Genomic DNA, 55,869 nt, shown 5'->3' with positions numbered 1-55,869 from the left:
GTGCGCGTGGCGCGGGCGCAAGCGGCCGGTAGACGATACCTTCCACCTGCATGCGCATGAGCGATGCAGGCACGACCGACACGCCCAATCCCGCCGCGACGAGCGAGAGCGTCGTCAGCAGACGCGGGGCTTCCTGCTCGATGTTCGGACTGAAGCCTGCGCCATGGCACGCCGCGATGATGGCGTCGTACAGCCCCTGCCCTGTGCGGCGTCGATACAAAATCAGTTTCTGCGAGGCAATGGCCGTCATCGGGACGGCCGCTTTTCCCGCCCGCCCCGTCAGGGCCAGCGGATGCGCCGACGGGACCGCGAGCACCATCGGCTCTTCGAGCACCGGTACGAAGACAATCTGCGCGGTATCCCCCTGTGGCTGGCGTACGAATGCAACGTCCAGCTGCCCGTCGCGCAGGCCGTCGAGCAGCTCGCTTGTACTGCTCTCGTCTAGCATCAGCGAGACGGCCGGCGCATCGCTTCGGAAGGTACGAATCACCGTCGGCACGAACGGGTGCAGCGCCGCTGAACTGGTCAGGCCTACCGACAGCCGTCCCTTGATGCCGGCCGCGACGCGGCGCACGTCGTCGACCGCCTGATCGAGTTTGCGCACGACCTCGTACGCGTCTCCAAGAAACGCCTGGCCGGCGTCGGTGAGCGCCATGCCGCGCGGCAGGCGTTCGAAGAGCGTCACGCGCAGCTGGCTTTCCAGCACCCGGATCTGTTGCGAGAGCGGCGGTTGTCCGATGCCCAGACGCTCAGCCGCGCGCGTCATGTGCCCCGTTTCGGCCACCGCAATAAAGTAGCGCAATAACCGCACGTCGATATTTGCCATATTGATTCGATATGATTCAAGTCACTTCCATATATTGGACAATATAGCGCAATCCGCCTACGCTCAAGGGGTTCCGCGCGGCATCGGTGCTGTCCGTCCTTCGATGGCCCTCTGTCTGGCGGCCCCCACCGCAGCCCCGTTTTCAGATCGAACCTGCCATGAGCCTTCCGGCCCCCTCCGCACCTGCCGCCTCCGGCGCGCCCGCCACAACGCCGGCACCGCCGGTTGCCGACGCCCCAAGCATTCGCGCCTTGTTCCTGGGCTTCCTCGGCCTTGGCATGACCGCGTTCGGCGGGGCGCTGCCTTTGGCGCGTCGGATGATCGTCGAGAAGCATCGATGGATCACGCCCGCCGAATTCACCGACTTGCTCGGGCTGTGCCAATTTCTGCCCGGCGGCAACATCATCAATCTGTCCGTCGCGCTCGGCATGCGTTTTCATGGTTGGCGCGGCGCGCTCGCATCGATCCTCGGCCTGATCGCCGTGCCGTCGGCGGTGGTGATCGCGCTGGGCACGATCTATCAGCATTTTCAACACGACCCGCGCGTGCGGCATCTCTTCGCCGGACTCGCCGCGGCCGCTGCCGGGCTGTTGATCCAAATCGCCTGGAAAGTCTCGTGGCCGCTGCGCAAGTCCGTGGTGCTTGCCGCGGTGGCGGCGGCGTGTTTCATCGCCATCGCGGTGCTGCGCCTGCCGCTCGTGCTCACCATGCTGGTGATGACACCGATCTCCCTTTACGCCACGTGGCGGGTGTCGCAATGACCGGCACCCTCGTCTCGCTCGCGCTCATCTTCTCGCAGCTGTCCGTGCTGGCCTTTGGTGGTGGCAACACCATCCTGCCGGAGATGGAGCGTCAGGTCGTCGATCTGCATCACTGGATGACGTCGGAACAATTCAGCGCACTGTTTGCGCTGGGGCAGGCGGCGCCCGGCCCGAACCTCATGATCGTGCCGCTCGTCGGATGGCACGTGGCCGGCTGGCAGGGCATGCTCGTGACATCGCTCGCGAAGTTCGGGCCGTCATCGCTCATCACAATCGGCGTGTTGCACCTGTGGGAGCGCTTCAAGGACCGGCCATGGCGTCGCCTTGTGCAGGCCGGTCTGGTGCCGATGACAGCGGGACTCGTTGCCGCGAGTGCGGCCTTGATCGTCGAAGCGTCGGCGACATCGTGGTGGCTCGGCGGGATCACGGCGGCCGTGGCGGTGCTCGCGATCCGCACGCGCGTGCATCCGCTGTGGTGGCTCGCTGCGGGTAGCATCGCGGGTTTGCTCGGCGGGGCGTACCTGTAGCGGCAGCGGTCGCGCCCGCCGCTTACATCACCCCTTGCCCGCCTCGCGCACGTGCGCGTACGACGCGTGCCAGTGATCACGGCCCAACGCGGCGATTCCGTCGACCAGATGCATCCAGTCGGTGGACCCGATCACCAGCGATGCGGGCGTATCGCCGCGTGCCAACGCCGCAAGACGCGGCGGACACGGCGTGCGCCGCCCGGACCTTCCAGGCCTTCCGGCCACCAGCATCACTCGGGCAATCCATGGCGCAACGTCCATCGGAATCGCCGGGCCCCGAACATCTCCCGCCTGCGGCACCGGTTCGTCGGTCCAGCGCCAAGCGAAGCGCGCGCTGATACTCGCGCGTGTCGCGACGCCGATGGCGTCGAGGACGCGCTCGCAGGTCATCCCGCGTTCGGCAGCGGTATTCAGCGCGCGGACGGCGAGATTTCGCCAGTCGCCGTCGCCGCCACAGTCATCGCGTACGCTGGCGGCGAATAGCGCGACCACGCGGGATCGAACGCGTCGCAGGGCCTCCGGATGGGTCAGCATCGCGCGGGCGTCTCGCGTGTCGTCCGAGAGGTCGTCAGTCGTCTCCAACGGATCGAAGAGTTGGACATCGACCGGATGCACGCTGAAGGTCGGCGAGCCCTCGGCATCGTGTCGCCAATCGGGTTCGAGACGTTCGCGCAGCAGCGCGAAGGCAGCATCGTCACGGATCAGCGAGGGACGGTCATCGCTCAGGTTGAGGGCGTGCCGGACAGCGCCGGACAGCCGGAAACCCAGGCCATGGGCCAGTAGCTGGCAAAGCCCGACGACGCGGTCGCTTTGCGCCAGGCTCGCTTGCGGCGTGTCGGCGAGATGCAGAATCAGCGATTCCGCGATGCGCAGTTCCGCGAACTTGCGACGCGTGGTTGTGCTGGCGCGTTGCGAAACCGCAGTGGGTGGCAGGGGATGGGTGGCGGTCTGCGTTGCGTCGAATGCCGCCAGACACTGGCGCATGGCCGTGACTTCCTCCACGGTCCGACGCCGCAGTTGCGCATCGGTGTCGAGCGCCCACTCGCGCAGCGCGCCCTCGCCCGCCGTGCAGGCACGCTCCAGCGCGCGCAGCTCGGGCCAAAGATATCGGCACGTGGCGCCCACCGTGACGGCGCTCAGCGCACAGGCGAACGTCACGTCTGCGGCCCCGGGGAGTGCTGCGCCGTGTCGCTGAAACCTCAGGCTCGCGCTTTGCCATGCGTCGTTGAGCAGGTGATGCAGTCCGCTGTCTCGCCAACACAAGGCCGCGCCTGCAAAATTGCCGCGGAACCCTTCGTGCAGGCAGTTCATCGCGTCGTTGGCCAGGCGCAGGAATGGGTTCACCGGGTGGAATGCTGCATGGGACACGAATGGCATGTCGCCGCCTCATTGATGTTGTAGAAACGAGCATCGTCCGCCGTCGCGGCGCGAGACGCTTCAGGATTCGCCCGCCCCGCTGTCGGACAGCCTCACGCCGAATCTGGGATGATGGCAGCATTGCGTCGCCACCGAATCCGTTGGAGGCTCCATGCCGATCGCCCCCGAATTGCCCGCATCCCGTTTCGCTTTGCTTGGGCCGCTTGGGCGACTCGCGCGCTCGTGGGTCCCGACGTGTCGACGTGATGGCCCTCGGCGCGCGGGGACGCGTGCGTTTGTGGGCGGGCTGACGGTCGTGGCCGTCGGCCTGAGCGCGGCGGTGGCATGGGCGGCCGGTCCTGCCCCGGAGCCCCTTCTCTTCTCAAAGGCCGCGCCGGGTGGTGCCTTGCCGTCCGGATGGCGAAACCTGCCGGTCGTGAGCGGGAAGAAACTCACGACCTACACCGTCGTCGTCGATGGCGGGCACAACGTCATCGAGGCCACTTCGGTCGACTCCGCCTCGGCCCTCATGGCACAGGGCGACGGCGTCGACCTGGGCGTGACGCCCGTCGTGTCGTGGCGCTGGAGAGTCGATCAGGCGATCCCGGGCGCCGACAATCGGGTGGGCGACAAAGAGGATTCGCCGGCGCGGCTGGTGTTCTTCTTCGACGGCAACACATCGTCGCTGCCGTTCGGCGATCGGGCGGCCATGGCGCTGGCCAAGGCGGGGGGCAAAGACCTGCCCTATGCCACGCTGATGTATATCTGGTCCAACGATGCCGCGCCGGGCGGCGTCATCCAGAACCCGCACACCGATCGGGTGCAGATGCTCGTGGTGGCGGGCGGCAATGCGTCGCTCGGCAAGTGGCAAACGTTCTCGCGCAACGTGGCGGCGGACTACGAACGCATCTACCGGGAGAAGCCAGGCAAGCTGCTCGGCTATGGCATCTTTACCGACAGCGACAACACGCACGCCAGTGCGCACGCCTGGTACGGCGACGTTCGGTTCGGCGCGGGAAAGTGACGCCACGGCGTGCGCCGCGCGCAGGGCGATGTCGAGAGACATTCCGCGTCCGGTTTTATCTGCCGACACCGATTCGAGAGGCGACGACCATGCCGTCGAAAAAATCCCGGAAAGCCCCGTCTGACGGGGCCTTTGCGCTATTACAACAGTCACTTGCGTGCTACGCTATCTCGCCTAGAATCTGAGCCAGAGTTTGTCGACGGGCTCATTGCTGTTCACGCCTCTCACCGCCCCGCGAGCGCCATGCAAAAGAATCGCCAGCCCAAGGACGTTACGTTCGCTTCCAGTCCGGTATTGCAGTCGCGCATGTCGATGTGGCGCTCCAAGTTCGTCGTCATCACGATCACCCTCGCGTTCATCGGACTGGTCGCACGGGCGTTCTGGATTGCCGGCCCGGGCAATAGTTTCTATATCGCGCAGGGCGAAAAGCGATACGAGCACACCATTGTCATGCCTGCGGTGCGCGGCAAGATCGAGGATCGCGACGGCCGCGTACTCGCGACCAGCCTGCCGATGCGCACCATCTGGGCGGTACCGGCCGAGGTGCCGGACGACTTGTCCGACAGTGCCCTGCAGAAGGCCAGCAAACTGCTCGACATTCCCACGAAGGAACTGCGCGCCAAGCTCATCGGCGAGAAGAAGTTCGTCTATGTGAAGCGTCAGGTCTCGCCGGAGATCGGCAAACAGATGGAAGTCCTGGGCATCCCCGGCGTGTACGAAAGCAGCGAATACAAGCGTTTCTACCCCGAAGGCGAAGTCGCGGCGCATGTGGTGGGCTTCACCAATGTCGAAGACAAGGGCCAGGAAGGCATGGAGCTGGGCGAGGAGCCCTTGCTCGAGGGCAAGGCGGGCGTGCGACGCGTCATCAAGGACCGCATCGGCCGGACCATTCAGGATCTCGACGATTCCAGCCCGCCGCGAGACGGCAAGGACATCCGCCTGACGCTGGATACACGTGTGCAGTACATCGCCTACGAGGCGTTGAAGAATGCACTGGAACGCACGGGGGCGAAAGCGGCGATGGCGGTCGTCATCGATGCCAAGTCCGGCCAGGTGCTGGCACTGGCCAACTTGCCGACCTACAACCCGAACGACCGAGCGCATTTGACGGGCGAGCAATTGCGCAACCGCGTGTTCACGGATGTCTTCGAACCGGGCTCGATTCTCAAGCCGTTCACCATGGCACTGGCGTTGGACCTTCATCGGCTCACGCCGACCACGCTCATCGACACGGGGCCCGGGCGATACGTCTTCGAAGGCGCGACCATCAGCGACGACAGCGCGAATGGCGTGTTGACGGCAGCGGGTGTCATTCAGAAGTCGAGCAACATCGGCATGACCAAGGTGTCGACGATGTTGCGGGCGGAGGAAATGTGGGACATGTTCACCGAGATCGGACTGGGTCAGCAGCCGAAGCTGGGGTTCCCGGGCGCGGTATCGGGGCGTTTGCGTCCGTACAAATCGTGGCGGCGGATCGAGCAGGCGACGATGGCGTACGGTTACGGGATCTCGGCGTCGCTGTTCCAGTTGGCGCGGGCGTACACGATCTTTGCCAACGATGGCGTGCTCGTGCCCATCACCATTATCAAGCCGGATACACCGGTGCAGCCTGAGGGCGTGCGGGTGATCGACGCGCACACGGCGGCCGAGATGCGTCAGATGCTGGCAGGCGTGGTCGATACGGGCGGCACGGCCACGACGGCACAGGTGGCCGGTTACAGCATCGGCGGCAAGACCGGCACGGCTTACAAGGCGGGCGCGCATGGATACGATCACTCGAAGTATCGGGCATCGTTCGTGGGGATCGCGCCGTTGTCGGCACCGCGCCTGGTGATTGCGGTATCGGTGGATGAGCCAAAAGCGTCGCAGCACTTTGGCGGTCAGGCGGCGGGACCGGCGTTTGCGGAGATTGCATCGCAGGCGTTGCCGTTGCTGGGGATTCGTCCAGATCTGCCGGTGCGGCCCGGGGTGATCCTCGCCGCGCCGACGTCGGATACGCCGCCGGATGACAAGGCGGCGTCGCACGGATAGGGCTTTTTGGGCTTGATATCGGTTCGTAGCGTCTTGTAACGTCTTGTAGCTCCTCGTAGCTCCGTGTTGCCCCCTTATGTCTTGATGCGCCCGGTCGCTTCCCACGTTAGCGGCAAATCGGGTTGGGGGCCGCCCGCGGCACTCCAATGCCTGTTAAGTCGCACCGCGGGCGGCCCCCAACCCGATACGTCAACGAAAACGATGCGACGACACCCATCGGACAACCCCGGTGGGCGTCGACAGGAGGCTTGAACGACGCTCTCCAGTGCCCCTCCCGATCCGTCAGCGCAAACGATGTGACGACGCCGATGAGGCGACGGGGCTGGAATCACAGGATGCGTGAGCGACGCTTGACGGTGCCCCTCCCCGATCCGTCAGCGCAAACGATGTGACGACGCCGATGAGGCGACGGGCTCTGGAATGACAGGATGCGTGAGCGACGCTTGCCGGCGCCCCTTCCCGATCCGTCAGCGCAAACGATATGACGACGCCGATGAGGCGACGGGCTCTGGAATGACAGGATGCGTGAGCGACGCTTGCCGGTGCCCTGACGGAGCGACTTTAAAGTGGAGCGCAGTCAGGGTACCGGCAAGCGTCGCGGGTATGGGGGATTGCGGGGGCGTTGGGGGTAAATGAGCGGGCGGTGTCGACGGATCGGGAAGGTGTGAGCAAAAAGGGCAGTTCGATGACTCGAACTGCCCTTTTTGCGCACTGAGGCGCCAAACGGCACGCACAAGCCCGTGCCCCTGGCAACGCGTCGAATCGTTCACCGAAACCGGTTAGCGAGTCGGCTCGGAAATCGGCGGGAAGGCCTCCTCTCCAAAGCGCCCCAAAAAGAAAAAGGCGGCCCGGAAACCGGCGCCGCCTTTCTCTCACTTGCCATAAGTAACGCAGACAAGTTCTGAAGAAGCCTTACATCCCCGGCATCATCAGTGTGTTGGCGTTGTGCATGATCCACAGCGAGCCGACCAGCACGATGGACACGATCAGGATCGTGAACGCGAAGGCCATCACGTTCCAGCGCTGTTCCGACGAACGGTCCATGTGCAGGAAGTAGATCAGATGGACGATGATCTGCACGAGGGCCGCGCCGAGAATCAGCGGCAGCACCGTCGACGGCGGCATCGTGCCATCCATCACCAGCTTGAACGGCACGACCGTGAGGATCACCGCGAGCACGAAGCCGATCAGGTACGACTTCACGCTGCCGTGGCTACCCCCGGCCGCATTGTGGCCAGCGTCGTGGCCGTGCGATTGCACCGATTTCGTATTGCTCATTTACATCGCTCCCATCAGGTACACGACCGTGAACACGCCAATCCACACCACGTCCAAGAAGTGCCAGAACAGCGACAGGCATTGCAGACGCGTGGTGGTGGTCGAGTTCAGACCCTTCTTGCCGATCTGGAACATCAGCACGGCCATCCACAGCAGGCCCGACGCCACGTGCAGACCGTGGGTGCCCACCAGGGCGAAGAACGACGACAGGAAACCGCTACGGTTCGGGCCCGCACCTTCCAGAATCAGATGGTGGAACTCATACAGTTCCATCGCGATAAACCCGGCACCCAGCAACCAGGTCACCGCCAGCCAGCCCAGTACCGTGCTCTTCTTGCCGTTGTGCAGCCCCACCATGGCAAAGCCATAGGTGATCGACGAGAACAACAGGATGAACGTTTCGACCAGCACGAACTTCAGGTCGAACAGTTCCTTGCCCGTCGGGCCGCCCGCAGACGAGTCACGCAACACCGCAAAGGTGGCGAACAGGCCGGCGAACAGCACCAGGTCGGTCATCAGGTACACCCAGAAACCGAAGATCGTGTTGCCACCGGTGTCGTGGTGCGCGTGGTCGTGCGCATGCGCATCGGCATGCGCGCCAGAGTGTTTGAGAACTTCGCTCGTCATGATTAAGCCTTTGCTGCTGCGGCCAGTGCCTGATGGTGAGCCGTTTCAATGGCCACCACTTCCGGCGACTGCACGTAGTAGTCGATCGAATCGTCGTTGCTGCGGCAGATGAAGGTCACGATCATGCCGACGAAGCCGACGATGGCCAGCCACCAGATGTGCCAGATGGCCGCGAAACCGAACACCAGCGAGAACGCACTGATGATGAAACCGGCGCCGGTATTCTTCGGCATGTGAATCGGTGCGTAGCTCGTCTTCAGGTCGCCCTTGATGCCATGGGCCTTGCGATAGGCCAGCTCGTCGATGTCATGCACGCGCGGCTCTTCGGCAAAGTTGTAGAACTGCGGCGGCGACGACGTCATCCACTCCAGCGTACGGCCATTCCAGGGATCGCCCGTCGTGTCGGCCAGCGCCTTGCGGTTCTTGATCGAGACGACCAGTTGCAGCACCTGGAAACCGATACCGGCGGCGATGAACAGTGCCCCCACCCACGCGGCGATCAGCCACGGCTGCCACGCAGCGTTTTCGTAGTGGTTCAGGCGACGGGTCATGCCCATCAGGCCCAGCACGTACAGCGGCATGAACGCAAGGTAGAAGCCGATCAGCCAGCACCAGAAGCTTGCCTTGCCCAGACGCTCGTCGAGCTTGAAGCCGAAGGCCTTCGGGAACCAGTAGTTCATCCCGGCGATGTAACCGAACAGCACGCCACCGATGATCACGTTGTGGAAGTGAGCAATCAGGAACAGCGAGTTGTGCAGCACGAAGTCGGCGCCCGGCACGGCCAGCAGCACGCCCGTCATGCCACCGATCACGAACGTGACGATGAAGCCCAGCGTCCACAGCACCGGCACGGTCATTTGTACGCGACCGCGGTACATCGTGAAAAGCCAGTTGAAGATCTTCACGCCGGTCGGGATCGAGATGATCATCGTCGCGATACCGAAGAACGCGTTCACGTTGGCACCCGAGCCCATCGTGAAGAAGTGGTGCGCCCACACGAGAAACGACAGCACCATGATCGCGGCCGTGGCGTACACCATCGACTTGTAGCCGAACAGCTTCTTGCCCGAAAACGTCGAGATGATCTCCGAGAACATACCGAACGCCGGCAGAATCAGGATGTACACCTCCGGGTGACCCCAGATCCAGATCAGGTTGATGTACATCATCGGATTGCCGCCCAACTCATTCGTAAAGAAATGGAAGTCGAGGTAGCGGTCGAGCGAGAGCAGCGCCAGCGTCACCGTCAGCACCGGGAACGCGGCGCACACCAGCACCATCGTGCACAGCGAGGTCCAAGTGAAGACCGGCATCTTCATCAGGTTCATGCCCGGCGCACGCATCTTCAGAATCGTGACGACGAAGTTCACACCCGTGAGCAACGTCCCCAGACCCGAGATCTGCAAGGCCCAGATGTAGTAATCCACCCCCACGCCCGGACTGTATTGAATGCCCGAGAGCGGCGGGTAAGCCAGCCAGCCCGTGCGCGCGAATTCACCCACGCCCAGCGACAGGTTCACCAGCGCTGCGCCGGCCACGAACAGCCAGAACGAGAGCGTGTTCAGGAACGGGAATGCCACGTCGCGGGCGCCGATCTGCAGCGGCACCACGAGGTTGACGAGACCCGTCATGAACGGCATCGCCACGAAGAAGATCATGATCACGCCGTGGGCGGTGAAGATCTGGTCGTAGTGCTCCGGCGGGAGAATGCCCGGCGAGTTGTGCGCGAGCATGAGCTGCGTACGCATCATCAAGGCGTCGGCAAAGCCGCGCAGCAGCATAACGAGAGCGACGAGCACGTACATGATGCCGATCTTCTTGTGATCGACCGACGTGACCCATTCGTTCCACAGGTACTTCCACTTGCCGAAGTAGGTGAGCAGCCCAATGATGCCCAGCCCCCCCAGCACCATCATGCCGACCGCGCCGACGATGATCGGCTCGTGGTACGGGATGGCTTCGAGAGTCAGTTTGCCAAACAGCGTTGACATTGTTGTTTACTCCTTATGCGCGTGCGCAGACGCACCGGCGTGCATCGCATGCGCGCCGGCATTGTCCATGGCCATGGTCATCGCGGCGGCCGGTGCCGTCGCGGTGTCGTTGGCCGCACCCTTCATGTCCATCTTCATGTCCATGCCCTTCATGTCCATGGCACCGTGGTTCTCATGGCCGTCCTGCTGCTGGGCCATGCCGGATGCCATCGGGGCGTGCACGATCGACTGGAACAGGTTCGCGTCGACCGAGCTGTAGTACGTGACCGGCGTGTTTTCGCTCATCGGCACGAGCGATGCGTAGGCGTCCTTGTCGAGCACCTTCTTCGACTCGCGCACCTTCGTCACCCATTGCTCGAAGTCGTTGTCGGTCATCGCCAACGTCTTGAAACGCATGCCCGAGAAGCCGCCGCCGCTGTAGTTCGCCGAAATGCCGTCGTACGCGCCGACGTGGTTGGCGATCAAGTGCAGCTTCGTCTGCATACCGGCCATCGAGTAGACCTGGCTACCCAATTGCGGAATGAAGAACGAGTTCATGATCGATTCCGACGTGATCTTGAAATTCACGGGGGTATCGACCGGAACGGCCAACTCGTTGATCGACGCAATCCCTTGCTCCGGGTAGATGAACAACCACTTGTAGTTCATCGACACCACTTCGACCGTGATCGGCTTCACATCGCTTTGCAGCGGCTTGTAAGGATCGAGTTCGTGGGTGGAGACCCAGGTGATGCGCGCGAGGATCGCAATGATGATGATCGGCACGAGCCAGACCACGACCTCGATGGCCGTGGAGTGCGACCAGTTCGGTTCGTAGCGGGCCGCCTTGTTGCTCGCGCGATATTTCCACGCAAACCACAGCGTCATCAAGATGACCGGAATCACGACGATCAGCATCAGCCAGGTGGCCGTGAGAATCAGGGATTTGGTCTCTTCTCCGATCTGCCCCTTGGGGTTGAGAACGGCCATGTCGCAGCCAGCCAAAAGCAGCGGCGAGCACAGGGCGAGGAGCCTTAGCAATCGCGGGTTTCTGTGTTTCTTCATGTCACACGACAGGGTTGAGTTGGCCAACGAACGGCGCAACACGGGCTTACCGGCCTGATGCAGGGTCGCAGGAGGTTGGCAAGGGTTAAGGTGAGACGGGAGCAGTCGCCGCGCCGATATTGCACCGGCCGAACTACGACGACCGTGTCATCGAAAAGACGGGAACCGGGGCGGGTTGCCGCCCCGAAGACCTCAAGTCACTGCCCGACTTCTTGTCTTTTACTTCCATCACGGTGCGGCATTATGCCGAAGTTTAATTAGGCCGGACATCGCACACACACCGGCGCGACAATGTGTCGCGCAGCCCTCACGCATACGCGCGCGACGATTTCAAAGCAGATCGGCACCTGTTTGGCGGTAAACGCTGTGCAATGCAGCAATTCGGGAAGGTTCTTAGATTTCAAGAGGTGCGACGTTGTGTCGCACCTCCATTTGCCGTGTCGCAGCGAAACGCACCGAATTGGTGCGCTGAGGAAAAGGAAGGAGAGCGGGGGATGTTGGCCCGGCGTTTCAATCCAGCGACAGGCGCACGGCGAACGCCATGAGCGCCGCGCCGAACGACCAGCGTTGGACTTTTTGTGCCAGCGGACGGGTGCGCAGCCAGCGGGCGATGCGGGCGGCACCAAAGGCGAGTGTCACGTCGAAGATCGCGCCCACGACCAGCAGCAATACGCCCAGTTCGAGCACCTGCGCCCACACCGGCCCGGCGTCAGCGCGGACAAACTGGGGCAGCAGCACCGAACAGAACAGGAGCGCCTTCGGATTGAGCACGCTGGAGAGCACGCCGCGCCGCACGGCATGTGCGAGCGGCGGTGCGGCGCCGGTCGGCGCGACAGCCGTCTGAATGCCGAACGCGGGAGAGCGCCAGATCTGGATCGCCACCCACGCCAGATAGATCGCGCCTGCGATGCGCACGGTCTCGAAGAGCCATGGCGCCGCACGCAACAGCGCCGCCACGCCACAGGCCGAGAGCGTCACGTGCCCGGCGCGCGCCAACGCCAAGCCGGCCGCCGTCGCCAATCCGTGTCGCACTCCTCGCGTCATGCTCGTCTGCATGACGAGCGCCATGTCCGGGCCCGGCAAGGCGTAGACGACGATCAGAGCGCCGACGAAGACAGTGAGCAACTGCAGCGAAACCATGACTTTCCTCTGGCGGCCGGAATGGCCAAAACGAGCATCATGATCTCGCTATTCAACGAGCGAAATTCTGCGTTTTTCACTCATATTCAGCGATATATTTAGAATATTCCACCACCCACACACACCAAACCTTGAAATCCCTCCACACCAGCGGTCACACCCGAGACAATCAACCTAATCCGGAAGGGTGAGGGCAACACTTTCCGGAAACTGCGGATCGTGGTGGAATGCCATCTTTGCAGTAGCTTTCGTAGCGGGATACTCATCATGAACGAACTCGACGCCATCGATCGGGCGATTCTCTCCATCGTCCAGCGCGATGGCCGCATTTCCAACGCCCGGCTTGCCGAACGTGTGTCGCTGTCCGAAACGCCCTGTGCGCGACGTCTGAAACGGCTCGAAGCCGAGGGCTATATCACCGGCTATCGGGCAGAACTTTCGCACCGCGCGCTGGGGCTTGGCGTGACGGCATTCGTCCATGTGCGCTTCGCCGTGCATGACCGCGCGCTGTCCGAGCAGTTCGAGCGCGAAGTTCAGGCCATCGAGCGCATCGTGTCGTGCCACAACATCTCCGGCAGCGCCGATTACCTGCTGGAGGTGGTTGCCACGGATCTCGACGATTACGGCATGTTTACGCGCGACGTGCTGCGCGCCCTGCCCGGCGTCTCGTCAATCGAATCGATGCTGTCGCTGCGAGAAGTCAAACGCGACACCGGTGCGCCGTTGCTCTAATCCGACTCTCGGTGGCATGGCGCGCATTTGCCCGTAGAATGGCGGGCTGACTCGACTTAGCAGACCCCAGGTGCCTCATGCCGGACGCCACGCCCGTCGTACCTTCCCAGCCGCCCTCCCTGCCGCGCGATGCGCTCGGGGCCAGCGCCGCCAACGATGACGCGCTGATGTTCGACCTCGCCCCCGTTTCGCTCTGGCTCGAGGACTTCAGCGGTGTGAAGCAATTGTTCGACGAATGGCGCGCGCAAGGGGTCACCGACCTGCGCGCCCACTTCAAGATCGACCCGGCGCACGTCGCCGCTTGCTCGCAACGCATTCGCGTCATCAAGGTCAATCGTCGAACGTTGTCGATGTTCAACGCCCCATCGCTCGACGCGCTCGTGGCCGGCCTGCCGCGCATCTTCCGCGACGACATGCTCAAGACCCACATCGAAGAGCTTTGCCAGTTGTGGGACGGCCGTACACACTTCACGAGCAAGACGGTCAACTACACCCTCGATGGCCGGCGTCTCGATGTGCTCCTGAACGGCTCGGTCCTGCCCGGGCACGAAGCCACGCTGGAGCGCGTGCTGATCGCGCTGGAAAACGTCACCGAACTCGAACACGCCCGTGAGCGCGTGACGATGGGCGAGCAATACGCACGCGGGCTGTTCGAATACTCGCCGGTCTCGCTTTGGGTCGAGGATTTCAGCGCCATCAAGTTGCTGCTCGACGACGCCCGCGCGCGCGGCATCACGGACTTCCGCACGTTTACCGACGTTCACCCCGAATTCGTGGAACGGTGCATGACCGAAATCCACGTGCTCGACGTGAATCGCCACACGCTCGCGATGTTCGTCGCGCCCGACAAGGCCTCGCTGCTCGCTCGCCTGCCCGAAGTGTTCCGCGACGACATGCGACACAATTTCCGCGAGCAGTTGGTCGACCTGTGGGAGAACAAGCTGTTCCAGCAGCGCGAAGTCGTCAACTACGCGCTCGATGGCAACGAGATCAACGTTCACCTGCAATTCGCGGTGCTGCCCGGTCACGAGGCGCGCTGGGACCTGGTGCTCGTGGCGCTCACCGACATCACCGCCCGCAAGAAGGCCGAGTCGTATCTCGAATTCCTCGGAAAGCACGACGTGCTGACCAAGCTGCGCAACCGCTCGTTCTATGTCGACGAACTCAACCGGCTCGAGCGCAAGGGGCCCTATCCGGTGACGGTGATCGTCGCCGACCTGAACGGCCTGAAGACCGTGAACGATCAGCTAGGGCACGCCGCAGGCGACGCGCTGCTGCGCCGTGCGGGCGAGGTGTTGAGCAAAGCGGTCACCGCCCCGCAGATCGCGGCGCGCATCGGCGGTGACGAATTCGCGTTGCTGCTGCCCTCCACCGATGCGACGAGTGGCGCGGCGCTGATCGAGAGCATTCGCCAACTCGTGGAGTTGAACAACTCGTTCTACCCTGGCACGGCGCTCTCGTTCTCGATGGGGATGGCGACGTGCGAGGCTGGAGAGCGGCTCGAAGCCACGACACAACGAGCCGATTTGCTGATGTATGAAGAGAAGCGCAATCACTACGCCGGCACCATGAACGAACGGCGTGTGCTCGATGGACTGCCGTCCGGCACCGGCGAGATGAGCGGTGGCGGCAGTCGCGACTCAAGCGACTGAGGCGACTGAGGCGACTAGCGCGGCTGGAACGCGATCAGGCTCATGCCCGCTAACGCAATGGCCACACCGGCCATGTCCCACGGCGTTGGGCGCACCCCGTCCACGAGCCATAGCCACACGATCGCCACGCTGATATAAACGCCGCCGTACGCCGCATAAACACGACCGGCCGCCGACGGATGCAGCGTCAGCAGCCACGCGAAAAGCGCGAGCGACATCGCCCCCGGCACAAGCAACCATGCGCTGCGATCGTGCTTGAGCCACAGCCAGGGCAAATAGCAGCCGACGATCTCCGCCACCGCCGTGACGACATAAAGCAGGAAGGTTTTCATCGTGCGATTATGCCCGGCGCGAATCGAATGCGTCATATCGCAGGCAGCCTCGACTGGCGAAGCGCCGGGTGGCCTACAATGCCGCGTCTACCGGAGAAGCTCATGGAATCGTTGGAAGCACGCGTCGTCGAACTCGAAGTCAAGGCGGCGTTTCAGGAGGATTTGCTCGAAACCCTCAACGACATCGTCACGCGTCAGGAGCAGCAGCTCGATTTGCTGCAAAAGCAGATCAAGGCGCTGTACCAGCAGATGCAGTCGCAGGGACAAGGGGGGAACGATGGGAATCCACGTCACGAAGTCCCGCCGCATTATTGAACCGGATCGAAGCGGCGAGCCGATACCGCTGTTGCACGAAGACGAACGAGTGTGGGCACGGATTGACACGGTTCGCACGAGCAATTGCCTCACGTAGAACGATTCTGCATCGTCCGGGTCACATCATCATCGACGATTCAGGCACGGCCGCGCCGTGCCCGTCCCTCGGACCTTCGTAACATGACCGCTTACCACCCGCCTCGTCGCCTCCTCCCCACCGACACCTCGGACAGGGGCGTGACCTCGCGCCGCGACGCACTGCGCCTGACGGCGGCGGGGCTCCTCGGCCTTGCGCTCGCCCCGCTCATGCGCCCGGCCAATGCCGCTTACAACATCTGGACCGGCGAGTACACGATGACACGTCAGGACATCGAGGCTGCCGTCGGCAAGCGCTTCCCGACCACGCTCAACTACGGCCAACTGCTGTCCGTCGAACTGACGCATCCGAAAATCGGCTTCAACCCGCAGGCCAATCGCGTCATCACGCAGATCGACGCGCAATTGCAGAACGTCTTGCTGCAAGGCCAGCCGCTCGCTGGCGTGCTGAGCCTGTCGAGCGCGCTGAAATACGACCCGGTCAAACGCGCCGTGTTGCTCGACAACCCGAACGTCGAGCGTGTGAATGTGAACGGCATGCCCCCGGCATACGACCAACAATTGACGGCCATCGGCGGCTCGCTCGCCCAGCAAGTGCTCAATCAGTATCCGATCTATACATTCAAACCCGAGCAATTGCGTTATGGCGGACGCGATGTCGAGCCCGGCGCCATCACCGTGCTGTCCGACGGCATCAAGGTCGAAGTCAAGACGAAGTGACGGGATCGCGCGCCGTGAAGCAAAAGAACAAGGGCAGCCCGCGGGCTGCCCTTGCCTTATCCCGCAGCGTTCTCCGGCGGCGCGCTTGCGCGTGAGACCGGGAACGCCACGAACTCAGACCACCGTCAGCGTCACGTCGATGTTGCCACGCGTGGCGTTCGAGTAGGGGCACACGATGTGTGCCTTCTGTACCAGCGCTTCGACCGTCGCGCGATCCACGCCCGGCACGCTGATCTTCAGTTCCGCCTGAATGCCGAAGCCCGTCGGGATCTGGCCGATTCCGACGCTTCCGTCGATCTTCGTGTCGGCGGGCAGCGCAATCTTTTCCTTGCCCGCCACGAACTTCAGCGCGCCCAGGAAGCAGGCCGAGTAACCGGCGGCAAACAGTTGTTCCGGATTCGTGCCGCCAACGCCCGCGCCGCCCATTTCCTTGGGGACAACCAACTTGACGTCAAGCACGCCATCGGACGACACGGCACGGCCATCACGGCCTCCGGTAGCGGTGGCATGGGCGGTGTACAGCACTTTTTCGATCGACATAACGAACTCCTGGTGAATAGAGAATTTCACTTCCAAACTTCGATCGCCCCAGCCCGGCACACCTTCACGGCGTTGCCTCCCGGCCCGACGACCCCTCTGACATCCGCTGGCCGGCTCGTGCGAGCCGGCGTCAACTCAAGCGACGCCGCACACCGACGCCACCACATCCTCCAGGCGCGACGGCGCCCGGAACAAACGGGAAGCCATCACGCTCCCCTGAAACCCGGCAAACAGCGCACGCGCAGTGCCATCGGGCGACGACGTCAGCGTGAGCGAACCGTCTGCCACGCCCTGGGCCAGCACACGTGCCAACCACGCTTCGTGATACGCGAAGAATCGCTGCACCGCTTCGCGAACCGTCTCCGGCAGCGTTTCGATGTCGGCCGCCAACATGCCGCACAGACAGATACGATGCCCGTCGGCCGCGATGCGCCCGAATCCTTGCGCATACATCGCCAGCTTCTGCCCAGGCGGCAGCGCCTCGTCGATGCCCGCCAGCCCTTCGTTGATCAACGCGTCGTAAGCCTTGATGGCTTCGAGTACGAGATCTTCCTTGGCCGGGAAGTAATAGTGGATGCTCGACGTCTTGACCCCGACTTGCTCAGCGAGATCCCGATAGCTGAAGCCGTTGTAGCCCCGCGTCATCAGGAACCGCTGCGCATGCTCGAGCAGTTGTTCCTTGACGGTCGGTGTCGTTGGCGATGTGTTTGTGCGATTCATGGAACGAACTTTATCTACCAGTAGATAGATAGTCAAGCCGTTTTATCGGATCGATCGATGGATTATTTCAATGAAGGCCATAGCCGGGACGCCACTCCGCCCCCTGCCATGTACGGCGTCCAAGAAGACAAACAGCGAATCTTGCGAGCCGCTGTTCCATCAATGGCCAAATTTCGCCAGGTGTCCGACGTCGCTCAGAAGTCGATCTTCGCGTTCAGGCTGACCATGCGCGGGTCGGCCGGCTTGATGTAGTTGTCGTACTGATATTCCCAATACTTACGGTTGGTCAGGTTGCTCACCGCCGCGCGCAGCGTCACGTCCTTGCCTGCGACGCGCGTGCGGTAGGTTGCGCCGAGGTTGATCAACGTATAGCCCGAGACGGTCAGCGAGTTCTGCGGATTGAGCGCCGTGCGGCCGTTGTAGCGAATATCGCCCCCGACCGACAGACCCGGCACGTAAGGCACCTTGTACTCGACGTTGCCCGAGAGCACGAAGCGCGGCGCGCCGCCCACCCGGTTGCCGTCGAAACCGTTCGTACGGGCGTACCAGCTATCGAGCGCCATGGCGCTGGCGCCGAGCGTCCACCGTGGCCCCAGCTTCACCGCCCCCGCCAACTCGATCCCCTGGTAGATCGACTGGCCGTCCGAGACGCGCGCGTTGGCGCTGTTCGTGTACACCGCACCCCGCTCAATGCGGAAGAGCGCCGCCGTCGTGCTCCACGTGGCCTGCTCCGTCTTCACGCCAACCTCGTACTGACGGCTCTTGAACGGGTTGAGCACCGCGCCGGCGTTGGCGTAGGTCGACCCCACCACTTCGCCAGCCTCCAGTGCTTCCACGTAGCTGGCGTACGCCGTCGTGTTCGGCGCGAGCTTGTACATGACGGCGAGCGTCGGCGTGAACACACCGTTCGTCGAGTACGTCGAGATCCCTTGCGCGTTCGTCTGATTGTAGTTCGTGAAGCGCGCACCACCGAGGACCGACAGTCGATCCGTGATCTGGACCGTGTCGGAGGCGAAGACCGAGCGCTGTTCAATGGCGCTGGCGCGTTGCGCCTGGAGCGTCGAGCCGTCGCCAAAGAACTGATACGACGCCCCCTGGTACAGATTGCCCGAGTAAGTCGAGAAGGGAACATACGCGTTCGCGGTGACCGGGCTGTACAGATACGCGTAGTCGTTCGTCTGATATTGCGATGCGTAGCCGAACGTGAGCTGGTGCGCGAGCGGCCCCGTACGAACCCTGCCCTCGGCCGCCACCTGCCACGCGTGGAACGTATTGATTTCGTCGCCCAGATCGTTCAGGCCACGGAAGTCGCCTGCGCCGTTGAGCAAATAGAGCGTGGCTTCGTTGCGGTCGCGCGTCGACTTGTTGTAGGCGAAGTTGGCCGACACCTTCCAGTCCGGATCCAACTGATATTGCAGGCCGGTCGTGTAGAACTGCGTGATGGTGTTCAGGTGCGTGGCCTGCGTCTGAAGATTCGCGTTCGACACATTGATCGGCCCCGGCAACTGATTCCCCTGAAAGGACGCCGTCGAGAGCGAGGGCGTGGTGCCCGTGGCCCGGCGATCCTGGTACATCGCGCCGAAGTTCCACGTCAGGTCGGGCGTCAAACGTGCGTCGAGCGCGAGCGACACCGTGTCGCGGTTCAGATTGCCGTCCGAATAGGTGCGGCCTTCCTCGTGCGTGTAATTCAGCCGGGCGCCGAACATGTCGTTCGGCCCGGCACCCCCCCCGAGATCGACATGCTCGCGCCAGATGCCGTTCGAATGGAAACCGACATCGACGCTGGCGATGCGCTCGTCCGTCGGCTTTTTCGTCACATAGTTGACGACACCGCCCGGGGCAACGAAACCGTACATGAAACCGGATAACCCCTTGAGCAGTTCCACGCGGTCGAACTGCTCGTACGGCATCGTCACGCCGTAGGTCATCACGGGCATCCCGTCGAGCTTGAAGCCGGCTTGCCAGTCGATCGGCATGCCGCGCACGTAGATGTAACCGGCCCAGGCGTCGAAGGCGTTGCTGCCGTCGGTCACCGAGGCGTCGGTCGAGAACACGTCGCCAAGCTTCGCGGGCTGGCGTTGTTCGAGCTGCTCCTGGCTGACCACCGTTGTGGAGAACGGCGTATCGAGCTGGCTGCGCGAGCCAAGCGCGCCGGATTGCACCGGCTGCTTGAGGTTCTGCGGCGTTTCACGCAGGGCCGAGCCGGTCACCGTTGTGGCCTGGAGCGTGGCTTGGGCGTCGGCGTCGGTTGTCGCTCCATCCGTGGACGTGGCCGCCGTCGACTGGGCGATGGCCGGTGCGGCGGCAAAGGCCAGAAGTGCGCCCAGCGCGAGCGGCGCCAGACGGCTACGAGGAACGACGACGTTGCCCGTAGCGGTGCGGCCTGCCTCCCCCGAGGCGCAGTGGTGGTAAGCGAAGGTCATGCTGAAAATCCCGAGTGACGGTTTGAAATGTTTATTATTAATGAGAATCGTTAACATTCTCATTCAAAGATCGGAATATTAACAAACGTTCACGTATCGTCAACACGTGTTGAAGATTGGCGTCGCGGGACAACACGGAAATACAACATTTCCATCCCTTACATGAAGGGAATGTTGGCGAACGACGCCGCCGGACAGTTGCCGCGGCGGTGATCTCGGGGCGGTGGTCTGACCGGCACATCGGAAACCGTGTCAAATAGGCTAGTATTGCGGCACTGTCGCCGACCGAGCGGCTAATCGACTGGACCGCCGACCCTCATCCGGGGCGCGCGTGCAATGTGGTATGGACCTCGACGCCATTGATCTGAAGATTTTGCGGGAGCTGCAAGCCGACGCCCGCCTCACCAACGTAGAACTCGCCTCGCGCGTGAACCTCTCGCCGTCGCCTTGCCTGGCGCGCGTGAAAGCGCTCGAAGCGGCGGGCTACATTCGCCAGCGCGTGACGCTGCTCGATCCGTCCCGGCTCGGGTTGCACATCAACGTTTTCATCCACGTCACGCTCGAAAACCAGAATCGCGACGGTCTGGATGCCTTCGAGGCGGCCGTCACCGCCTTGCCCAACGTCATGGAGTGCTACCTGATGTCGGGCGACGCCGATTACCTGCTGCGCGTCATGGTCAGCGACATGAGTGCCTACGAGACGCTCATCACCGATCGGCTCTCCCGCATCCCGGGCATCCGCAACATCCGTTCGAGCTTCGCGCTCAAGCAGGTCTTGTACACCACGGCCGTCCCGGTGCCCGAGCGCTCCGGCGATGCCTGAGGCCGTCACGCCCGACGCGCTCGCGACGTCCGACGCCGGCCAGCCCCCGCACGGCGGGGCCGGCCAGCAGATCGCCTTGCATGTCGCGGCCATGTTGTTCGGCGCTTCGGCGCTGTTCGGCGAGCACATCGCCGCGAGCAGCGCGATGATCGTCTTCGGTCGCGGCCTCTTTTCGTGGCTTGCGCTGAGCGTCATCGCCCTCGCAGGTCTGGCGGGCATGCGCAGTGCCGCGCGGGTCGCGGGCGGCGCGCCGTGGCGCGGGCTTTCGCCCGCCTCTGCGTTGCGACTCATCCTCGCCGGCGGGCTTCTCGGCGCGCATTGGCTCGCGTTCTTCCTCGCGATCAAAGCGGGCGGCGTTGCCGTCGGCACGCTCGGCTTCGCCTGCTTCCCGGCGTTCGTGATCCTGCTCGAATGGCCATTGCGCCGCGAACGCCCCGCCTTGGGCGACGCGGGCGTCATCGCGCTCGTGTGCGTCGGACTGGCGCTCGTCACCCCAGCGTTCGACTGGCGCGCCGGGGCGACCATCGGCCTAGCGTGGGGCGTGCTCTCCGGCGCCATCTACGCCGTCATCGCCCTGTCCAATCGCGTGCTGGGCGCGCAGGCATCGCCGCTGCAGGCCAGTTGGTGGCAATGCTTCGGCATCCTGCTCGTGCTCGGCCCGTTCGCCTGGCGCGAGGCCCTGTCGCTCCCCGCGGCGCAATGGGGATGGCTGGCGTGCCTCGGCGTCGTATGCACCGCCCTCGCCTACACGCTGTTCATCCATGCGCTGCGCACCGTCAAAGCCAGCCAGGCCGCGGTCGTCATCGCCCTCGAACCGGTCTACGCCATCGCCTTCGCATGGGTGCTGTTCGGCACCTCGCCCACGCTCAAGATGGCCGCGGGCGGCGTGTGCATCGTCGGTGCCGTAGCGTGGTCCGGTGCGATGCGCTCACGCCGCCCCGCTCATTGATGTCTCACCGATGTCTCACCGATGTCTCACCGATGTCTCACCGATGTCTCACCGATGGCTCACTGATGGCTCACTGACGCCTCACTGCGGCCGTCAGACGAACATCCCGCCCGACGCCTCGATGCGCTGCGCATTGATCCAGCCGGTCTCCTCGGCCAGCAGCGCCGCCACCATGCCGCCGATGTCATCGGCCTCGCCTACGCGGCCCAGCGCCGTGTTCGCCGCAATCATCTGATTGACGCCCTGGTTGTCGCGCACCGTGCCGCCGTTGAAGTCCGTCGCGATGGCGCCCGGCGCGACCGTATTGGCACGGATACCACGCGCGCCCAACTCCTTCGCCAGGTAGCGCGAAAACACTTCGATACCGCCCTTCATCATCGCGTAGGCCGACGCGCCCGGCAGCGAGAATCGCGCCAGACCGCTCGAGACGTTCAGGATGCGTCCGCCATCCGCGATCAGCGGCAGCAAGGTCTGCGTCAGGAAATACGGCCCCTTCAGATGCAGGCGCACGAGTTCGTCGAACTGCGCTTCGGTCGTCTCGGCGAATGGCGCGTGCAAGCCCGTTCCGGCGTTGTTGACGAGGAAATCGAACGTGTCGCGCTGCCAGACGTCGCCCAGCACACGCGTGATCTGCGCGGCGAACGGGCCGAACTGCGAGGCATCCGACACGTCGAGCGGCAACGCCACGGCGTTCGCGCCCAGCTTGGCGATCTCGGCCACGACCGCGTCGGCTTCCGTGCGCTGACTGCGATAGGTGAGGATGACGTCGATACCGCGACGTGCGGCGCCGAGCGCCGAAGCCCGGCCCAGGCCGCGGCTACCACCGGTGATGAGAACGATCTTGCGTGTCATGGTGTTGCTCCAGAAGGCATTGGGCATTGGGCATTGGGCCGTGCCCGTTGGCGATGGCCCCGTTGAACCCGATCGACGACCGTGCCGGTCGCGTTGGCCCACAGCGGCCTGCGCTGGCTTGTGCTCGTCGGTGTCGTGACCGACTGAACTGGACAGAGCGCGTCAGGTGCCGCGGTATGTTCAACAGGTTATTGCAACGAATTTCACCAATAAACCCCACGAACCTGATTACACTGATCAAATTCCCATAACAATCGACGGTTGGATCGACCGTCTCCCGCCATGCATCAGCTCGACGCCATGCGCATCTTCGTGCGTGTTACGCAGACCGGCAGTTTCACGCAGGCCGCCGACAGTCTCGGCCTGCCTCGCGCCAGTGTGTCCAACGCCATCAAACAACTGGAGGCCAAGCTGGGCACGCGCCTGCTGCATCGGACCACGCGCCGCGTGCAGCTCACGCAGGACGGGCAGGCGTGCCTTGAGCGATGCCAGGATTTGCTTGCCGACATGGAAGAGTGGGAGACGATGTTCGTCGCGCGCGGCGAAGCGTTGACGGGCCGCCTGCGCGTCGACTTACCCGCCACGCTCGCGCGTACGACCGTCATTCCGCAACTGCCCGCGTTTCTGGCGCAACACCCGGCCTTGCGTGTGGAACTCTCGAGCACCGACCGGCGTGTCGATCTCGTGCGCGAAGGGTTCGACTGTGTGCTGCGCGTGGGCGCCGTCGCGGATTCGACGCTGATCGCGCGCCCGCTTGGCCACATGCGACAGATCAACGTCGCGAGCCCGGCGTACCTCGCACGCTACGGCATGCCGCGCTCGCTTGACGATCTGCGCTCGCATCGAATGATCCATTACACGACGACGCTGGGCTCTCGCCCCGTGGGCTGGGAATACTACGACGGCGAACGCTACACGCAGTGGCCGATGGAGGGTGTGCTGACCGTGAACAACGCCGACGCCTATCAAGCGGCATGCCTCGCCGGACTCGGGCTGATTCAAGCGCCCGAGAGCGGCGTGCGCGGGCTGTTGGCCGACGGCACACTGCAAGCCGTATTGCCGGAGTATCAAGCAGAGCCGCTGGCCGTCACGTTGCTGTACGCGAACCGCCGTCACCTGCCCCGGCGCGCACAAGCGTTCATGAACTGGCTCGCCGATTTGCTGACGCCGCGTCTGACGGCGATTTGAATATGCGCTGTCATCGGCTGACGACGGTCGGCCAACGCCCCACGCCACAACTATCGCAGCCGCCTGTGCCTCACCGGTATCAGCCCGCTTGCGATAGACCTCGCTCGACCATCACCACGAGGCGCTGCCCCAACCCGTCGACCTGATCGTCGGGCAGATTGCGCAGCGGGCCGTCGATGACCAGCACGGACAATCCATGCACGGCCGCCCAAGCCAGATACTCCGCGCCGGGCCGCTGTGCCGCGTCGATGAGCTTGGCCGCGACCATACCGTCGAGCGCCGCCCCCAGCAGTTCGAACGGGTTGAGACCGCTCGCCCCAGCCTTGGCCGGATCGGCCGCCGAACGCACATTCTCCGACGGAGAAAAGGCCGTTCGAAACAGCCCCGGATGCGCGCGAGCGAAGTGCAGATAACCGATGCCGACAGCGCGCAGCCCGGCGCGGGCGCGTGCAACCATGTCGAGCCCCGACGTCTCGCGCGCCGCCAACTCATGTTCGATGGCCACCGCCAACTCGGCCAGAGCCGCCGAGCGCACGGCGTCGAGCAAATCCTGACGATTCGCGAAGTGCCGGTACGCCGCATTCGGCACGACCCCGACGCGGCGCGTCGCCTCGCGCAAGACGACCGCATCCGGCCCGCCCTCGCGTGCCAGCGCAATCCCGGCCTCGAGCAACGCCCGGCGCAGGTCGCCATGTCGATATGTCGTGCGCGCCGGGCCGGCCGTTGTTACGTGTTCAGTCATTACAACCCCTTGTGGACAGTGTCCATTATGTCTGCTATTGTTTGTGTACACTGTCCACAAAGACAAGTTGCGGTGCATCATGTCTCGATGTACCGGGCGGCAGGGGAGTATCGTCGCCGTTGCCGTTCCCCACCAGAAGTCACTCGCTTTACATCAGGAGGCACTATGGTTGAGACGTATCCCGCACACGGTGACGAAGCCGCCATTCGGGCGATCCATTCGGCATGGCTCGACGCCGTGCGCAGCAAGTCGGTCGGCACGCTGCTCGATCATTACGACCCTGACGTCGTCGTGTTCGACGTGATGCCGCCCATCGAGCATCGCGGCACCGAGGCGTATCGCCGTCTGCTCGAGGGTTGGTTCGGCCATACGGTCGGGCCAATCCATTTCGAAGTCACACAGTGGCATCTCGTGCACGCCGGCGATCTGGCGTTCAGCCACAGTGTGAATGTGGTCCGCAACACCGGCCCCGACGGACACACGCACGGCGCCACCGTGCGCGCGACCGTGGGCTATCGCAAGACGCAAGGCCGCTGGCGCGTGGTGCACGAGCACGCGTCGGTACCCATGACGTTCGCACCGTAATCCTTGACTGCCGGGGCGTCGCCACGCCCCCCCTTTTTCCGAATCGAGAGGAGCGTTCCATGCAAGTCCATTCCTATTTGTTTTTCGAAGGTCGTTGCGAAGAAGCCATTGCGTTCTACGAGAAAGTGCTGGGCGCGAAGCGCGGCATGCTCATGCGCTACAGCGAGAGCCCCGAGCCGTGTCCGTCGGGGATGCTGCCGCCCGGGAGCGAGAACAAGATCATGCATGGCGAATTCACCATCGGCGATTCGATGGTGATGGCCTCGGACGGCATGGTGAGCGGCAAGCCCAAGTTCGACGGCTTCTCGCTGTCGGTCGACTTCGCCGAAGTGGCCGCGGCCGAGAAGGCTTTCCACGCGCTCGCCGACGGCGGCGAGGTCAACATGCCGCTCGGCGAGACCTTCTTCGCGAAGACGTTCGGCATGGTCAAGGATCGCTTCGGCATGAACTGGATGGTAATCGTGCCGAAGGAAATGCCGAAGGGCTGAGGTATCGGCGCGCGCCGGGCGCTTGTCCGGCCGCTCGCTTCGATGCTGTGGGCGGGTATCGGCGCCGACGACGGCCCCGCTGCCCGCTTTTTTGCGCCCCGCGCGGCGTGCCCAACAAGTTCTTCACGCCTGTGCTATCGTCGCCGCCATGCCATCCGTGATCTCAATCCAGAATCTGTCGAAGACGTACGCGACGGGTTTCCAGGCGCTCAAGAACATCAATCTGGAAATCCAGCGCGGCGAGATCTTCGCCCTGCTCGGCCCGAACGGCGCCGGCAAAACGACCCTCATCAGCACCATTTGCGGCATTGTGCGCCCGACCTCGGGCACGGTCACCGTCGACGGTCACGATATCGTCACGGACTACCGTGCCGCGCGTGAGGCCATCGGGCTGGTTCCGCAGGAGCTGACCACGGACTCGTTCGAGTCGGTGTGGGCCACCGTCTCGTTCTCGCGCGGCCTGTTCGGCAAGCCCGCGAATCCGGCGCACATCGAAAAGGTGTTGCGCTCGCTCTCGCTGTGGGAGAAGAAGGACAGCCGCATCATGCAGCTCTCGGGCGGCATGAAGCGGCGCGTGCTGATCGCCAAGGCGCTCTCGCACGAGCCGCGCGTGCTGTTCCTCGACGAGCCCACCGCTGGGGTCGACGTGGAGTTGCGTCGCGACATGTGGCGTCTCGTGAACTCGTTGCGCGAGACCGGCGTGACCGTGATCCTCACCACGCACTACATCGAAGAAGCCGAGGAGATGGCCGATCGCGTGGGCATCATCACCGGCGGACAGATCACGCTCGTGCAGGAGAAGACCGAGCTGATGCGGCACATGGGCAGCAAGCAACTCACGTTGCAACTGACCGAGCCGCTCAGCGCCGTGCCCGAGGCGCTGGCGGCCTACGGCCTCACGCTCGACGCCAACGGCACCGAACTCGTCTTCGCCTACGACGCCAACATCGAGCAGACGTCCATCGCCACCCTGCTGCGCGACATGGAACGCGCCGGTATCTCGGTGAAGGATCTGCATACGACGCAAAGCTCGCTCGAAGATATCTTCGTCTCGCTCGTGCACAGGAAAGAAGGATGAGCCGCGCCATGAATTTCTACGCCGTCAGGGCGATCTACAACTTCGAGATGGCGCGCACGCGTCGCACGCTGATGCAGAGCATCATCTCGCCGGTCATCTCGACCTCGCTGTACTTCGTGGTGTTCGGTGCGGCCATCGGCTCGCGCATTCCCGAAATCGAGGGCGTGCCTTACGGCGCGTTCATCGTGCCGGGCCTCATCATGCTCTCGCTGCTCACGCAGAGCGTAACGAACGCGTCGTTCGGCATCTATTTCCCTCGCTTCACCGGCACGATCTACGAACTCCTTTCCGCGCCGGTGTCGTATATGGAGATCGTGATTGCCTACGTGGGCGCGGCAGCCACCAAGTCGATCGTGCTCGGGGTGATCATGCTCGGCACGGCCGCGCTGTTCGTGCCGCTGCGCATCGAACATCCGATATGGATGGTGTTGTTCCTGGTGCTCACGGCCGTGACGTTCAGCCTGCTCGGTTTCATCATCGGCATCTGGGCCGACGGCTTCGAGAAACTGCAACTCGTGCCGCTGCTCATCATCACGCCGCTCACCTTTCTCGGCGGTAGCTTCTACTCGACGCACATCCTGCCGCCGTTCTGGCGTACCGTCACGCTGTTCAACCCGGTTGTGTATCTCATCAGCGGTTTTCGCTGGAGCTTCTACGGGCTGGCGGACGTGAGCGTCGGGGTGAGTCTGGGCATGACGCTCGTTTTCCTCGCCGTCTTCCTGAGCATCGTCGCCTGGATGTTCAAGACCGGTTACCGGCTCAAGAGCTGACCCCGCCTGCCGGACGGCAAGCCGTCCGGCGCCGGGCGTGTGCCGCCCCCGTGTCGGTCAGGTCGGCGGTGTTTCGAGAAACGCCGGGAGCGCTTCCGTCTGCGAGGAAAAGCTGGCGACTTCCGGAAACTCGGCGGTAAAGTCGAGTTCCGGCACCATCAGGTGATGGAACCGCCATGCCACGGCAATCGTCACGCCGTGCTCGCCGATCCGGTCCGGCGTCGCCATGATCGGCACTTGCGCCAGTTCGACCTCCAGCGCGTGAAAGGCCGCATGCACCTGTTTGCGCACGCGATCGGTCCACGGAGCGTGCCGCTTCTCGCTCGGACGCAGTTCGCGCTCATACACCAGTTGCACCGACTTTTCACACGCCGCCAAGGCCAGGCCCGTCAGGCGCAATGCGCGCAAACGCTCGGCCGGATCGCTCGGCACAAGCCGCTGTGCCGGATCGACCAGCGTCTCCAGGTATTGCAGGATCAGCGTCGAGTCCATGAGCACCGTGCCGTCGTCGGTCACGAGCGTCGGGGCCTTCACGACCGGATTGATCTCGGCAAACGCGTCAAACGTTCGAAACACGGAGAGCGCGTGATGCGCATACGGTAGGCCCAGCAACTTCAGGCAAATCGCCGTGCGGCGCACGTAGGGGGAATCGAGCATTCCGATCAATTGCATGTCTTGCTCCTGAGGACGGCAGTCGCCGCCGGGTCGTAGGGTCTTGCGTAGGCTGAATGGCGGCGGGGCCGTGCCCGCATCCGCACAAGCATAGCGGACCTCCGATGCTCCGCAAATCGAATTCGATCGCCGCTTTCTGCGAATTTGGCTCACAAGAGACACGCGCGAGCCTGTCGCGGGCGAGCGTGCCCCATGACGGGTAGAATTGCCCGAATGGCCCACTCGACAAGGAGACGATTCATGAACATCCTGATGGTGCTGACCTCGCACGACCGCCTCGGCGACACGGGCAAGAAGACCGGTTTCTGGCTCGAAGAATTCGCCTCACCGTACTACGTGTTCATCGACGAGGGACTGGCGGTCACGCTGGCGTCCCCCGCAGGCGGCCAGCCGCCGCTCGATCCGAAAAGCGACGAGCCCGATGCCCAGACCGATGCCACGCGACGCTTCCGTGAAGACTCGGTCGCGCAGCAGGCGCTGGCGAACACCCTCCGGCTGGCCGACGTCAACGTCGCCGACTACGACGCCGTCTTTTACCCCGGCGGCCATGGCCCGCTGTGGGATCTCGCGCAAGACCCGAACTCCATCCGTCTGATCGAAGCTTTCGAGCGCGCCGGCAAGCCCATCGGCTTTGTCTGTCATGCGCCGGGGGTGCTGCGTCAGGTGCGCAGCGAGAACGGTGAGCCGCTCGTACGGGGGCGCCACGTCACAGGCTTCACCAACGAGGAGGAGGCCGCCGTCGGCCTCACTGACGTGGTGCCGTTCCTGGTCGAAGACGAACTCAAACGCCTGGGCGGGTTGTATGAGAAGGCCGGCAACTGGCAATCGCATGTGGTCGGCGACGGCCGGTTGGTCACGGGCCAGAATCCGGCCTCGTCGGACGAAGCAGCGCGCACGGTGCTCGCCATGATGGAACCGCGTCTGCCGTCTCTGCCGTCGTCCCTTGCGTGACGCACGAGAGGCGTGTGCATCGTGCCATCGCCACGCGCTGACGCGGCGGCCTCTGTCAGCCCGCATCGGCGCGTTTCCCGCCGGCGCTGCCAATCGGCACGCGCCGGTCAGATTTTCTGCGCCTCGTACGGGCCGAGATAATCCGTCTTGCCGACCGCCACGCCTTGCGCACGCAGAATGTCGTGGGTGGTCGTCACATGAAAATAGAAGTTCGGCAGTGCGAACTTCAACAGATAGTCGACCGCGTCCAGCGTCGTCTGATGGTCCTTGAACTTCAGGGTGATCTGTCGCGACTCGGCCCCGTCGAATCGATCTTCGAGAATGCCGGCGATGAACGCCTCGGTGTTCGCGACGCGATCGCGCAGTTGGTCGAACGTCGTCTCGATGTCGTCGAACTTCGGCGACTCCACGCCCGTGATTCGCGCGACCGCGAACTTGGCCGTGTCGCTCACGCGCTGCACTTGCGCCACGAAGTCGAGCATGTCGGGGGCGAGCTTCGCCTTGAGAATCGTCGCGGGCTCAAGCGCGTTCGCTTCGCAATGCGCTCGCGCCTTCTGGAGGTAGTCGGCCGTGACGGTCAGGCCACGCAGATAGACCGGAACGGTGGCGCGATAAAGAGAGATCGACATCGGAAGGCTCCTCGAAGTTTGGCAGGACGGTGAGTGCACTCGAAGCGTGCGACAAGACATGCTATCAGCCCCGAAACATTCTCGCCGGGCACGCCGATGCCTAGCGGGAACGGTTACGGGACCGTCTGCGGGACCGACGCTGCGCGGTGTCACCGCGCGTTCGTCCCGCAGACGGTGGTGATATGCTTCATCCGCACCCCGTGCCCGCCTGCGCTTGCCCGGCATGCCACACCGGATGCGCAAAACCTGCCATGCAAGTCGACAGAGGAGCTGCCATGGGTGCCCCCCGCCACATCCCCACGCCGACCGAGGCCGCCACCGTTGCGCGCAAGTGGGTGAGCCACTTTGCCAAACCCACGGCCATCGGCATGACGCTCGCCTTCGTGGCGGGCTATATCGATGTCGTGGGCTTCATCGCGTTGTTCGGACTGTTCACCGCGCACGTGACCGGCAACTTCGTGATGATCGGCGTGCAGTTGGTCGCGAGCACCCATGTCGGCGTGCTGGCCAAACTGTTGGCACTGCCCGTGTTCGTCATCGTCGTCGCGCTGGTGAAACTCGTGGTGCAGCGCTTCTCGCGAACGGAACGACGGCCGCTGCGGCGGCTGCTCGTGGTGCAAACGTTGCTGCTGCTCGGTTTCATGATCGTGGGCATGGCGGCACAACCCATCGTCTCGGCCGATGCGCCGCTGGCGATCCTGTCGGGCATGTTCGGCGTGGCCGCCCTCGCGATCCAGAATGCCGTCGGGCGCCTGGTGCTCGCCGAGCTGGCCCCGACCACGATCATGACCGGCAACACTACGCAAATCGTGATCGATATCGTCGAGTTGGCGAGCGGTCATTGCAGCGACGACAACGCCGTGCGAGCGCGTCTGCGCAAGATGATCCCCGCCTTGGCGGCGTTCGCTGTCGGGGCCGTTTTCGGCGGCTTCGCGTATCACGGCACGGGGTTCTGGTGCGTGTTGCTGCCAGTGCTGCTGCTCGTGGCGCTGGCGATCGCCAATGAGTGAGCGGTTGACGCTGGCATCACGCGTTTGCCTACGCAGCGCAGGGAATGCGTCCGCGCTTTGGCCGGACGCGGTAAAATCGCACCCTTCCCCGTGCGCTTCGACGCGCTTCGCACCACCATCCGCTCATCTTCAAGCACCGATCTTCGCCAGTGACTGCCACCCCCGCCGATATTCTTCCGACCGAGAACGCCGCCGATAGCGGCGATGCCATCCACGACGCCCGCCTTTGGCGCGACGACGGATGGACGGCCAAGGTCGTCAAGAACGAGGACGACGACGGCTGGGCTGTCGCCATGTACAAGGACGGCGAATCGGAGCCGGCGCTCGTCGGTCCCTGGACCATGGGGCGTGACAAGAAGAATCCGAAGCCGCTCGATGTTGGCGCTTTCCACACGCTGGTGAAAACGGCCGACGAAGTGCTGCGCCGTCACGAACAGCAGTTGCGCGCCCAGTTGCACAAGCGCGTGAGCGTCGACGGCCCCGACGGCGACATCGATGTCACGCTCGACATCGTGCCCGACGACTACGACCCCCACGCTGTGCTGAGCGCCGTCGACCGTTTCGGCGAAACCGTCGCGTCGGTCAAGGTACCGCCCACGTTCAAGCTCTCGCGCCACAGCGCCCGCGCGTGGATCGAGAACGATTTCCAGCGGCCCCAGTAAGCGCCCGCTCACGTAACGCCCGGCGTTGTCGTCGGGTTCTCTATCGGTCGTGGCGCGGTACGCCATTACGTTGGATACCGGGATAATGTCCCGTCTGGCTAGGCCTTCCAACGCGCTCTATGATGGGCTTCACCGATGCACCGCTTGCCATGCAAGCGGGCACTCACACTGCCCCGCGTCGCTGTCGCTGCATCGCAATGCTCACCGTCAGGAGACCCCATGAAACGCTTTCACATCGCACTCGCAGTGCGCGATCTCGACGAATCCATCCAGGACTATTCGGCCCGTCTCGGTCAGCCGCCAACGGCTGTCGTGCCGGGTGCGTACGCCATGTGGCGCACCGATCTGCTGAACTTCTCGATCAATCAATCGGCGTCACGCGCCGGGGAACTGCGGCACGTCGGCTTCGAGGACGACGCCGCCCCGGAATACTCGAGCAGCACCGATTGCAACGGCTTGATGTGGGAAGCATTTTCCGCGAAGGAGCAGGACCAACGCATAGTGAGCACTTACGGGGTAGCGGTGCGGCACGCGTAGCCCTCTGCCCTGCCGTCGGCGTTTTGCGGATAATGACGCGGTACGGCAGCGAACTCAACGGAGGCATGACCATGCATTACCTGCTCACTTACGACCTCGTCGACGATTATCTCGAACGGCGAGGTCAATACCGCGATGCGCATCTGGCGCTCGCATGGCAAGCGGCCGAGCGCGGCGAACTGCTCTTGGCCGGCGCCCTGGAATCCCCTGTCGACACGGCCGCCCTGCTCTTCGAAGGCGACTCGCCGGCTGCGGCGGAAGCGTTTGCGAACGCCGATCCCTATGTAGCCCATGGACTGGTGAAGTCGTGGCGCGTGCGCCCGTGGAAAACGGTGGTGGGGAAGATGGCGAGTTCGCCGGTGCGTTAAGCGCGACGGCCATTGCACGCCTCCGGATCCGCGATTGCCGTATCGCGTGCCGTGGATGCACGAACAACTCGCCGCAGAAAAACAAAACGCGCTTGGCGATGAAGCCAAGCGCGTTTGTCGACAACCGATTGAGCGTCGTGCTTTCGGAAAGCTCCGAGAGTCACGCCGGTAAATCTGGCGTCCCCTAGGGGATTCGAACCCCTGTACTCACCGTGAAAGGGTGATGTCCTAGGCCTCTAGACGAAGGGGACATAAAGTCTTCCGTTTTGGTGGAGGTAAGCGGGATCGAACCGCTGACCTCTTGCATGCCATGCAAGCGCTCTCCCAGCTGAGCTATACCCCCGTACGGCGAAGAAGTGAGACTATAGCGCGGTTTTCGAAGGTTGGGAAGCCCCCGCCCCAAAATATTTGGCCCGGACGCGACGTATCGGCGTCCATCCCGATCGGCCATGCCCCGCTCGCGCTCACTGACTGAGTCCGCGCGCCTCGATAGGCCACAGCCCTTCGACTCGTCCGTGTCGCACCGCGACGTATCGGTCGTAGAGATTGACTGTCGGGTCGCAATGCCCCGGCACAAGCAGAATCGGCTCGCCGAGCCAAGGAGCGCCGTCCTCGTCGGGCGACGCCAGTTCGAGCACGCCATGCTCGTCCGACGCCGTGCGGTATTGCGGCTGGCCCGCCTGTTGCGACGACCAGAAGCGCGGCAACCCGGAATCGGTCGCCACACTCTTGAGTCCCGCGTCGCAAACGATGATGCCCGCGCGGGCCGTGCTCATGACTGTCGACGCGAAAAAGAGACCGTGACGAAAGCGCCAGTCGTCGCGCCATTCCAGCGAGCCATAATGACCGTCGAGAAACACATACGAGCCAGGCTGAACCTCCGTGTAAATACCGCTCTCGATGTCGAACTCGGCCGTGCCGGTCCCGCCGCCGGTCACCACTGGACAGGTGATGCCGCGCGCCTCCAGAAAGCGCACATAGGCCGCCGCACGATCGGCGGCAAGCCGCGCCGCGTCGCGTCGCGCGTCCCAGCCATCGACATGCTGCGCACTGCCGTGATACGCCTGCAACCCGCCGAAGCGCAGCCCTTCGTAATGATCGATCGCGTCGATCAGCTTGCCCACGGCCTGCGTCGAATCGACACCGCAACGCCCCTGCCCCACATCGACCTCGGGCAGCACCGCGATGCGCACACCGGCGCGCTGTGCCGCCTTGCCGAGCGGCGCCACCTGACGCACGTCGTCCACGCACACGGACAGCGTCACGCGCGCGGCCATCGCCACGGCCAGCGCCACACGGGCATCGCCAACGAACTCGTTGCTGATGTGGATGCTGCCGATGCCCGCGTTGACGAACGGAATCGCCTCGGTGATCTTCTGACAGCAGATGCCCACCGCGCCCGCCGCCATCTGCGCCCGGGCAATCGTGGCGCACTTGTGCGCCTTGGCATGCGGACGCACCGCCACCCCGCGCGCGGCCGCCGCGCTCGCCATGCGCGCGACGTTCGCGTCGAAGGCGTCGAGATCGAGCAGCAAGGACGGCGTTGCCACCTGGGCAAGCGAATCGCCCACACGGGCGACCGGCGGCACCGCAAGACGCCCCGAGGCGGCGGTCGAAGCGATCGAAGAGGCCGAAGAGGCCGAAGAGACCGAAGAGGCCGAAGCCGAAGCCGTATTGTCCGAATCGGGCATCACAATCCTTTGAAAGGCGTTTGCAAAAAATCGGCATTCACGCGGGCAGCGCGCGGTCCAGCACACACGCCACATGAAGCGCTTGCGTCTGCGCGCCATCGTGGATCTGATGACGGCAACTGGTGCCGTCGGCAACCACAATGGTATTCTCGCCGCGCTGCCTGACCGCCGGCAATAGCGTCAATTCGGACATCGCTCGCGACGTGTCATAGTGCTCGGCCTCGTATCCGAAACTGCCCGCCATGCCGCAGCATGACGATTCGATCGATGATACCTTCAGCCCCGGCACCCATCCAAGCACCGCCGTGACGGGCGAGAACGCGTCGAACGCCTTCTGATGGCAGTGCCCGTGCACCAGGGCTTCGCCCACACCGTCGGGCAGCGCGCGCCAGGCGACGTCGAAGCGCCCCGCCGTCTTCTCACGAACCAGAAATTCCTCAAAGAGAAACGCGTTGTCGGCCAACTTGCGGGCCGCATCGCCAAAACCGTAGCTCAGCATCTCGTCACGCAGCGACAGCAGGCACGACGGCTCCAGGCCCACGATCGGCACACCGCGCTCGACGAACGGCATCAGCGCGTCGAGCAGGCGCCGCGCCTCCGCCTTCGCCTCATCCACGAGCCCCGCCGCGAGGAACGTGCGACCGCAGCACAACGGCCGCTCGCCCGAGCGCCGATTCACGTGAACGGTGTACCCGGCGGCTTCGAGCACGCGCTTCGCGGCTCGCGCGTTCTCCGGCTCCATGTAGTTGTTGAACGTGTCGACGAACAGCAGCACCTGGCGCAGCCCCGCCGAATCTGCCGCGCTCGGGTCCGCCAGCGGCACCTGATGTTCCAGGAACGAAGCCTTCAGCGCCGGCAGCGAGCGCTCCGGCGCCAGGCCGAGCCAGCGCTTCGCCACGTGGCTGCCAGGCAGTCGTTGCACCGCGTCGAGCAGGCCGCCCACACGGCTGGCCCATGGGGCGTAGCGCGGCAGATAGGCGATCAGCTTGTCGCGCAGCGACACGCCATGACGCTTGGCCCGCGCGTGACGCGCCTCGATCTTGAAGCGCGCCATGTCGATACCCGTCGGGCAATCGCGCTTGCAGCCCTTGCACGACACGCACAGATCGAGTGCCGCCTTGACGTCGTCGCTGGCGAGCCCCGCCTCGCCCAATTGCCCCGAGACGGCCAGACGCAACGTATTCGCACGTCCGCGCGTGACGTGCTGCTCGTCGCGCGTGACGCGGTAGCTCGGACACATCGTGCCCGCGTCGAACTTGCGACAGTGCCCGTTGTTGTTGCACATCTCGACGGCCGACGCGAGTCCGTGTGTGGCATCGGTGCCGGTGTCGGGCGCCGTCTGCTCGCCGGTCAGCGCGTCGCGCTTTACGTTCCACGCCGTCCAGTCGAGCGCGGGCGCGATCGGTTGGGCGGCGTAGCCCGGCGCGAAGCGAAACAACTCGCGCGTGTCCATCTTCGGTGGGCGAACCATCTTGTCCGGGTTGAAGCGATTGTCCGGATCGAACAGTTGCTTGATCTCGCCGAACGCCGCGTTCAGCCGCGGACCATACTGCCACGCCACCCACTCGCCGCGGCACAGCCCGTCGCCGTGCTCGCCCGAATAGGCGCCCTTGTATTCGCGCACGAGCGCCGCCGCCTCTTGGGCGATGGCACGCATCTTCACGGCGCCGTCGCGACGCATGTCCAGGATCGGCCGCACGTGCAGCGTGCCTACGCTTGCATGCGCATACCATGTGCCCTCGGTGCCGTTGCGATGGAACACATCAGTCAGGCGCCGCGTGTACTCGGCAAGGTGTTCCAGCGGCACCGCGCAATCTTCGATGAACGACACCGGCTTGCCATCGCCCTTCATGCTCATCATGATGTTCAGGCCCGCTTTGCGCACTTCCCAGAGCGCTTTTTGCGGCCCGGCGTCGGGCATCTTCACCACGACGCCCGGCAACCCGAGATCCGCCATGAGCGTGGCGAGATCGTCGAGCCTGGCGCGCAGCGCGCCGGCGTCGTCTCCCGCGAATTCCACCAGCAGAATCGCTTGCGGATCGCCGACGAGCGCCGTCTCGATCACGGGACGGAACGCGGGGTTGTCCATCGCCAGGTCGATCATCGTGCGGTCGACCAGTTCCACCGCCACCGGCCCCAGCTTGACGATGTGCTGTGTGAGATCCATCGCCTGATAGAACGTGGGGAAGTTCACCACGCCCAGCGTCTTGTGCACCGGCAGCGGCACGAGCCTGAGCGTGATCTGGCGGCTATACGCCAGCGTGCCTTCCGAGCCGACCAGCAGATGCGACAGGTTCGCGACACCGTCGTCCGTATAGGCGCGCGGGTTCAGGCAGTCGAACAGATCGAGGTTGTAGCCCGCGACACGCCGCAGCACGCGCGGCACACGCTCGCGCAATTCCTCGCGCTCGCGCATGGCAATGGCTTGCACGCTCGCGAGAATCGCCTGCGTGCGGGCGTCGGTGGGCGGCGAATGGAGCGCGCCGAAACGCAGTTGCGCGCCGTCGGCCAGCACCGCATCGATGCTCAGCACGTTGTGCACCATGTTGCCGTACTCGAGGGAGCGCGAGCCGCACGAGTTGTTGCCCGTCATGCCGCCAATGGTGCATTGCGCGGCCGTCGACACGTCCACCGGGAACCACAGGCCGTGCGGCTTGAGCCACGCGTTCAGGTGATCGAGCACGATGCCCGGCTCGACGGTGACCGTGCGCGCCACGGCGTCGAAGGCCACCACGCGGCCCAGCCACTTGCTGTTGTCGATGACGAGCGCCTCGCCGATGGTCTGGCCGCACTGGCTCGTGCCCGCGCCGCGCGCGAGCACCGGCACGCGTAGGTCGCGCGCGATGTCGAGGGCGAGGATCAGATCGTCCTGATCGCGCGGCACCACCACGCCGATCGGAAAAATCTGATAGATCGACGCGTCGGTCGCGTAGCGGCCACGGCTCGCGCGATCGAAGCACACGTCGCCGCGCAGCTCACGACGCAGACGGTCCTGCAACGGCGTGAGCGCAACGCCGCCGCGCTGCATCGGCAGCAGAGGCACGGGCTGGCCGACGAGATTCGGATGCGCGTTCGCGCGAGAGTTCGATTGGGAATTCATGACGTTGCGGGTGTTGGACGGGACGGACCCAGGTCAAATCGGGGCGAGACGATCCTGCCGGGCATGCATGACGCCGGCCCGGCAGGGGTTATGCGCAAGTCAGACGGCCTGACGGGTGGTGCTCGCTGCGGCGGCGTCGCCATCGAGGGAGAATTTGCTCTCGGGCTGCATGCGGAAGGCCAGCACGACACCCAGGGCCATGAGCACCATGCTGCCGACGAACGGCAATTCCCAGTTGCCCGTGCGATCGATGAGATACCCCGAGATCACCGGCGAGAGAATCGCCGCCAACGCCGACCCGGTGTTCATCATGCCGCTGGCCGTGCCCGAGTGTTCCGGCGCGATATCCATCGGAATCGACCACATCGGCCCGATCGTCATCTCGGCGAAGAAGAAGCCGAACGCCAGGCATGCCACCGACACATACAGTTGGTGCGTGAACAACATCGGCACGAGCGAGAGCAGCGTGAGCAGCATGCAGATCGACACCATCCAGCTACGTGCGCGCTTCAGGCTGCCGGTGCGCTCGTACAGTTTGTCGGTCACGATACCGCCCAACGTATCGCCGAGCACACCGGCGAAGAACACGCTCGAGGCGAACAGCGCCGACTTCTTCAGATTGAGGTCGTAGCTGTGCAGGAAGTATTGGGGAATCCACGACAGGAAGAGCCAAAGCGTCCAGCCGTAGCAGAAGTACACGATCGTGACCGGCATCATGCGCTTGAAGAGCGGTCCCCACGGCAACGACGCGCGCTTGGCTTTCACCGGCGGCAACACGGCGAGTTCTTCGGTCGTGATGCGAGGATGATCCTGCGGGCGCTCGGTAAACGTGAGCCCCCACACCGCGACCCACACCAGGCTCACGATCCCGCACAGATAGAACGATTCACGCCAGCCATGCGTGGCCATGATGAACACGACGACGGCGGGCGCCACGGCGTTACCGATGCGCGAGGCCGCGTGCGTGATGCCCTGCGCAAAGCCGCGCTTCTCCTTGGCGACCCAGCGCGACATGGCCGACGTGGCGGCCGGGAACGTGGCGCCCTCGCCGAGGCCGAGCAGCAGGCGCGCGAGTAATAGCGTGACGAGACCGCCCGCCATGCCCGTGAGGATCGTCGCGACCGCCCACAAGGCACCGCACACAAGCAACGTGCGCTTCGCACCGAATCGATCGCTCACCCAGCCGCCGATGATCTGAAAGACCAGATAAGGATAGGCAAATGCCGAGAAGACGAGCCCGATTTCCGTCTTGTTGAGATTGAATTCCTTGCCGAAGCCGGCCGCGGCCGTGCTGACGTTGACGCGATCGAGATAGGTGATGAAATACATGACGCATAGCATCACCAGCACGACCCGGGTCGCTCTGAAAAGCTTCATTGCATGTCTCCTGAAACAGCCTGTGAAGCGCGCCGGCAACATGCCGGCGGCGCAAAAGGTGTTGCGGCGGCCGGGGCCCTTCTATGGTGTGGCCCCGTGCCGTCTGAATGACAGATCAAGCGTTCACTGCAGGGGCGCCCCCAGACGTTGGCGGCCCCCCATCTCCCAGTCCCTGCGACGACGACGCCTCAGGCGGCCACCTTGAGCGACGGCGTGTCCCGCGCGTGCGCCAGGTAGTCCATTGCGGCAACCACGCCTGACCCGGCCAGCGTCACGCCGGACATCCGCAGCCCCATTTCGCACCCCGAAAGCGTTGCCATCAGCGTGAGGTCGTTGCAGTCGCCCAGATGGCCGATGCGGAACATCGTGCCGCGAATCTTGCCCAGCGCCTGCCCCAGCGACATGTCGAAACGTTCGTAGATGCGCTTGCGCACGTCGTCGGCGTCCACGCCTTGCGGCATGACCACGCCGGTGAGCACCGGGCTGTAGACCGACGGGTCCTGACACTGAATCTCCAGCCCCCACGCGCGCACCGCGCGGCGCGTGGCTTCGGCCAGGCGTTGGTGGCGCGCGAATACGTTGTCCAGCCCTTCCTCGAAGATCATGTCGAGCGCTTCGGACAGGCCATACAGCAGGTTCGTGTTCGGCGTGTACGGCCAATAGCCGTTCTTGTTCGCTTCGATGATGTCCTGCCAGCCCCAGAACGCGCGCGGCAGCTTTGCGTGGCGACCGGCGTCGAGCGCCTTGGTCGAGACCGCGTTGAAGCTGATGCCCGGCGGCAGCATCAGTCCCTTTTGCGAGCCCGAGACGGTGACGTCCACGCCCCATTCGTCATGACGGTAATCGGCCGAGCCCAGGCCCGAAATCGTGTCGACGAGCAACAGCGCGGGATGTCCGGCCGCGTCGATGGCACGGCGCACGGCGGCGATGTCAGACGTGACGCCCGTCGAGGTTTCGTTATGCACCACGCACACGGCCTTGAGCGCGTGCCCGGTGTCGGCGCGCAGACGCGCTTCGATCATGTCGGGCTGCACCCCGCGGCGCCAGCCGTCGGTCCCCGGCAGGCCGATGAACTCGGGCTTCAGGCCGAGACTCTCGGCCATCTTCTTCCACAACGTGGAGAAATGCCCCGTCTCGAACATCAGCACCGAATCCCCCGGCGAGAGCGTGTTCGACAGCGCCGCCTCCCACGCACCGGTGCCCGATGCCGGGTAGATCACCACCGGCTGCTCGGTCTTGAAAATCTTCTTGATGTCGGCGAGTACCTTGCGACCGAGCGCGCCGAATTCCGGGCCGCGATGATCGATCGTCGGGTAACTCATGGCGCGCAGAATGCGATCGGGCACCGGGCTGGGCCCCGGAATTTGCAGGAAGTGGCGGCCCGAGGGATGGAAATCAAGCTTCAACATGAACGTCTTTCTCCTCTTGAAAATTCTCTTTTGAATTTTGCATGCAAAATACTTTAGCAGAGCACGCCACTTTCGCAAGAGGTAGGAAGCCGTTTTAATACAGTCGTTTACCCTAGAAGTACGAGCAGGTCGCGCCATACGTTACAATCGCGAACATAGGGATTTACGGATTTTGAATACAAAGCATGGAAAACACGTCGACGATTGCCGCCCCAGACATTCCGCGAGTGGAGCGCCTGCGCTTGCACGACACGGTCGTCGAGCACCTGCGCAAGCTCATCATCGAGGGCGTGCTATCGCCGGGCGTGAAACTCAATGAACGGGAGTTGTGCGAGACCCTCGGCATCTCGCGCACGCCACTGCGCGAGGCCTTCAAAGTGTTGGCCGCCGAGGGACTGATCGAGATTGCGCCGAATCGCGGGGCAAGCGTTGCCCGCATGACGGAGAAGGAAATCCGGGAGATGTTCGAGCTGATGAGCGCGCTCGAAGCGTTTTCAGGCGAGTTGGCCGCCGAACGGATGACGCCGGTCGAACTGGCCGAAATCAAGGCGCTGCATTATGCGATGCTCGCGTGCCGCGCGCAGCAGGATTTGCCGGGCTATTACGCACGCAATCAGGCGATTCACGATCGCATCAATGAAGCCGCGCGCAACGGGGCGTTGCGCCAGACCTATGTCGCGATCAACCGCCGGTTGATGGCGCTGCGTTTTCGCTCGAACTTCCACGCGGACAAATGGGATCGCGCCATTGCCGAGCACGAGCAGATGATCGACGCGCTGGAAAAGCACGACGGCAAACGCCTTGGCGACATCCTGCGCAAGCATTTGCTCGCCAAACGCGACGCCGTGTTGCAAATCCACGCCGAACCGGCGCAAGGCGCGCCGAGCAACTGAATTCGAGCGGCCGTCTGACCCAGATTGACAGCGCTCAGACGCTGCCGATCCCGATCACAGTCGGCGCTCGGCCGCTTCGCGTGCGCGACGTGCCAGCACGGCCGGTGACTCGAGCACCTCGCCGGCCAGACGCGCGACGAGCGCCGCGACATGACGACCGTATTGCTTGCCGGCGATCACGTCCACCGGGTCGAGCGCGTAAGCGGCATCGACATCCCCTCCGGGTGCCGTGACGGCCGGAAAATTGGCGAGCGGTTGCAGGGGTGCGCTCGCGCGCGGCGCAATCTCGACCTCATCGGCATCGGCCCACAACATGCCCTGCTGCGCGGCGAGCGCCGCGAAGTAGTCCAGCGTGTCGCGTTTGTCGTCGCCGGGACGATAGCTGAACGAAAACCCGCCAGCCACTTTGTTGCGCCAGCCGAGCATGCGCCACATGCCGGTCGTCGCATCGGCAAACGCCTTGAACGGCGCGGCGATGCCGCCCTTGAAGGCCGGGGCGCCGAAAATGATGGCGTCCGCCGAAGCCAGGCGCATGAGCATGGCCTCGTCGTGCCACTGCCCGTCGATGAATTGATGCGGCTCGATGCTGAGCAATTGCGCATGCGCACCGGCGTCGTTGACCCCTTGGGCGACGGAATGCGCAATCATGGCGGTCGCGCCGCCTTGCGAGTAATAGACGATTGCGATATTGGACATGGCGTAGTGCTTCCCGAATGGATGTCCGCCCCATGGCACCGCCCGGATCGCGCTTCCCCGCGCTTCCGCTGGCTTGTCTGGACATCGGTCAAGGCCAAATGATGCCAGTGAAAACCCTAGGGGAATAGCTGGCAGAATCGAACATGACTGTTCCGCCAACGATAACAATCGAACGGCGACGCCACGCTGTCGGCCAGTCATCACGCACCTGACAGGAAGATGGCACCCCGCTGACGGCAAGCCGGGCCGTTGCCCCCAGCGCTGAGACGGGCCGCCTGCGCGCCGCCTCGGGTGCGCTCAAGCCGCCTCGACGCGCCGCGATCGGTGCTCAAGCTCGGGTTGTCCTCGCCATCAAATTTGGGAATAGTCCGCAGGTCGAATACCGCGGTGGGCGCACGGCTGCCGAAAATGCATCCCACGTCGGTCTGCCAACGACTCGGCGCGGCGGTCAACGTCGCTCAGCGCGCCTCGCCGCAATGTTTCAATGCCGCTCCGACGCCCCCAGCCGCTCCGACAACCGATCGGCCAGCTCGCGGATCTGCCGCCCGATGCGCTGCCCGGTGGCCAGGTCGATATCGTTCGTGACGTAACTGACGGCGAGTCCCGCGATGGCGCGTCCGCCGCTCGCATCGAACACCGGCGCACCGAAGCAAATCATGCCTTCGCGCATTTGCCCGTTATCAATCGAGTAGCCCGCGCGCCGCACCTGCGACATCTCCTCGGTGAGCGCGGCATAGGTCCCCACACTCGCACGGGTAAGCGGCGCGGGCCAGGCCCCTGCGAGCAGATCGGCGACCTCGTCGGCGGGCAGCGTCGAGAGCATGGCCTTGCCGGTCGCCGTGTAAGGCGCGGGTAGCCGCATGCCGGTGCGGAAGGTCACGCCGAGCGGCCGATTGCCGTTGTGACAGGCGAGATAGATCACGTCGGTGCCATCGAGCACGGACAGCGTGACGGTCTCCTGCGCGAAGGCGGACGACGCCTCCCAGACCGCGCGGAATTCTTCGGTGACGTGGGTCTGCGAGAGGAACGCATTCGCCCATCCCATCACGTACGAGCCCATCGTCATGCCGCCATTGGCGTGGCGCTTCACGAGCCGCAACTTGACCAGCGTGTCGCACAGGCCGTGCAGTGTGCTCTTGGGCACGCCCGTCTCTCTCGCCAGATCGGCCAGCGCGATCGGCTCGGCCGCCGCCGCAATCACGTCGAGGATGCGCACGGCGCGCACCACGGCGGGCGCGGTGGTCTTGAGCGGTTCGCCGTCGCGGGCATCGTTGGCGGCGTTGGCGGGAATATCGAGTTTGCGCTTGGGCATGAATCGGAAATCGGCTTCAGAATGGTCGAAATGGATCGGGGCGGGCTACGCCGCCCGTAGGGTACGGGCAAGTGATGCGGATGCCGCCTTCGGAAAACCCTGAGTTGCACGGAAAACGTTCGATACGTAGAATGAGGTTCAATACATAGAATATCGTTCAATAGATGGAACGGAAAGCGGCGATTCGAGACACTGCCGTGCGTCGTTTCCCCAACCGGAACTGCCGGCGAGCCCGGCCAACTGCCATGCAACTTAAAGACACCTCCCTCTTCAAGACACTCGCCTGGGTCGATGGCCAATGGATTGCGTCGGACAGCGGCAAGACGCTCGACGTACTGGACCCGGCCACCGGTGAAGTTCTGGCCAAGGTGCCGGAACTCGGCGCGGCGGAAACGACGCGGGCCGTGGCGGCTGCGGAAGCTGCACAAAAGCCGTGGGCCGCGCGCACCGGCAAGGAACGTGCGGCGGTCTTGCGCCGCTGGTTCGATCTGATGGTCGCCAACACGGACGACCTGGCGTATTTGATGACGCGCGAGCAGGGCAAGCCGCTGGCGGAGGCGCGTGGCGAGATCGCCTATGCGGCGAGTTTCATCGAGTGGTTTGCGGAAGAAGCCAAGCGTGTGGATGGCGACGTGCTCGCCACGCCCGCCTCGGACAAGCGTCTGGTCACGCTCAAGCAACCGGTCGGCGTGTGCGCGGCGATCACGCCGTGGAATTTCCCGGCAGCGATGATTACGCGGAAGGTGGCCCCGGCGTTGGCCGCAGGCTGCGCGATTGTGGTGAAGCCGTCGGAACTGACGCCGCTCTCCGCCTTTGCCCTGGCCGAGCTGGCGCACCGCGCCGGAATTCCGGGCGGTGTATTCCAGGTGGTAACGGGCGACGCACGCGCGGTGGGTGGTGTGTTGACGTCGCATCCGGGGGTGCGCAAGCTGTCGTTCACGGGGTCCACGGCGGTGGGGCGACTGCTGATGGCGCAGTGTGCGCCGACGGTCAAGCGCATGTCGCTGGAGTTGGGCGGCAATGCGCCGTTCATCGTGTTCGACGATGCCGATCTCAATGCCGCCGTTGACGGCGCGATCGCGGCGAAGTACCGCAATGGCGGGCAGACGTGTGTGTGTGCGAATCGCTTCTATATTCAGGACGGCATTTACGACGCCTTCGCGGAAAAATTCGCCAAGCGTGTTGCGGGCATGAAGGTGGGTAACGGTCTGGAAGACGGCGTGGTGGTCGGCCCGCTGATCGAGGGCAAGGCGGTCGAGAAGGTGGTGGCGCTGGTGGACGACGCGAAGTCGCGCGGCGCTCGCGTGTTGGTGGGCGGCACCGCGCACGCGCTGGGCGGCACTTATTACACACCGACGGTGATTGCGGAGGCCACTTCGCAAATGCGCGTGGCGCGTGAGGAAATCTTCGGTCCGGTCGCCCCGCTGTTCCGTTTCACGCACGACGCGGACGCCGTCGCCTTTGCGAACGATACGGAGTTCGGGCTCGCGGCTTATTTGTACACGCGCGACATCGCACGGGCATGGCGCACGGCCGAAGCGCTGGAGTACGGCATGGTGGGTCTGAACACCGGCCTGATCTCGAATGAGGTGGCGCCGTTCGGCGGCATCAAGCAGTCGGGGGTGGGTCGCGAGGGGTCGCGTTATGGCATCGAGGAATATCTCGAAATGAAGTACCTTTGCCTGCAAGTGTGATGGCTGGGTAACAGATCAGGCTCACGCTCAGGCTCGCATCGTTCGGTGGCGCGCGGCGCGGTGCCCGACGGCGCCAACCGCATCGACCGGATAGATCGCGGCAGGCTTGTCGCGTATGGGGTGGTGAAGGTCTCACGAGGAAATCGGCCATGAACGCTTTTCGTTTCCAGACGGTTCCGACCGTCGTTGTGGAATTTGGCGCAGCGCGTCGTCTGGGGGCATTGCTGCGCGAGCAATATCCGACGGGCACGCGTTTGTGTGTGGTGACGGACGGCTTTCTGCACAAGAGCGGCTTGCTGGCCCCGGCGCTGGCGGATCTGGCAAAGCATGACTGGCAGGTGTCGGTGATCGACGATGTGATCGCCGACCCGCCGGAGCATGTGGTACTGGAAGCGGCCCAACGCGCTCGCGCGGCCGACGCGGAGATCGTGCTGGGGTTGGGCGGCGGCTCGTCGATGGATGTGGCGAAGCTGCTTGCGGTGCTGCTGCCAGGCGCGCAATCGCTCAAGGAGATGTATGGCATCAAGAAGGTGACGGGCACGCGCCTGCCGCTGGTGCAGATGCCGACGACGGCCGGTACGGGCTCGGAAGTGACGGCCGTGTCGATCGTGACGACGGGCGAGACGACAAAGATGGGGGTTGTCTCGCCGCAGCTTTTTGCGGATCTGGCGATTCTGGACGCGGAACTCACGCTCGGTCTACCCCGCGCGGCCACGGCCGCCACAGGCATCGACGCGATGGTGCACGCGATCGAAGCTTATACGTCCGCTCATCTGAAGAATCCGATCTCGGACACGCTCGCCGTGAAAGCGCTGGAATTGCTCTCGCGCAATCTGCTGAGCGCCTGTCACGACGGCAACGATCGCACCGCTCGCGAAGCCATGCTGGTCGGCGCGATGTTCGCCGGACAAGCGTTCGCCAATTCGCCGGTCGCCGCCGTTCACGCCCTGGCTTACCCGATCGGCGGCATCTTTCATGTTGCTCACGGTCTCTCGAACGCGCTCGTGCTCTCGCACGTCATGCGCTTCAATGCCCCCGCCGCCAGCCAGCACTACGCGGAACTGGCCGATGTGATTCTGCCCGCCAAGGCCGCCGGCAGCGATGACGCTAAAACCGATGCCCTCATCCGGCACATCGAATCGTTGATCGTCGACACCGCCATTCCTCGAACACTGCGTGAAGTGGGCGTGAAAGAAACCGACCTCGCTCGGATGGCCAGCGACGCGATGCTGCAAACCCGGCTTCTCGTGAATAACCCGCGCGAAGTGACGCAGGCCGATGCTTTTGCTATTTATCGTGCGGCGCTTTGATTGACGCCCGGGCGCCGGCTTCGGACGCCCACAGTGCTTATCTAGATCCGGGGCCCCTGCTTCTTACCCCCGCGGTGCTTATCAAATCCCGGGGCCCCTGCTTCGTTCCCCCACAGTGCTTATCAACTCCCGGGGCCCCTGCTTCATTCCCCCACAGTGCTTCCACGACGGACCGGAGCCCCTTTCCGCCTCTCAGACATAAACCCAACTCGCTGCAGAAAGGGGCCCCGATCCGTCTCTTCCCCTCCCCCCCTACCCCCTCCCCGCTTTCCCATGCGCCCTCGCTACGGCCTGCGTTCTCACCCCGCCGGTGCGCTCGCCAACGTCGCCACCACCGTCTCCACCAACTCTGACGCATCGACCGCACTCACGTCCGAATCCGTCTGCAACGGCGTCGACCGACACGCCGGAGTGAGCCTGAGATACGGCGGCTCGGCCTTCGCAAACAATGTGACGCTCGGCGTCACCGTCGTGTGAGCCACATGCATCAAACCGCCATCAGCCCCCACGAACAACGCCGCATTCGCAATCACTCGCTTCGCATCGCGTAACGTCAACTCACCCACCAACGACGTCAGCTTCAAATGAACAAACTTCGCCTCCATCAACGCGCTCGCCGCTTCGACACCATTGCCCGACCCCAATAGCACTACGCCATCAGGCATTCCCGGCGCGTAGGCAATGTCGTACGCCTGCAAGAATTCGCGCCAATGCGCATACGTCCGGCGCGGCTCGACACCCCCCATCGCCAATACCAGGAACGTCCCCGGCGTGAGTTTCCCCGCCACCGCCTCAGGCAATGCCGACTCCTGTCGCAAGTAGGGCTTCGCGCGCACAAACAAGTCGTCAGACGCCAAGCCCAGCGAAAAGACGTCGTTGACCGCCGCAAGGCTGAACTGCGTCTGGTTGCGGTCCGGGCCGTGAAAGTATCGGAACAGGCACGCAAACGGCAACGACGGAAAATATTTCCGCTTCAGCCGCAGCGTCGGATAGTTGAACTCCTGCAACACGACGACGTCGTAGTCGCCCGGCTTCACGCTGGCCGGATCGTCGTATACGTGACGAAAGATGTCGTCGCCCTCGAACACAGCCTTCAAGCCCGACGTGATGAGTAGATCGACCGGCCCCTCGCGCCCACGCAACAACGCACGGCCCGACATATCCATCACCGCATCACCGACCGATGCCTTGCCACCATAGATCCACAGCACACGCGCACTCGGCGACACCCGACGCACCTCGCGGCTCGACTGCCCGCTCAACGCAAGCCGCAAGCGGCGATGCAGGTATTTTTTGGCAACGGTAAGCGACGACGTGCGCTGCAGGAATACGTCGGGCTCGTGGTACACCCAGGCATAAGGAATGCGGGTGCTCGGTTCGGTGAGAGCGCCCAGTCGGCGGGCAATGAAGCGCTGCAATGGCATGATGGATTCGAAAGCGACTCGGCCGCAGCGCTGGCCCACAAGGCCCGTGAACCGGGCTCACTTCGAGGCGTCAGGCGGCGGCGTCAGAAGTTGGGGAGTATGCCACGTCTGCCCCACCTGACGGCGACGCAACACGTCGCCGCCTGCACCACCGGGCGTCGCCCTGACTCGCTCACACCACCTGGAAATGGTGCGTTCCGTCGCGATGCAACTGGTCGACGAGCCCATACTCCCAATCGAGATACGCCTGCATCGCCTCGGCCGCGTTGTCGGTGCCCTCGTATGGGCGACGATAGCGATCGTCGCGCGGACTGGCCAGTCGCGTCGGTCCCGATTCGAGCGGCAGCCCGGCCTGGATCCACGCCTGCGTGCCGCCGTCGAGCACTACGATCTCGGCATCGGTCAGGCGCCGCAGATCGGCCGCAGCAAAGCGCGCGAGCAAGCTGGAACCACAGGTAATCACGTATCGCCGCGCAGGGCCGACCTCCCGCAAGGCCTCGGCCAGGCGCGCGCGAATGACGAACCACGCCCCCGGAATGTGACGTTTGACGTAGTTGACGCCCGAGGTGACGTCGAGCACCGCGATCTGTCCCGGCTCGGACTCGTCAAGCCAGCGCGCGAGCACGGCCGGCGCGACGGTCGCAACGTCGGGCGCGCTCGGCGTATGCAACGGCCATCCGCCCTGGGCACTGCGCGCTTCGTCGCCATGCGGCTCGACGACGTAGACGGTCCAGCCCATCTGGGCAAGCCACGAACCGGTCATGTCGGCCCGCACGCCATTGTCGTCCGAGAGTACGATCCACGCGCCGCGCACCGGCGCCTGATGGTCGGTCTCCTGCACGAGCTGTCCGCCTGGCGCATTGGCAAAGTCGGGCAAGTGCCCGGCAGCGTAGTCTTCGGGCGTGCGCACGTCGAAACGATAGACGGTGCGCCCCGGTGCGCTCAATGCGGGCACGTCGCCCACCGCGATTCGGCGCACGCCCGCACGATCGGCGATGGCGCGGGCCCCTACGCGCGCGACGGCCAGCGTGGTGTCGCTCACCTGTACCGGGTGCCGACGATCGGCCCCGCGCTCGAGTGTCTGACCGGCCAGCGTCCAGCCGATGGTGCCGTTGCGCAGTGCCGCCACCGGGTTCGGCAGACCGGCGTTCACGAGCGATTGCGTGCCGATGATGCTGCGTGTGCGTCCGGCGCAATTGACGATCACACGCGTGGCCGGGTTCGGCGCAAGTTCGCGCACGCGCAGCACGAGTTCGGCACCGGGCACGCTGGTCGAGCCGGGAATGTTCATGGTCTGGTATTCGTCGAAACGCCGCGCGTCGACCACGACCACATCGGCATGCGCATCGAGCAATGCCTGGACTTCCTGTGCAGAGAGCGACGGGGTATGACGCAGCCCTTCGACCCACTCGCCAAAGGCTTTGCTCGGCACGTTGACGTCGCGAAAGACTTCACCGCCGGCCGCGATCCAACCGTCGAGGCCGCCCGCGAGACAATTCACGTTGGTGTAGCCGAGCTTGCGCAGCACGCCGGCCGCCCGCGGCGCCAGATCCTCGCCGCCATGCTCGCCATAGACGACGATGCGTGTGTCGCGTCGCGGAATGCGCGCCCAGGCGTCGATTTCGATGCGCGAGAGCGGAAGATTCGCCGCCCACAACGGGTGCGCCTGCGCGAACGGATCTTCTTCGCGAACGTCGAGCAACGCAATCTCCTCACGGGCGAGCAGCGCGGCGCGTACGTCGGCAAAGGTCAGTTCGGGGAAGGCGGGATCGTCGGCAGCAAGGGTCGGAGCGGTTGTCTGCGACGGCGCATCGGTCGAGAAAGAGGACACAGCAGTTCCTTGAATTCGTCAAACGTCGATTCGGTTTGAGTCTCGGTGCGGCGGGCTCGCGCATCCGCACAACCGGACAGCTATTGTGGCAGAAGCCGCCCGCATGCGTGATGTGCGGCAACGCCATGCTTCGGCCTGCGCCGCGCAAGGCCGGGTCGCATCAGCCACTTGGCGTGCGCTGCGACACCTTACCCGCGCGGTTCCGGTCATTGCGCGTTGGCATAGCCGGAGACGAAGCTTTTGCGTTCGCCCGATTCGGTAAACACGCTTCGACGCACTGCGCCAATGTTCGCGCCATAGACGTGGATACTCACCGAGACCCGGTCGGCGTAGGCGTTGCTCACGCGGTGAATGTCCCCCACGCGCGGCGAGAGAACCTCGACATCGCCCGGCAACAAACGCACCGACTTGCCCGTCATGACCGGCACGCCGTGCGCGTCGAGCCGATAGGGTTGTGAATCCTCGGCCCCGCGCAGCATGCCGATCAGGCCCCACACGGTGTGGTCATGAATCGGCGTAACCTGCCCCGGCCCCCAGACGAAACTCACGACAGAAAAGCGCTGCGCCGGATCGCAATGCAAGAGGTATTGCTGATAGTGCTCGGGATGCGGCGCCGCAAACGCGGCAGGCAGCCAGTCGTCACGCGCGACGAGTTGCGCCAGCAGGCCCGCGCCGGCGTCGAGTAACGTCGTCTCGTCCGGATGCCCCTCAAGCAGTCGCGAGAGCGCCGCGACAAACGTGTGCAGCGGATCGAGCGCATTGTCATCCGGGTCGGGCAACTCCCCCGAGGCCGCGATGCCATCCCTTCCTTGATGCATATGCCCCCCTAAGTTTGGCGCGCTCGCCGGCGAACCGGCGAACGCATGTGGTAGCGTAACGCTTTGCATTCCCTCGTGCCCGCGCGCCCTCCGCGCCTGTCTCTTATGCTCGATTTCGATGCCGACGCGCTGATGCGCCTCGTCACCACGCCCATGCCGTTCGGCAAACACAAGGGCACGCTCATCGCCGACCTGCCCGGCAATTACCTGAGCTGGTTCGCCCGCGAGGGCTTTCCGCCGGGCGATATCGGCCGCCTGCTCGCCCTCATGCACGAGATCGATCACAATGCGCTGGGTGAATTGCTGCGCCCGCTACGCGATCAGGCGCGGACCGCTCGTCCCCGGTAAGCCGAACGGCCGCCCGCCCCTTCGCGCGGCGCTCAGCCCCGCGCGGTGCCCGCAAGCATCGGCGGCAGCCGGCGACGCACCCACTGCGTTTGCTGCTCGTGCGCATGCGCCAGTTGCAACACCGCGAGATCGGCCTGCGCCGGCCCGATGATTTGCAGTCCCATCGGCAACCCGCGCGCATCGAATCCGACCGGCACGCTGATCGCCGGCAGTCCGGCCAGCGTCGGCCCGATCACCACTTCCATCCACCGATGATAGGTGTCCATCGGCTTGCCCGCGACGGACGACGGCCAGTGCATTTGTGCGTCGAACGGGAAGACCTGCGCCGAAGGCAGCAGCAGGAAGTCGTAACGCTCGAACAGCCGCGCGAGCGAGCGATACCACTCGCTGCGATCAACGGACGCGCGATATACATCGGCCGCGCGTAACGCATGCCCGCCCTCGACTTCCCACTGCGCCTCAGGCTTGAGCTTGTCGCGACGCGCAGGGTCGGCATACAACTCGCCCAGCGAGCCGCTCACGAGCCAGTGACGCAACGTGAGCCACGTCTGCCACAATCGCTCCGGCGCGAAGTCGGGCGCACAAGATTGCACTTCGCACCCCATCGCCGTGAAGTCGCGCAACGATGCCTCGCACAGGGCCATCACACCGTCTTCCATCGGCAGATGGCCACCGTAATCGCCCAGCCAGCCCAGCTTCAATCCCTTGACGTCGCGCTGCAACGCGCTCGCGAACGGCACCGCGCCATGCGCCTGCGCCAGGCAAAGCGGACTGCGCGCATCGTAGCCCGCTTGCGTGGCAAGCAGTTGGGCGACGTCGGCGACAGAACGCCCCATCGGCCCCTCGGTGCTCAGTTGCTGGACGAACAACTCCGGCGCCGGCCCATAGGGCACCCGGCCCTGCGACGGCCGGAACCCATACACGTTGCCGAACGCGGCCGGATTGCGCAGCGACCCCATCATGTCGCTGCCATCCGCGACCGGCAACATGCGCAGCGCAAGCGCGCTGCCCGCCCCGCCGCTGCTGCCACCTGCGCTGCGCGTCGGGTCGTAGGCGTTGCCTGTGGTGCCAAAGACGGGGTTGTAGCTATGCGAGCCCAATCCGAACTCGGAGACGTTGGTCTTGCCGATGAAGATCGCGCCCGCCGCGCGGATGCGTGCAACGCCGATGCTGTCCTGGGTGTCGGGCGCCGCCGACGTCAACGGCGAGCCTTTACGCGTGGGAAATCCCGCGCACGCGGCGAAATCCTTCACCGCATGGGGCATGCCGTGCATCCACCCTACGGACTGGCCATTGGCCAACTGCTGGTCGCGCTCGTCGGCCTGCGCAAGCAAGGCGTCGGCATCGTGCAAGGACACGATGGCGTTGACCGCCGGGTTGTAATGCGCAATGTGCGTGAGATAAGCCTGCATGACCTCGCGACACGACACGCGGCGCGTGTGAATGGCGTCGGACAACGCCAGCGCGTCGAGCGCGACGATCTCATTCAAGGGCGGGGCATGGGGGGCCGAGGTGCCGGCTGCGCCGGCACGCGAATCGGCAGCCTGTATCGGCTGAGCGGGTTGAGCTGGCGCTGAGGCCATGTCGGTCTCCTTGGCGGTGGCGTCGTCCTGTGCAACGCCGTTGTCTGACGCGTCATTGTCGGTCAAACCCGCCAAGGATGCCGAGGGAAAATTATCTCCCCCGACGCAGGCAACACGTTAGTTCATATATTCAATGAAGACCGGCACATCAATGTGCCAGCGGGTCGAGACCGGTGGACTCGACTTCCTTCGCCACCGCGGGTGCGGCGAGGTACGTCAGCAGTTTCTTCGCTTCGTCCGGATGCGGCGCATTCACCGGCACGCCACCGGCGAAACGCGTGACCGATTGCAGCGACTCGGGAATCTTGCCCGCGAACGCAGCTCCCTTGACCGGTAGCAGTTCGCTGACTTGCTGTAGCCCCAGCGCATACTCGCCGGCGGCGACCTTTTCGGCCACAGGCGTCTTCTGCACCATCACACCCTTGCCCCGCATCTGGTCGACGATGCCCAACTTCTTGAAGAGCTCGCGCTCGACGTACACACCGCTTGCGCTGTCGGAGTATGCGACTGACTTCGCGGCGAGCAGCGCGGCCTTGAGCTTTTCGGGCGTGCTGACGTCGGGCACCACGTCGCCCGCTTTCACGACAACGCCAATACGCGAATCGGCCAGGTCGACGCGGGAATCAGCGCGCACCTTGCCGGCCTTGATGAGACCGTCGAGGGCGTAGCCGACCATGATGACGGCATCGGCAGACTCGCCACGCGCCAGACGGTTGGGGATCGCCTCGGGCGCCTTGCCCATCGACGGCCCCCACGCGGTGTCCACATGATCGCCGCTCGACGCCTCGAACTTGGGCAGCAGCAACTTGTATGCGGCCGTGAAGCCGCCGGAGTTCATCACGTGCAGGTCTTCCGCGCTGGCCGCCGTGGTGCCGAGCAGTGTGGTCAGGGCGATGCCTGCGCCGAGCGCGGCGAGCAGGTGTCGGGGTGCGCGCAGGCGCGCCGGAAGGGCGATGGCTTTCATGGCAGTGTCTCTCTGAGTTTTGCTTTTGGGGATGGATGCGCGTCGGCACCCGTTTTGGGGAAGCGTTGCCGGGCGCGCCCGCGAACGGGGCGCGCCTGCCGCGTGGCTCAGCCGGCGGCGAGTTCGGTACGGGGGCGGCCCTGCCCGCCGGGACGGCGTCGGTAGAGGGCCAGCGTCGCGCAAATCGCACACAGCGCGGCGAAACTCATCAGGTAGCCCGGCGCGGCCTTGTCGCCCGTGGCGTGGATCAGATACGTCGACAACGCCGGCGTGAAGCCACCGAAGATTGCCGTCGCGAGGCTATACGCGAGCGAGAAGCCAGCCACTCGCACGTCCGGCGGCATGACCTCGGTCAGCGCCGGAATCATGGCGCCGTTGTACATGCCGTAAAGGAACGACAGCCACAGCAGCGAAATCAACATGCGCGAGAAGCTCGGGGCCTGCACGAGGAACGTGAGCACCGGGTAGGCGGACACCAGCGTCAACCCCGCGAAGATCAACAACACCGGGCGACGGCCAATGCGGTCGGACAGCGTGCCGCCGATCGGCAGCCAGATGAAGTTCGACACGCCCACGCACAGCGTGACGAGCAGCGCATCGGCGCTGGTCAGGTGCAGCACGCTCTTGCCGAAGGTTGGCGCGTAGATGGTGATCAGGTAGAACGCCGTCGTGGTGAGCGCCACGAGCATCGTACCGCCGATCACGGCGCCGGCGTTGGCGCCCATCGAGCGGAACACTTCGCCCACGGACGGATGACGCTTGCGCTGCTTGAATTCCTCGCTCTCCTGGAGCGAGCGGCGCAGCGCGAAGATCACCGGCACGATCATGCACCCCACGAAGAACGGCACACGCCAGCCCCATGCCGCGATCTGCTGCGCGTTGAGCGTGAGCGAGAGCGTGAAGCCGAGCGCCGCCGAGACGACAATGGCGACCTGCTGGCTCGCCGACTGCCAACTCGTGTAGAAGCCCTTGCGTCCCGGCGTGGCGATTTCCGCCAGGTACACCGACACGCCGCCCAGCTCGGCACCCGCAGAGAAACCCTGCAGCAAGCGGCCGATCAGCACGAGCACCGGTGCCGCCAGACCAATGGTGGCGTACCCTGGCACAAAGGCGATGAGGATCGTGCCGCTCGCCATGATTGCCAGTGTCGTGACCAAGCCCTTGCGGCGGCCGACGTTATCGATATACGCGCCCAGCACGATCGCGCCGAGCGGTCGCATCAGGAAACCCGCGCCAAAGACGGCGAAGGTCATCATGAGCGATGCGAACTCGCTGGTCGCCGGAAAAAAGACGTGCGAGATATGGGTGGCGTAAAAGCCGAACAGGAAGAAATCGAACTGCTCGAGGAAGTTGCCGGCGGTGACGCGCACGACCGCGCCGGCTTTTGAGGGGCGACGCGAAACCGCGTCGTTGGGGCGCTGTGACATGCGCTGTCTCCTTGTTGCCGGCAGCCCGGGAGATCGGGCCGCCAATGTAGCTTCGGAATGCGCCTCTGCCAGGGACGTTTGAATCGTCATGAGCGCTTTTTGGAAGTTGCCAATGGTGCGCCGGAAGTTCCCGGTTTGTGAATTGCAAGTTTTGGAAGCATTGATGCACATATGCGATCAATCGTAGGATTCTGATGCGTCTACCGAGCGGTAACGGGCTACACTCCGCACCGCAACCAAGCCTCGGCGTGTTCCGGCCGTCGGAGTACCTCGAGGCGTCTACCCGACTTTCTGCTCCCAACGTCATGGCGATCAACTTCGATCTGAACGATTTGCAGGCATTTCGCGCGGTGGCGCAACTGGCGAGCTTTCGCCGCGCGGCCGAGTCGATCCATCTCTCGCAGCCCGCGCTCTCGCGCCGTATCGACAAGCTCGAGGACGCGCTCGGGGTCAAACTCTTCGAGCGCAGCACGCGGCGCGTGGCGCTGACAACCGTCGGACGCGCGTTCGCCCGCGACGCGGAGCGGATTCTGGACGATCTTGACAACGCCCTGCTCGGCATACGGGATGTGGCGTCGTCGAGCCTCGGGCACGTGACCATCGCCTGTGTGCCGTCGGCCGCGTATTACTTCATGCCGCAGGTCATCTCACGCTACCACCAGGCGTTTCCGCGCATCCGTATCTCGGTGCTCGACGCAAGCGCCAACGAGGTGCTCGCGTCGGTGGCGAATGGCGACGCCGATTTCGGGTTGAATTTCATCGGCAGCCAGGAGCCGAACATCGAGTTCAAGCTCCTGTTGCAGGAGCGCTATGTGGCGGCCTGCCGGCGCGACCATGCGCTCGCGGGCAGAAAGCGGGTGACGTGGCGTGAGCTTTACGAATACGACTACATCAGTGTCGGCCGCGTCTCGGGCAACCGGCTGCTGCTCGATCAAGCGCTCACCTCGCTGCCACAGCGCCCGCCAAGCATCTGCGAGACGCAGCACGTCACCACCATGCTCGGCCTGGTCGAAGCGGGGCTCGGCGTGGCGGCCGTGCCGACGATGGCAATGCCGGGTAGCGAACATCCGTTGCTCACGAGCGTGCCGTTGGTCGATCCCGTCGTGACGCGCCGCATGGGGATGATACGCAGCAAGGCGCGGCCGCTCTCGCCGGCGGCGGCACAGTTATATCGTTACGTGGCCGAGATGAAAGTGCCATCGCGGCGTCGCACGGGCGGAGATGCCTCATAAAAGCTAACCGCTTTCAACGCACGCACTGAAACATTTTGTTACTGGCCTTACGAGACATGAAACATTGGGGTGACGGCGGCACGGTCGCGTGTCTTTATACTGGGTCCGCATTCATCCGCATCTAATTCACGACCTATGATCAAACGAATTTTCCCGATGGTGGCGATCGCCGCCGTGGTTGCAACGACCTCACTGGCCGCGTCGGCCAGTGATATGAACAATGCCGTTGGCGGTGCGCTGGGCGGCGTGGCGGGCGCGGCCGTGGGTGGCGCGCTCGGCGGCAGCACCGGTGCGGTGCTTGGCGGCGCAGTCGGCGGCGGG

52 protein-coding genes, 2 tRNA genes and 1 pseudogene (1 of these 55 only partly in view) are annotated in these 55,869 nt (G+C 64.3%); 26 read left to right on the top strand and 29 right to left on the bottom strand.

The window, feature by feature from the left end:
- Nucleotides 1-826 carry the 5' portion of a LysR family transcriptional regulator gene (locus PCE31107_RS16580; RefSeq protein WP_150609893.1) on the bottom strand. The gene continues 98 nt to the left of window position 1, outside the view, so only the first 826 of its 924 coding nucleotides appear in the window; its start codon is at nucleotides 824-826; the stop codon falls past the left edge of the window.
- Nucleotides 827-984: 158 nt separating this feature from the next.
- Between PCE31107_RS16580 and PCE31107_RS16575 the strand changes: the two genes are divergently transcribed.
- Both PCE31107_RS16575 and PCE31107_RS16570 read left to right on the top strand, forming a co-directional pair.
- Nucleotides 985-1,587, top strand: a complete 603-nt coding sequence (locus PCE31107_RS16575) for a chromate transporter (protein WP_246181862.1) — start codon at nucleotides 985-987, stop codon at nucleotides 1,585-1,587.
- Nucleotides 1,584-2,114, top strand: a complete 531-nt coding sequence (locus PCE31107_RS16570) for a chromate transporter (protein ID WP_017234266.1) — start codon at nucleotides 1,584-1,586, stop codon at nucleotides 2,112-2,114. Before PCE31107_RS16575 ends, PCE31107_RS16570 begins: the two co-directional genes overlap by 4 nt.
- Before the next feature lie 27 nt (nucleotides 2,115-2,141).
- Here PCE31107_RS16570 and PCE31107_RS16565 read toward each other — a convergent pair whose 3' ends face one another.
- Nucleotides 2,142-3,491 (bottom strand): hypothetical protein, encoded by a 1,350-nt coding sequence (locus tag PCE31107_RS16565; RefSeq protein WP_150609891.1) that lies wholly within the window; start codon nucleotides 3,489-3,491, stop codon nucleotides 2,142-2,144.
- 277 nt (nucleotides 3,492-3,768) lie between these two features.
- Between PCE31107_RS16565 and PCE31107_RS16560 the strand changes: the two genes are divergently transcribed.
- Together PCE31107_RS16560 and PCE31107_RS16555 are read left to right on the top strand one after the other, a co-directional pair.
- On the top strand, nucleotides 3,769-4,494 hold the full coding sequence (locus PCE31107_RS16560; protein ID WP_343032354.1) for a DUF3047 domain-containing protein: 726 nt from the start codon (nucleotides 3,769-3,771) through the stop codon (nucleotides 4,492-4,494).
- A gap of 243 nt (nucleotides 4,495-4,737) precedes the next feature.
- Nucleotides 4,738-6,525, top strand: coding sequence for a peptidoglycan D,D-transpeptidase FtsI family protein (locus tag PCE31107_RS16555; protein ID WP_130026594.1), 1,788 nt, complete (start codon nucleotides 4,738-4,740; stop codon nucleotides 6,523-6,525).
- Between the two features lie 912 nt (nucleotides 6,526-7,437).
- Here PCE31107_RS16555 and PCE31107_RS16550 read toward each other — a convergent pair.
- From PCE31107_RS16550 to PCE31107_RS16530, 5 genes are all read right to left on the bottom strand, one after another.
- Nucleotides 7,438-7,803 (bottom strand): cytochrome o ubiquinol oxidase subunit IV, encoded by a 366-nt coding sequence (locus PCE31107_RS16550; protein WP_017234269.1) that lies wholly within the window; start codon nucleotides 7,801-7,803, stop codon nucleotides 7,438-7,440.
- Entirely contained in the window at nucleotides 7,804-8,430 is a 627-nt protein-coding gene (locus PCE31107_RS16545) for a cytochrome o ubiquinol oxidase subunit III (protein ID WP_017234270.1), read from the bottom strand.
- Between the two features lie 2 nt (nucleotides 8,431-8,432).
- A complete protein-coding gene (gene cyoB / locus PCE31107_RS16540) occupies nucleotides 8,433-10,412 on the bottom strand; it encodes a cytochrome o ubiquinol oxidase subunit I (RefSeq protein ID WP_026132005.1) in 1,980 nt (659 codons plus the stop codon).
- A gap of 15 nt (nucleotides 10,413-10,427) precedes the next feature.
- Nucleotides 10,428-11,465, bottom strand: a complete 1,038-nt coding sequence (gene cyoA, locus PCE31107_RS16535; RefSeq protein ID WP_130026595.1) for a ubiquinol oxidase subunit II — start codon at nucleotides 11,463-11,465, stop codon at nucleotides 10,428-10,430.
- Between the two features lie 510 nt (nucleotides 11,466-11,975).
- Nucleotides 11,976-12,605, bottom strand: coding sequence for a LysE family translocator (locus PCE31107_RS16530; RefSeq protein ID WP_150609888.1), 630 nt, complete (start codon nucleotides 12,603-12,605; stop codon nucleotides 11,976-11,978).
- A gap of 267 nt (nucleotides 12,606-12,872) precedes the next feature.
- Between PCE31107_RS16530 and PCE31107_RS16525 the strand changes: the two genes are divergently transcribed.
- Nucleotides 12,873-13,337 (top strand): Lrp/AsnC family transcriptional regulator, encoded by a 465-nt coding sequence (locus PCE31107_RS16525; protein ID WP_130026597.1) that lies wholly within the window; start codon nucleotides 12,873-12,875, stop codon nucleotides 13,335-13,337.
- A 77-nt stretch (nucleotides 13,338-13,414) separates the two neighbouring features.
- Complete coding sequence (locus PCE31107_RS16520; RefSeq protein WP_150609886.1) at nucleotides 13,415-14,989, top strand: sensor domain-containing diguanylate cyclase; 1,575 nt, start codon at nucleotides 13,415-13,417, stop codon at nucleotides 14,987-14,989.
- 14 nt (nucleotides 14,990-15,003) lie between these two features.
- Here the strand turns inward: PCE31107_RS16520 and PCE31107_RS16515 are convergent, their stop codons facing one another.
- Complete coding sequence (locus tag PCE31107_RS16515) at nucleotides 15,004-15,321, bottom strand: YnfA family protein (RefSeq protein ID WP_026132006.1); 318 nt, start codon at nucleotides 15,319-15,321, stop codon at nucleotides 15,004-15,006.
- Between the two features lie 102 nt (nucleotides 15,322-15,423).
- Here PCE31107_RS16515 and PCE31107_RS16510 point away from each other — a divergent pair, with 102 nt between their 5' ends.
- Entirely contained in the window at nucleotides 15,424-15,636 is a 213-nt protein-coding gene (locus tag PCE31107_RS16510; RefSeq protein WP_017234278.1) for a SlyX family protein, read from the top strand.
- A 237-nt stretch (nucleotides 15,637-15,873) separates the two neighbouring features.
- On the top strand, nucleotides 15,874-16,452 hold the full coding sequence (locus tag PCE31107_RS16505; protein WP_150609884.1) for a DUF1439 domain-containing protein: 579 nt from the start codon (nucleotides 15,874-15,876) through the stop codon (nucleotides 16,450-16,452).
- Nucleotides 16,453-16,566: 114 nt separating this feature from the next.
- Here PCE31107_RS16505 and PCE31107_RS16500 read toward each other — a convergent pair whose 3' ends face one another.
- From PCE31107_RS16500 to PCE31107_RS16490, 3 genes are all read right to left on the bottom strand, one after another.
- A complete protein-coding gene (locus tag PCE31107_RS16500) occupies nucleotides 16,567-16,992 on the bottom strand; it encodes an organic hydroperoxide resistance protein (RefSeq protein ID WP_017234280.1) in 426 nt (141 codons plus the stop codon).
- 135 nt (nucleotides 16,993-17,127) lie between these two features.
- Nucleotides 17,128-17,712 carry a TetR/AcrR family transcriptional regulator gene (locus PCE31107_RS16495; protein ID WP_150609882.1) on the bottom strand — a complete coding sequence of 195 codons (585 nt, stop codon included), beginning with the start codon at nucleotides 17,710-17,712 and terminating at the stop codon, nucleotides 17,128-17,130.
- Between the two features lie 194 nt (nucleotides 17,713-17,906).
- On the bottom strand, nucleotides 17,907-20,135 hold the full coding sequence (locus PCE31107_RS16490) for a TonB-dependent siderophore receptor (RefSeq protein ID WP_150609880.1): 2,229 nt from the start codon (nucleotides 20,133-20,135) through the stop codon (nucleotides 17,907-17,909).
- Between the two features lie 343 nt (nucleotides 20,136-20,478).
- Between PCE31107_RS16490 and PCE31107_RS16485 the strand changes: the two genes are divergently transcribed.
- On the top strand, nucleotides 20,479-20,958 hold the full coding sequence (locus tag PCE31107_RS16485; protein WP_130026600.1) for an Lrp/AsnC family transcriptional regulator: 480 nt from the start codon (nucleotides 20,479-20,481) through the stop codon (nucleotides 20,956-20,958).
- On the top strand, nucleotides 20,951-21,907 hold the full coding sequence (locus PCE31107_RS16480) for a DMT family transporter (protein ID WP_150609878.1): 957 nt from the start codon (nucleotides 20,951-20,953) through the stop codon (nucleotides 21,905-21,907). The genes PCE31107_RS16485 and PCE31107_RS16480 overlap by 8 nt, the downstream gene beginning before the upstream one ends.
- Before the next feature lie 93 nt (nucleotides 21,908-22,000).
- Here PCE31107_RS16480 and PCE31107_RS16475 read toward each other — a convergent pair whose 3' ends face one another.
- Nucleotides 22,001-22,759 (bottom strand): SDR family NAD(P)-dependent oxidoreductase, encoded by a 759-nt coding sequence (locus PCE31107_RS16475; RefSeq protein ID WP_130026602.1) that lies wholly within the window; start codon nucleotides 22,757-22,759, stop codon nucleotides 22,001-22,003.
- A gap of 282 nt (nucleotides 22,760-23,041) precedes the next feature.
- Here PCE31107_RS16475 and PCE31107_RS16470 point away from each other — a divergent pair, with 282 nt between their 5' ends.
- Nucleotides 23,042-23,947, top strand: a complete 906-nt coding sequence (locus PCE31107_RS16470) for a LysR family transcriptional regulator (RefSeq protein ID WP_130026603.1) — start codon at nucleotides 23,042-23,044, stop codon at nucleotides 23,945-23,947.
- A gap of 79 nt (nucleotides 23,948-24,026) precedes the next feature.
- Here PCE31107_RS16470 and PCE31107_RS16465 read toward each other — a convergent pair whose 3' ends face one another.
- A complete protein-coding gene (locus tag PCE31107_RS16465; RefSeq protein WP_150609876.1) occupies nucleotides 24,027-24,689 on the bottom strand; it encodes a TetR/AcrR family transcriptional regulator in 663 nt (220 codons plus the stop codon).
- Nucleotides 24,690-24,854: 165 nt separating this feature from the next.
- On the opposite strand from PCE31107_RS16465, the gene PCE31107_RS16460 reads away from it, so the two are divergent.
- The 4 genes from PCE31107_RS16460 to PCE31107_RS16445 all read left to right on the top strand — a co-directional run bounded on the left by PCE31107_RS16460 (nucleotide 24,855) and on the right by PCE31107_RS16445 (nucleotide 27,610).
- Entirely contained in the window at nucleotides 24,855-25,274 is a 420-nt protein-coding gene (locus PCE31107_RS16460; RefSeq protein ID WP_130026605.1) for a YybH family protein, read from the top strand.
- A 59-nt stretch (nucleotides 25,275-25,333) separates the two neighbouring features.
- On the top strand, nucleotides 25,334-25,762 hold the full coding sequence (locus PCE31107_RS16455) for a VOC family protein (RefSeq protein WP_150609874.1): 429 nt from the start codon (nucleotides 25,334-25,336) through the stop codon (nucleotides 25,760-25,762).
- Between the two features lie 148 nt (nucleotides 25,763-25,910).
- Nucleotides 25,911-26,840: an ABC transporter ATP-binding protein gene (locus PCE31107_RS16450; protein ID WP_130026607.1), complete on the top strand. Its 930-nt coding sequence runs from the start codon at nucleotides 25,911-25,913 to the stop codon at nucleotides 26,838-26,840.
- An 8-nt stretch (nucleotides 26,841-26,848) separates the two neighbouring features.
- Entirely contained in the window at nucleotides 26,849-27,610 is a 762-nt protein-coding gene (locus PCE31107_RS16445) for an ABC transporter permease (RefSeq protein WP_026132215.1), read from the top strand.
- 57 nt (nucleotides 27,611-27,667) lie between these two features.
- On the opposite strand, the gene PCE31107_RS16440 is transcribed toward PCE31107_RS16445, so the two are convergent.
- Nucleotides 27,668-28,282 (bottom strand): glutathione S-transferase, encoded by a 615-nt coding sequence (locus tag PCE31107_RS16440; protein WP_150609872.1) that lies wholly within the window; start codon nucleotides 28,280-28,282, stop codon nucleotides 27,668-27,670.
- Between the two features lie 240 nt (nucleotides 28,283-28,522).
- On the opposite strand from PCE31107_RS16440, the gene PCE31107_RS16435 reads away from it, so the two are divergent.
- Nucleotides 28,523-29,233: a type 1 glutamine amidotransferase domain-containing protein gene (locus tag PCE31107_RS16435; protein ID WP_150609870.1), complete on the top strand. Its 711-nt coding sequence runs from the start codon at nucleotides 28,523-28,525 to the stop codon at nucleotides 29,231-29,233.
- Between the two features lie 107 nt (nucleotides 29,234-29,340).
- Here PCE31107_RS16435 and PCE31107_RS16430 read toward each other — a convergent pair whose 3' ends face one another.
- Nucleotides 29,341-29,862 (bottom strand): DUF1993 domain-containing protein, encoded by a 522-nt coding sequence (locus PCE31107_RS16430; RefSeq protein WP_150609868.1) that lies wholly within the window; start codon nucleotides 29,860-29,862, stop codon nucleotides 29,341-29,343.
- A 275-nt stretch (nucleotides 29,863-30,137) separates the two neighbouring features.
- On the opposite strand from PCE31107_RS16430, the gene PCE31107_RS16425 reads away from it, so the two are divergent.
- The 4 genes from PCE31107_RS16425 to PCE31107_RS16410 all read left to right on the top strand — a co-directional run bounded on the left by PCE31107_RS16425 (nucleotide 30,138) and on the right by PCE31107_RS16410 (nucleotide 32,439).
- Nucleotides 30,138-30,872, top strand: coding sequence for a YoaK family protein (locus PCE31107_RS16425; protein WP_150609866.1), 735 nt, complete (start codon nucleotides 30,138-30,140; stop codon nucleotides 30,870-30,872).
- A 149-nt stretch (nucleotides 30,873-31,021) separates the two neighbouring features.
- Nucleotides 31,022-31,534 (top strand): hypothetical protein, encoded by a 513-nt coding sequence (locus PCE31107_RS16420; RefSeq protein ID WP_130026612.1) that lies wholly within the window; start codon nucleotides 31,022-31,024, stop codon nucleotides 31,532-31,534.
- Nucleotides 31,535-31,753: 219 nt separating this feature from the next.
- The gene (locus PCE31107_RS16415; RefSeq protein WP_130026613.1) at nucleotides 31,754-32,071 is read left to right on the top strand and encodes a VOC family protein; all 318 of its coding nucleotides are present in this window, start codon (nucleotides 31,754-31,756) and stop codon (nucleotides 32,069-32,071) included.
- Between the two features lie 71 nt (nucleotides 32,072-32,142).
- Nucleotides 32,143-32,439, top strand: coding sequence for a YciI-like protein (locus PCE31107_RS16410; protein WP_130026614.1), 297 nt, complete (start codon nucleotides 32,143-32,145; stop codon nucleotides 32,437-32,439).
- Nucleotides 32,440-32,614: 175 nt separating this feature from the next.
- On the opposite strand, the gene PCE31107_RS16405 is transcribed toward PCE31107_RS16410, so the two are convergent.
- The 6 genes from PCE31107_RS16405 to PCE31107_RS16380 form a co-directional block, all read right to left on the bottom strand.
- Nucleotides 32,615-32,690 (bottom strand) — tRNA-Glu (locus tag PCE31107_RS16405).
- Nucleotides 32,691-32,706: 16 nt separating this feature from the next.
- A tRNA-Ala gene (locus PCE31107_RS16400) sits at nucleotides 32,707-32,782 on the bottom strand.
- Between the two features lie 121 nt (nucleotides 32,783-32,903).
- Nucleotides 32,904-33,989: a DSD1 family PLP-dependent enzyme gene (locus PCE31107_RS16395; RefSeq protein WP_150610014.1), complete on the bottom strand. Its 1,086-nt coding sequence runs from the start codon at nucleotides 33,987-33,989 to the stop codon at nucleotides 32,904-32,906.
- A 178-nt stretch (nucleotides 33,990-34,167) separates the two neighbouring features.
- The gene (locus tag PCE31107_RS16390) at nucleotides 34,168-37,158 is read right to left on the bottom strand and encodes an FAD-binding and (Fe-S)-binding domain-containing protein (protein ID WP_246181867.1); all 2,991 of its coding nucleotides are present in this window, start codon (nucleotides 37,156-37,158) and stop codon (nucleotides 34,168-34,170) included.
- Between the two features lie 171 nt (nucleotides 37,159-37,329).
- Entirely contained in the window at nucleotides 37,330-38,607 is a 1,278-nt protein-coding gene (locus tag PCE31107_RS16385) for an MFS transporter (RefSeq protein ID WP_130026616.1), read from the bottom strand.
- Nucleotides 38,608-38,795: 188 nt separating this feature from the next.
- A complete protein-coding gene (locus PCE31107_RS16380) occupies nucleotides 38,796-40,016 on the bottom strand; it encodes a pyridoxal-phosphate-dependent aminotransferase family protein (protein ID WP_150609862.1) in 1,221 nt (406 codons plus the stop codon).
- A gap of 185 nt (nucleotides 40,017-40,201) precedes the next feature.
- Between PCE31107_RS16380 and PCE31107_RS16375 the strand changes: the two genes are divergently transcribed.
- Complete coding sequence (locus PCE31107_RS16375; protein WP_130026618.1) at nucleotides 40,202-40,909, top strand: GntR family transcriptional regulator; 708 nt, start codon at nucleotides 40,202-40,204, stop codon at nucleotides 40,907-40,909.
- A 54-nt stretch (nucleotides 40,910-40,963) separates the two neighbouring features.
- Here the strand turns inward: PCE31107_RS16375 and PCE31107_RS16370 are convergent, their stop codons facing one another.
- Together PCE31107_RS16370 and PCE31107_RS16365 are read right to left on the bottom strand one after the other, a co-directional pair.
- Entirely contained in the window at nucleotides 40,964-41,605 is a 642-nt protein-coding gene (locus PCE31107_RS16370) for a flavodoxin family protein (RefSeq protein WP_174966695.1), read from the bottom strand.
- 481 nt (nucleotides 41,606-42,086) lie between these two features.
- Nucleotides 42,087-42,917, bottom strand: a complete 831-nt coding sequence (locus PCE31107_RS16365; protein WP_150609858.1) for an IclR family transcriptional regulator — start codon at nucleotides 42,915-42,917, stop codon at nucleotides 42,087-42,089.
- Between the two features lie 245 nt (nucleotides 42,918-43,162).
- Between PCE31107_RS16365 and PCE31107_RS16360 the strand changes: the two genes are divergently transcribed.
- Complete coding sequence (locus PCE31107_RS16360) at nucleotides 43,163-44,611, top strand: NAD-dependent succinate-semialdehyde dehydrogenase (protein ID WP_150609856.1); 1,449 nt, start codon at nucleotides 43,163-43,165, stop codon at nucleotides 44,609-44,611.
- A 149-nt stretch (nucleotides 44,612-44,760) separates the two neighbouring features.
- Complete coding sequence (locus PCE31107_RS16355; protein WP_130026621.1) at nucleotides 44,761-45,921, top strand: iron-containing alcohol dehydrogenase; 1,161 nt, start codon at nucleotides 44,761-44,763, stop codon at nucleotides 45,919-45,921.
- 299 nt (nucleotides 45,922-46,220) lie between these two features.
- On the opposite strand, the gene PCE31107_RS16350 is transcribed toward PCE31107_RS16355, so the two are convergent.
- The 3 genes from PCE31107_RS16350 to PCE31107_RS16340 all read right to left on the bottom strand — a co-directional run bounded on the left by PCE31107_RS16350 (nucleotide 46,221) and on the right by PCE31107_RS16340 (nucleotide 49,994).
- On the bottom strand, nucleotides 46,221-47,345 hold the full coding sequence (locus tag PCE31107_RS16350; protein ID WP_150609854.1) for a glycosyltransferase family 9 protein: 1,125 nt from the start codon (nucleotides 47,343-47,345) through the stop codon (nucleotides 46,221-46,223).
- Nucleotides 47,346-47,517: 172 nt separating this feature from the next.
- Nucleotides 47,518-49,098, bottom strand: a complete 1,581-nt coding sequence (locus PCE31107_RS16345; RefSeq protein ID WP_150610013.1) for a rhodanese-related sulfurtransferase — start codon at nucleotides 49,096-49,098, stop codon at nucleotides 47,518-47,520.
- Nucleotides 49,099-49,382: 284 nt separating this feature from the next.
- A complete protein-coding gene (locus PCE31107_RS16340) occupies nucleotides 49,383-49,994 on the bottom strand; it encodes a cysteine dioxygenase family protein (RefSeq protein WP_150609852.1) in 612 nt (203 codons plus the stop codon).
- A gap of 105 nt (nucleotides 49,995-50,099) precedes the next feature.
- On the opposite strand from PCE31107_RS16340, the gene PCE31107_RS16335 reads away from it, so the two are divergent.
- Entirely contained in the window at nucleotides 50,100-50,342 is a 243-nt protein-coding gene (locus tag PCE31107_RS16335; protein WP_130026625.1) for a DUF3820 family protein, read from the top strand.
- Nucleotides 50,343-50,374: 32 nt separating this feature from the next.
- Here PCE31107_RS16335 and PCE31107_RS16330 read toward each other — a convergent pair whose 3' ends face one another.
- From PCE31107_RS16330 to tcuC, 3 genes are all read right to left on the bottom strand, one after another.
- Nucleotides 50,375-51,925, bottom strand: coding sequence for an amidase (locus PCE31107_RS16330; protein ID WP_246181860.1), 1,551 nt, complete (start codon nucleotides 51,923-51,925; stop codon nucleotides 50,375-50,377).
- A 148-nt stretch (nucleotides 51,926-52,073) separates the two neighbouring features.
- A complete protein-coding gene (locus PCE31107_RS16325) occupies nucleotides 52,074-52,889 on the bottom strand; it encodes a substrate-binding domain-containing protein (RefSeq protein ID WP_130026627.1) in 816 nt (271 codons plus the stop codon).
- A 107-nt stretch (nucleotides 52,890-52,996) separates the two neighbouring features.
- Nucleotides 52,997-54,316, bottom strand: coding sequence for an MFS transporter (tcuC, locus tag PCE31107_RS16320; RefSeq protein ID WP_150609850.1), 1,320 nt, complete (start codon nucleotides 54,314-54,316; stop codon nucleotides 52,997-52,999).
- A gap of 305 nt (nucleotides 54,317-54,621) precedes the next feature.
- Here tcuC and PCE31107_RS16315 point away from each other — a divergent pair, with 305 nt between their 5' ends.
- Nucleotides 54,622-55,548, top strand: coding sequence for a LysR family transcriptional regulator (locus PCE31107_RS16315; protein ID WP_150563439.1), 927 nt, complete (start codon nucleotides 54,622-54,624; stop codon nucleotides 55,546-55,548).
- Nucleotides 55,549-55,683: 135 nt separating this feature from the next.
- Nucleotides 55,684-55,869: pseudogene (locus PCE31107_RS16310) on the top strand (hypothetical protein); the annotation flags it as partial.

Source organism: Pandoraea cepalis (assembly GCF_902459625.1).
In the GTDB taxonomy this organism is placed as follows: Bacteria; Pseudomonadota; Gammaproteobacteria; order Burkholderiales; family Burkholderiaceae; genus Pandoraea; species Pandoraea cepalis.
The sequence above is the reverse complement of the archived record's forward strand: the minus strand, read 5'-3'. Positions and strand labels throughout refer to the sequence as shown.

Bases quoted from the DNA above. Each gene is read 5' to 3' on its own strand.
- PCE31107_RS16430 (WP_150609868.1), bottom strand. From the start codon at position 29,862: ATGTCGATCTCTCTTTATCGCGCCACCGTTCCGGTCTATCTGCGTGGC.
- PCE31107_RS16315 (WP_150563439.1), top strand. From the start codon at position 54,622: ATGGCGATCAACTTCGATCTGAACGATTTGCAGGCATTTCGCGCGGTG.
- PCE31107_RS16515 (WP_026132006.1), bottom strand. From the start codon at position 15,321: ATGAAAACCTTCCTGCTTTATGTCGTCACGGCGGTGGCGGAGATCGTC.
- PCE31107_RS16500 (WP_017234280.1), bottom strand. From the start codon at position 16,992: ATGTCGATCGAAAAAGTGCTGTACACCGCCCATGCCACCGCTACCGGA.
- PCE31107_RS16465 (WP_150609876.1), bottom strand. From the start codon at position 24,689: ATGACTGAACACGTAACAACGGCCGGCCCGGCGCGCACGACATATCGA.
- PCE31107_RS16530 (WP_150609888.1), bottom strand. From the start codon at position 12,605: ATGGTTTCGCTGCAGTTGCTCACTGTCTTCGTCGGCGCTCTGATCGTC.
- PCE31107_RS16490 (WP_150609880.1), bottom strand. From the start codon at position 20,135: ATGACCTTCGCTTACCACCACTGCGCCTCGGGGGAGGCAGGCCGCACC.
- PCE31107_RS16525 (WP_130026597.1), top strand. From the start codon at position 12,873: ATGAACGAACTCGACGCCATCGATCGGGCGATTCTCTCCATCGTCCAG.
- PCE31107_RS16410 (WP_130026614.1), top strand. From the start codon at position 32,143: ATGCATTACCTGCTCACTTACGACCTCGTCGACGATTATCTCGAACGG.
- PCE31107_RS16380 (WP_150609862.1), bottom strand. From the start codon at position 40,016: ATGTTGAAGCTTGATTTCCATCCCTCGGGCCGCCACTTCCTGCAAATT.
- PCE31107_RS16480 (WP_150609878.1), top strand. From the start codon at position 20,951: ATGCCTGAGGCCGTCACGCCCGACGCGCTCGCGACGTCCGACGCCGGC.
- PCE31107_RS16340 (WP_150609852.1), bottom strand. From the start codon at position 49,994: ATGCATCAAGGAAGGGATGGCATCGCGGCCTCGGGGGAGTTGCCCGAC.
- tcuC (WP_150609850.1), bottom strand. From the start codon at position 54,316: ATGTCACAGCGCCCCAACGACGCGGTTTCGCGTCGCCCCTCAAAAGCC.
- PCE31107_RS16545 (WP_017234270.1), bottom strand. From the start codon at position 8,430: ATGACGAGCGAAGTTCTCAAACACTCTGGCGCGCATGCCGATGCGCAT.
- PCE31107_RS16350 (WP_150609854.1), bottom strand. From the start codon at position 47,345: ATGCCATTGCAGCGCTTCATTGCCCGCCGACTGGGCGCTCTCACCGAA.
- PCE31107_RS16450 (WP_130026607.1), top strand. From the start codon at position 25,911: ATGCCATCCGTGATCTCAATCCAGAATCTGTCGAAGACGTACGCGACG.
- PCE31107_RS16470 (WP_130026603.1), top strand. From the start codon at position 23,042: ATGCATCAGCTCGACGCCATGCGCATCTTCGTGCGTGTTACGCAGACC.
- PCE31107_RS16435 (WP_150609870.1), top strand. From the start codon at position 28,523: ATGAACATCCTGATGGTGCTGACCTCGCACGACCGCCTCGGCGACACG.
- PCE31107_RS16485 (WP_130026600.1), top strand. From the start codon at position 20,479: ATGGACCTCGACGCCATTGATCTGAAGATTTTGCGGGAGCTGCAAGCC.
- PCE31107_RS16375 (WP_130026618.1), top strand. From the start codon at position 40,202: ATGGAAAACACGTCGACGATTGCCGCCCCAGACATTCCGCGAGTGGAG.
- PCE31107_RS16565 (WP_150609891.1), bottom strand. From the start codon at position 3,491: ATGCCATTCGTGTCCCATGCAGCATTCCACCCGGTGAACCCATTCCTG.
- cyoA (WP_130026595.1), bottom strand. From the start codon at position 11,465: ATGAAGAAACACAGAAACCCGCGATTGCTAAGGCTCCTCGCCCTGTGC.
- PCE31107_RS16475 (WP_130026602.1), bottom strand. From the start codon at position 22,759: ATGACACGCAAGATCGTTCTCATCACCGGTGGTAGCCGCGGCCTGGGC.
- PCE31107_RS16335 (WP_130026625.1), top strand. From the start codon at position 50,100: ATGCTCGATTTCGATGCCGACGCGCTGATGCGCCTCGTCACCACGCCC.
- PCE31107_RS16370 (WP_174966695.1), bottom strand. From the start codon at position 41,605: ATGTCCAATATCGCAATCGTCTATTACTCGCAAGGCGGCGCGACCGCC.
- PCE31107_RS16325 (WP_130026627.1), bottom strand. From the start codon at position 52,889: ATGAAAGCCATCGCCCTTCCGGCGCGCCTGCGCGCACCCCGACACCTG.
- PCE31107_RS16415 (WP_130026613.1), top strand. From the start codon at position 31,754: ATGAAACGCTTTCACATCGCACTCGCAGTGCGCGATCTCGACGAATCC.
- PCE31107_RS16510 (WP_017234278.1), top strand. From the start codon at position 15,424: ATGGAATCGTTGGAAGCACGCGTCGTCGAACTCGAAGTCAAGGCGGCG.
- PCE31107_RS16360 (WP_150609856.1), top strand. From the start codon at position 43,163: ATGCAACTTAAAGACACCTCCCTCTTCAAGACACTCGCCTGGGTCGAT.
- PCE31107_RS16365 (WP_150609858.1), bottom strand. From the start codon at position 42,917: ATGCCCAAGCGCAAACTCGATATTCCCGCCAACGCCGCCAACGATGCC.
- PCE31107_RS16455 (WP_150609874.1), top strand. From the start codon at position 25,334: ATGCAAGTCCATTCCTATTTGTTTTTCGAAGGTCGTTGCGAAGAAGCC.
- PCE31107_RS16330 (WP_246181860.1), bottom strand. From the start codon at position 51,925: ATGGCCTCAGCGCCAGCTCAACCCGCTCAGCCGATACAGGCTGCCGAT.
- PCE31107_RS16390 (WP_246181867.1), bottom strand. From the start codon at position 37,158: ATGCAGCGCGGCGGCGTTGCGCTCACGCCGTTGCAGGACCGTCTGCGT.
- PCE31107_RS16570 (WP_017234266.1), top strand. From the start codon at position 1,584: ATGACCGGCACCCTCGTCTCGCTCGCGCTCATCTTCTCGCAGCTGTCC.
- PCE31107_RS16575 (WP_246181862.1), top strand. From the start codon at position 985: ATGAGCCTTCCGGCCCCCTCCGCACCTGCCGCCTCCGGCGCGCCCGCC.
- PCE31107_RS16520 (WP_150609886.1), top strand. From the start codon at position 13,415: ATGCCGGACGCCACGCCCGTCGTACCTTCCCAGCCGCCCTCCCTGCCG.
- PCE31107_RS16440 (WP_150609872.1), bottom strand. From the start codon at position 28,282: ATGCAATTGATCGGAATGCTCGATTCCCCCTACGTGCGCCGCACGGCG.
- PCE31107_RS16550 (WP_017234269.1), bottom strand. From the start codon at position 7,803: ATGAGCAATACGAAATCGGTGCAATCGCACGGCCACGACGCTGGCCAC.
- PCE31107_RS16355 (WP_130026621.1), top strand. From the start codon at position 44,761: ATGAACGCTTTTCGTTTCCAGACGGTTCCGACCGTCGTTGTGGAATTT.
- PCE31107_RS16385 (WP_130026616.1), bottom strand. From the start codon at position 38,607: ATGAAGCTTTTCAGAGCGACCCGGGTCGTGCTGGTGATGCTATGCGTC.
- PCE31107_RS16425 (WP_150609866.1), top strand. From the start codon at position 30,138: ATGGGTGCCCCCCGCCACATCCCCACGCCGACCGAGGCCGCCACCGTT.
- PCE31107_RS16555 (WP_130026594.1), top strand. From the start codon at position 4,738: ATGCAAAAGAATCGCCAGCCCAAGGACGTTACGTTCGCTTCCAGTCCG.
- PCE31107_RS16495 (WP_150609882.1), bottom strand. From the start codon at position 17,712: ATGAATCGCACAAACACATCGCCAACGACACCGACCGTCAAGGAACAA.
- PCE31107_RS16445 (WP_026132215.1), top strand. From the start codon at position 26,849: ATGAATTTCTACGCCGTCAGGGCGATCTACAACTTCGAGATGGCGCGC.
- PCE31107_RS16460 (WP_130026605.1), top strand. From the start codon at position 24,855: ATGGTTGAGACGTATCCCGCACACGGTGACGAAGCCGCCATTCGGGCG.